Origin of the sequence: Arthrobacter sp. H35-D1 (assembly GCF_030063185.1) — a bacterium.
Taxonomy (GTDB): domain Bacteria; phylum Actinomycetota; class Actinomycetes; order Actinomycetales; family Micrococcaceae; genus Specibacter.
Map to the genome: position 1 here is coordinate 1 of NZ_JASISP010000014.1, position 57,671 is coordinate 57,671.

Annotated in this window: 43 protein-coding genes and 1 tRNA gene (1 of these 44 running past the window's edge); 30 read left to right on the forward strand and 14 right to left on the reverse strand. The window is 63.6% G+C overall.

What is annotated here, in order from left to right:
* The first annotated feature begins 371 nt into the window (after positions 1–371).
* The gene (locus tag QMG25_RS13690) at positions 372–1,157 is read left to right on the forward strand and encodes an alpha/beta hydrolase (protein WP_283461120.1); all 786 of its coding nucleotides are present in this window, start codon (positions 372–374) and stop codon (positions 1,155–1,157) included.
* Between the two features lie 263 nt (positions 1,158–1,420).
* Here QMG25_RS13690 and QMG25_RS13695 read toward each other — a convergent pair whose 3' ends face one another.
* The 3 genes from QMG25_RS13695 to QMG25_RS13705 form a co-directional block, all read right to left on the reverse strand.
* Positions 1,421–1,699, reverse strand: coding sequence for a helix-turn-helix transcriptional regulator (locus QMG25_RS13695; RefSeq protein ID WP_283461122.1), 279 nt, complete (start codon positions 1,697–1,699; stop codon positions 1,421–1,423).
* Between the two features lie 615 nt (positions 1,700–2,314).
* Positions 2,315–3,748, reverse strand: a complete 1,434-nt coding sequence (locus QMG25_RS13700; RefSeq protein ID WP_283461124.1) for an MFS transporter — start codon at positions 3,746–3,748, stop codon at positions 2,315–2,317.
* Positions 3,708–4,337 carry an ArsR/SmtB family transcription factor gene (locus QMG25_RS13705; protein WP_283461126.1) on the reverse strand — a complete coding sequence of 210 codons (630 nt, stop codon included), beginning with the start codon at positions 4,335–4,337 and terminating at the stop codon, positions 3,708–3,710. The genes QMG25_RS13700 and QMG25_RS13705 overlap by 41 nt, the downstream gene beginning before the upstream one ends.
* Positions 4,338–4,439: 102 nt before the next feature.
* On the opposite strand from QMG25_RS13705, the gene QMG25_RS13710 reads away from it, so the two are divergent.
* On the forward strand, positions 4,440–5,621 hold the full coding sequence (locus QMG25_RS13710) for an SDR family NAD(P)-dependent oxidoreductase (protein ID WP_283461128.1): 1,182 nt from the start codon (positions 4,440–4,442) through the stop codon (positions 5,619–5,621).
* Between the two features lie 3 nt (positions 5,622–5,624).
* Here QMG25_RS13710 and QMG25_RS13715 read toward each other — a convergent pair whose 3' ends face one another.
* Positions 5,625–6,941: a glutamyl-tRNA reductase gene (locus QMG25_RS13715; protein WP_349307143.1), complete on the reverse strand. Its 1,317-nt coding sequence runs from the start codon at positions 6,939–6,941 to the stop codon at positions 5,625–5,627.
* A gap of 165 nt (positions 6,942–7,106) precedes the next feature.
* Here QMG25_RS13715 and hemE point away from each other — a divergent pair, with 165 nt between their 5' ends.
* The 8 genes from hemE to hemL all read left to right on the forward strand — a co-directional run bounded on the left by hemE (position 7,107) and on the right by hemL (position 16,004).
* Positions 7,107–8,162, forward strand: a complete 1,056-nt coding sequence (hemE, locus tag QMG25_RS13720) for a uroporphyrinogen decarboxylase (RefSeq protein ID WP_283461132.1) — start codon at positions 7,107–7,109, stop codon at positions 8,160–8,162.
* Positions 8,163–8,203: 41 nt separating this feature from the next.
* On the forward strand, positions 8,204–9,739 hold the full coding sequence (locus QMG25_RS13725; RefSeq protein WP_283461135.1) for a protoporphyrinogen/coproporphyrinogen oxidase: 1,536 nt from the start codon (positions 8,204–8,206) through the stop codon (positions 9,737–9,739).
* A gap of 74 nt (positions 9,740–9,813) precedes the next feature.
* Positions 9,814–10,509, forward strand: a complete 696-nt coding sequence (gene hemQ, locus QMG25_RS13730) for a hydrogen peroxide-dependent heme synthase (protein WP_283461137.1) — start codon at positions 9,814–9,816, stop codon at positions 10,507–10,509.
* Positions 10,506–11,690, forward strand: a complete 1,185-nt coding sequence (locus QMG25_RS13735) for a ferrochelatase (RefSeq protein WP_283461139.1) — start codon at positions 10,506–10,508, stop codon at positions 11,688–11,690. The genes hemQ and QMG25_RS13735 overlap by 4 nt, the downstream gene beginning before the upstream one ends.
* Positions 11,687–12,676 (forward strand): hydroxymethylbilane synthase, encoded by a 990-nt coding sequence (gene hemC, locus QMG25_RS13740; protein WP_283461140.1) that lies wholly within the window; start codon positions 11,687–11,689, stop codon positions 12,674–12,676. The genes QMG25_RS13735 and hemC overlap by 4 nt, the downstream gene beginning before the upstream one ends.
* Positions 12,673–13,659 (forward strand): uroporphyrinogen-III synthase, encoded by a 987-nt coding sequence (locus QMG25_RS13745; protein ID WP_283461142.1) that lies wholly within the window; start codon positions 12,673–12,675, stop codon positions 13,657–13,659. The genes hemC and QMG25_RS13745 overlap by 4 nt, the downstream gene beginning before the upstream one ends.
* On the forward strand, positions 13,656–14,636 hold the full coding sequence (hemB, locus tag QMG25_RS13750) for a porphobilinogen synthase (protein ID WP_283461144.1): 981 nt from the start codon (positions 13,656–13,658) through the stop codon (positions 14,634–14,636). The genes QMG25_RS13745 and hemB overlap by 4 nt, the downstream gene beginning before the upstream one ends.
* Before the next feature lie 48 nt (positions 14,637–14,684).
* Positions 14,685–16,004, forward strand: coding sequence for a glutamate-1-semialdehyde 2,1-aminomutase (gene hemL, locus QMG25_RS13755; protein ID WP_283461146.1), 1,320 nt, complete (start codon positions 14,685–14,687; stop codon positions 16,002–16,004).
* 242 nt (positions 16,005–16,246) lie between these two features.
* Here hemL and QMG25_RS13760 read toward each other — a convergent pair whose 3' ends face one another.
* From QMG25_RS13760 to QMG25_RS13775, 4 genes are all read right to left on the reverse strand, one after another.
* A complete protein-coding gene (locus tag QMG25_RS13760; RefSeq protein WP_283461148.1) occupies positions 16,247–16,984 on the reverse strand; it encodes an amino acid ABC transporter ATP-binding protein in 738 nt (245 codons plus the stop codon).
* Positions 16,985–16,987: 3 nt separating this feature from the next.
* Positions 16,988–17,746: an amino acid ABC transporter permease gene (locus tag QMG25_RS13765; protein WP_283461150.1), complete on the reverse strand. Its 759-nt coding sequence runs from the start codon at positions 17,744–17,746 to the stop codon at positions 16,988–16,990.
* 3 nt (positions 17,747–17,749) lie between these two features.
* Positions 17,750–18,685 carry a substrate-binding periplasmic protein gene (locus tag QMG25_RS13770; RefSeq protein WP_283461273.1) on the reverse strand — a complete coding sequence of 312 codons (936 nt, stop codon included), beginning with the start codon at positions 18,683–18,685 and terminating at the stop codon, positions 17,750–17,752.
* Between the two features lie 323 nt (positions 18,686–19,008).
* On the reverse strand, positions 19,009–19,710 hold the full coding sequence (locus QMG25_RS13775) for a 3'-5' exonuclease (protein WP_283461151.1): 702 nt from the start codon (positions 19,708–19,710) through the stop codon (positions 19,009–19,011).
* Positions 19,711–19,816: 106 nt separating this feature from the next.
* Between QMG25_RS13775 and QMG25_RS13780 the strand changes: the two genes are divergently transcribed.
* Genes QMG25_RS13780 through QMG25_RS13790 form a run of 3 tightly spaced genes read left to right on the forward strand, consistent with a single transcriptional unit; the run spans position 19,817 to position 27,038 of the window.
* Entirely contained in the window at positions 19,817–20,269 is a 453-nt protein-coding gene (locus tag QMG25_RS13780) for an MGMT family protein (protein WP_283461153.1), read from the forward strand.
* The gene (locus QMG25_RS13785) at positions 20,266–23,586 is read left to right on the forward strand and encodes an ATP-dependent helicase (RefSeq protein ID WP_283461155.1); all 3,321 of its coding nucleotides are present in this window, start codon (positions 20,266–20,268) and stop codon (positions 23,584–23,586) included. The genes QMG25_RS13780 and QMG25_RS13785 overlap by 4 nt, the downstream gene beginning before the upstream one ends.
* Positions 23,583–27,038 carry an ATP-dependent helicase gene (locus QMG25_RS13790; protein WP_283461157.1) on the forward strand — a complete coding sequence of 1,152 codons (3,456 nt, stop codon included), beginning with the start codon at positions 23,583–23,585 and terminating at the stop codon, positions 27,036–27,038. Before QMG25_RS13785 ends, QMG25_RS13790 begins: the two co-directional genes overlap by 4 nt.
* 36 nt (positions 27,039–27,074) lie before the next feature.
* Here the strand turns inward: QMG25_RS13790 and QMG25_RS13795 are convergent, their stop codons facing one another.
* On the reverse strand, positions 27,075–28,403 hold the full coding sequence (locus tag QMG25_RS13795; RefSeq protein ID WP_283461159.1) for a macrolide 2'-phosphotransferase: 1,329 nt from the start codon (positions 28,401–28,403) through the stop codon (positions 27,075–27,077).
* A gap of 174 nt (positions 28,404–28,577) precedes the next feature.
* On the opposite strand from QMG25_RS13795, the gene nudC reads away from it, so the two are divergent.
* Together nudC and QMG25_RS13805 are read left to right on the forward strand one after the other, a co-directional pair.
* Complete coding sequence (gene nudC, locus QMG25_RS13800; RefSeq protein ID WP_283461161.1) at positions 28,578–29,564, forward strand: NAD(+) diphosphatase; 987 nt, start codon at positions 28,578–28,580, stop codon at positions 29,562–29,564.
* On the forward strand, positions 29,561–31,708 hold the full coding sequence (locus QMG25_RS13805; protein WP_283461163.1) for an ATP-dependent DNA helicase UvrD2: 2,148 nt from the start codon (positions 29,561–29,563) through the stop codon (positions 31,706–31,708). The genes nudC and QMG25_RS13805 overlap by 4 nt, the downstream gene beginning before the upstream one ends.
* Here the strand turns inward: QMG25_RS13805 and QMG25_RS13810 are convergent.
* Positions 31,669–32,763 (reverse strand): ThiF family adenylyltransferase, encoded by a 1,095-nt coding sequence (locus tag QMG25_RS13810; protein WP_283461165.1) that lies wholly within the window; start codon positions 32,761–32,763, stop codon positions 31,669–31,671. The genes QMG25_RS13805 and QMG25_RS13810 overlap by 40 nt on opposite strands.
* A gap of 164 nt (positions 32,764–32,927) precedes the next feature.
* Between QMG25_RS13810 and QMG25_RS13815 the strand changes: the two genes are divergently transcribed.
* Positions 32,928–33,641, forward strand: a complete 714-nt coding sequence (locus QMG25_RS13815) for a M48 metallopeptidase family protein (RefSeq protein WP_283461166.1) — start codon at positions 32,928–32,930, stop codon at positions 33,639–33,641.
* Positions 33,642–33,706: 65 nt separating this feature from the next.
* On the opposite strand, the gene QMG25_RS13820 is transcribed toward QMG25_RS13815, so the two are convergent.
* On the reverse strand, positions 33,707–35,104 hold the full coding sequence (locus tag QMG25_RS13820) for a zinc-dependent metalloprotease (RefSeq protein WP_283461169.1): 1,398 nt from the start codon (positions 35,102–35,104) through the stop codon (positions 33,707–33,709).
* Positions 35,105–35,360: 256 nt separating this feature from the next.
* Here QMG25_RS13820 and QMG25_RS13825 point away from each other — a divergent pair, with 256 nt between their 5' ends.
* The 4 genes from QMG25_RS13825 to cls all read left to right on the forward strand — a co-directional run bounded on the left by QMG25_RS13825 (position 35,361) and on the right by cls (position 41,542).
* A complete protein-coding gene (locus tag QMG25_RS13825) occupies positions 35,361–36,455 on the forward strand; it encodes a YlbL family protein (protein ID WP_283461172.1) in 1,095 nt (364 codons plus the stop codon).
* Positions 36,456–36,578: 123 nt separating this feature from the next.
* Positions 36,579–39,587, forward strand: coding sequence for a UPF0182 family membrane protein (locus QMG25_RS13830; RefSeq protein WP_283461173.1), 3,009 nt, complete (start codon positions 36,579–36,581; stop codon positions 39,585–39,587).
* Between the two features lie 143 nt (positions 39,588–39,730).
* Positions 39,731–39,804, forward strand: a tRNA-Met gene (locus QMG25_RS13835).
* 271 nt (positions 39,805–40,075) lie between these two features.
* The gene (gene cls / locus QMG25_RS13840; protein ID WP_283461274.1) at positions 40,076–41,542 is read left to right on the forward strand and encodes a cardiolipin synthase; all 1,467 of its coding nucleotides are present in this window, start codon (positions 40,076–40,078) and stop codon (positions 41,540–41,542) included.
* A 143-nt stretch (positions 41,543–41,685) separates the two neighbouring features.
* Here cls and QMG25_RS13845 read toward each other — a convergent pair whose 3' ends face one another.
* Entirely contained in the window at positions 41,686–42,312 is a 627-nt protein-coding gene (locus QMG25_RS13845) for a TetR family transcriptional regulator (protein WP_283461175.1), read from the reverse strand.
* A gap of 174 nt (positions 42,313–42,486) precedes the next feature.
* Between QMG25_RS13845 and QMG25_RS13850 the strand changes: the two genes are divergently transcribed.
* From QMG25_RS13850 to QMG25_RS13885, 8 genes are all read left to right on the forward strand, one after another.
* A complete protein-coding gene (locus QMG25_RS13850; RefSeq protein WP_283461177.1) occupies positions 42,487–43,347 on the forward strand; it encodes a TIGR03084 family metal-binding protein in 861 nt (286 codons plus the stop codon).
* A complete protein-coding gene (locus QMG25_RS13855) occupies positions 43,344–45,050 on the forward strand; it encodes an acyclic terpene utilization AtuA family protein (protein WP_283461180.1) in 1,707 nt (568 codons plus the stop codon). The genes QMG25_RS13850 and QMG25_RS13855 overlap by 4 nt, the downstream gene beginning before the upstream one ends.
* The gene (locus tag QMG25_RS13860; RefSeq protein ID WP_283461182.1) at positions 45,047–46,642 is read left to right on the forward strand and encodes an acyl-CoA carboxylase subunit beta; all 1,596 of its coding nucleotides are present in this window, start codon (positions 45,047–45,049) and stop codon (positions 46,640–46,642) included. Before QMG25_RS13855 ends, QMG25_RS13860 begins: the two co-directional genes overlap by 4 nt.
* 16 nt (positions 46,643–46,658) lie before the next feature.
* A complete protein-coding gene (locus QMG25_RS13865) occupies positions 46,659–48,710 on the forward strand; it encodes an acetyl/propionyl/methylcrotonyl-CoA carboxylase subunit alpha (protein ID WP_283461184.1) in 2,052 nt (683 codons plus the stop codon).
* Between the two features lie 73 nt (positions 48,711–48,783).
* Positions 48,784–49,941: an acyl-CoA dehydrogenase family protein gene (locus QMG25_RS13870; protein WP_283461186.1), complete on the forward strand. Its 1,158-nt coding sequence runs from the start codon at positions 48,784–48,786 to the stop codon at positions 49,939–49,941.
* A 3-nt stretch (positions 49,942–49,944) separates the two neighbouring features.
* A complete protein-coding gene (locus QMG25_RS13875) occupies positions 49,945–50,757 on the forward strand; it encodes an enoyl-CoA hydratase family protein (protein ID WP_283461188.1) in 813 nt (270 codons plus the stop codon).
* 142 nt (positions 50,758–50,899) lie between these two features.
* Positions 50,900–52,489 (forward strand): AMP-binding protein, encoded by a 1,590-nt coding sequence (locus tag QMG25_RS13880; protein ID WP_283461190.1) that lies wholly within the window; start codon positions 50,900–50,902, stop codon positions 52,487–52,489.
* Positions 52,473–53,369, forward strand: a complete 897-nt coding sequence (locus tag QMG25_RS13885; RefSeq protein ID WP_283461192.1) for an SDR family oxidoreductase — start codon at positions 52,473–52,475, stop codon at positions 53,367–53,369. Before QMG25_RS13880 ends, QMG25_RS13885 begins: the two co-directional genes overlap by 17 nt.
* A 22-nt stretch (positions 53,370–53,391) precedes the next feature.
* Here QMG25_RS13885 and QMG25_RS13890 read toward each other — a convergent pair whose 3' ends face one another.
* Positions 53,392–54,012, reverse strand: a complete 621-nt coding sequence (locus QMG25_RS13890; RefSeq protein WP_283461194.1) for a TetR/AcrR family transcriptional regulator — start codon at positions 54,010–54,012, stop codon at positions 53,392–53,394.
* 4 nt (positions 54,013–54,016) lie between these two features.
* Positions 54,017–54,871, reverse strand: a complete 855-nt coding sequence (locus tag QMG25_RS13895; RefSeq protein WP_283461196.1) for an enoyl-CoA hydratase-related protein — start codon at positions 54,869–54,871, stop codon at positions 54,017–54,019.
* 285 nt (positions 54,872–55,156) lie between these two features.
* Between QMG25_RS13895 and QMG25_RS13900 the strand changes: the two genes are divergently transcribed.
* On the forward strand, positions 55,157–56,380 hold the full coding sequence (locus QMG25_RS13900; RefSeq protein ID WP_283461199.1) for an acetyl-CoA C-acetyltransferase: 1,224 nt from the start codon (positions 55,157–55,159) through the stop codon (positions 56,378–56,380).
* 4 nt (positions 56,381–56,384) lie between these two features.
* On the forward strand, positions 56,385–57,671 hold the 5' portion of the coding sequence (locus QMG25_RS13905) for a 3-hydroxyacyl-CoA dehydrogenase NAD-binding domain-containing protein (RefSeq protein WP_283461200.1). Its footprint extends 882 nt past the window's final position; 1,287 of the gene's 2,169 nt are visible here — the first part of the coding sequence; it begins with the start codon at positions 56,385–56,387; its stop codon lies off the right edge, out of view.

Consider the following 57,671-nt stretch of genomic DNA (forward strand, 5'->3'; position numbering starts at 1 on the left):
CCTAGCAGGGAAGGGAGTGGCACAACTGAGCTAACACACCGCACCGGTATGGCCAACCACGCATCTATATTGGCGGGCAGATCTCATGGCCATATCCGGGCAGTTTTGCTGGCCACCAGCGGGCAGATAACCTGGCCGCTGGTGGGCAGAAGCTCATGGCCCTTGACACCCGTCCTCGTATTAGCGCTGGACCAGGCCGGCTCAACTTGATTCTATGCCATTGGTAGTATGAGTTTGTGGCTCATAATCCGTACGCTGCTTTCTTGTCCCCCCAGCGGCAGGCTGTCGCCAGCGTGACGCCAGAAGAGAGTTGGTGGAGTTGGCGCGGCCACGAGGTCCACATTGCGAGGGCGTCTAACTCGAAGGCTTCTGTGCGGGTACTGGTTGTGCATGGTGCGGGAGGGTACAGCGCGGCGCTGTGGCCCCTGGCAGCGCTACTTGCCGATCAAAAGCTAGACATCGCCGCAGTCGACCTGCCACTATATGGTCGAACTTCCAGCCCAGACCCGAGTGCAGTGCGCTACGAGGACTGGGTGCAGCTGCTGGTTGACCTCATCGCTGCTGAACAGGACAGTCGCCCTGTCATCCTCCTGGGAGCCAGTATTGGAGGGCTGCTCGCTTGTGAAGCAGCCGCGCAGTCGCCGCACGTATCCGCGGTAGCGGCAACGTGCCTGCTTGACCCTGGCGATTGGCGGGCTCGCGCACACATGACACGCTTCGGCGCCTTCGGCGTGCTGGGACGACCACTATCGGCGCTGACGCGCGGGCGTTTGGCAAGAACAATGATTCCCATGGCCTGGGTAGCGAACTTGCGCAAGATGAGTCGCGACCGTGAGCTATCCCGTCTGTGCGCTGCCGACCCCCGTGGCGGTGGGGCCCGCGTTCCGCTCGGCTTTCTCGCGTCATACATGCGATATCGACACATGTCGCCAGAGATGATGACAACCCCTGTCGCACTCGTTCACCCCAGCCACGATGCGTGGACGCCGATTGAACTAAGCATTCGCGTTCTACAGCGGATCGCCGCCCCGACTCGCGCGGTTATTCTGCGAGAATGCGGACATTTCCCGATTGAAGAACCAGGAGTCGGTGACCTCATCGACGCCATCCTTGAACTAGCTGGGAACTTAGACGACGACGGCTGCACTGACAGGTAGAGTCTGAAAGCGCACTCGTCGCGGTAACGTCACCGTCCGCGCCGAACAGTAATGCCGTCTGCAGCGAACTGAGTGGCTTCGCGCTTCCCAGACTCCAAACACGGCTTCACCCGATGTCAGCAACACGCGTTCTCGGGGTGATCCACTGCCGCTGGCACGCACCGCTGTTCCTCACCGAGGAGTGGAACACCACCAGGGACAACCCCACCAAGAGAAGTCGCCGCCGGTGTGTTTCGGAGACATGATCGACCTTCCGTCCCAGGCTAGTCAATCTGAACCGCACGTCGACCATAAGGCTCCTCTGACATTGCTGGAAACTCAGTGCGGCTGAAAACAGCCTCGACAGGCAAAGCGAATGCGTCGCAGACTTTCATTGCCAAGTCGAGGCTTGGCAGGTGGTCTCCTCGTTCCAACGCTCCAATCGTGTAGGGATTGACTGATACCTGTTCGGCGAGGAGCTTGCGCGTCAGCCCACGCTCAATCCTGAGTACCTGCACCCGGTTGAAGATCGGCCGCACATCTTCTTTTCGTGGTTTCGTCATGACTAATCATTGCATAAACACAATCATCAGAGTAATCTCAAAAACCCTTTGGTGCCAAAAATGGCGATCGCCCAGCTCGGCGAAGCAAGGCCCCGTGCAATGCAATCACACGATCGTCGCGAACGGAACCGTTCGCGGCACGGTGGCGTTCTTGAGCATCGTTGCGGGATGGCCAACTGTGAAGTTCGGGCTAGGCAAATGGCCTCCCGGTCGACTGCTTGGCTGAAGTCGACGTTCGCAGGGGATTCGGTTGAATTCATCGGCCGGCTGAATGTTCCACCGACGGGGGGATGAAGAGACGACTGTGGCCGTGTTTGGATAAAAAAGACCGTGTACGCGACATTGGGAACCGTGCTCACTCTCGCAGGAGTAGCTGGCAGTTCTGTAACGTCTTTACAGCCCTGGAGGTGTTGCCCTGAGATTGACGACAGTTCTGCGGGTTGCCCAGCCACCGGAAGTGATCAAGGACTCCTTGATGTTGCCGTTCTTGTTCTGATGGTTGGGATCGTGCTTCCGGCCATCTCCATTTCTATTAGACGAGAACAGATTCCTTCAGATACTGCCGGACCCTTTGGAAAATTCATCTAGAGTCCGCCAAGGACCAGTCCCTGCAATTCAGTGGCGCCCTTCTGCCTGTCTTGCACTGTCCCGCAGCGCGTTGGTCTGCTGGGATGGTGAGGAAAAGAATCCCCACCTCCGTGTGTCACCTCTGTTGATGCTCACTTTTTTTGGCTCTGGTTGACGATGGTCGCTGGGGCTAAAGGACGGCAACTTTTTGTGCTTGCCCCAGGAGGTTAAGAGGACGCTGCAGCATGCGGTGGCGTGAATGCCGGCCATGATGAGGATGGTGGTCCGGATGCCAACGTTCGCTCCCATCCATCCTGCAGCCACTGCGGCCACTGGCATCGTTCCAAAATTGAGCATCTGACTCGCGGTAATCACGCGCCCCATGAGATGGGCGGGAACGTAACGTTGCCGCCAGGCGCCGCGGATGATGTTGCCCGCCACCACGGCAGCGCCGACCAGGATCATGCCCACGATGCTCAGGAACAGGAAGCTGCCGGTGGGTGGCAGGCCGATGAGCAGGGCGGCCGGTCCACCAATGAGAAACAGGATCGTCGAGGCCCGTCCGGTTCCTATTCTCTTGGCCAGGCTGGTGGCCGCGGTCGCTCCCACCAAGCCACCGCAACTGCCAATCATCATCACCGTGCCCACCCCGCCCGGGGACAGGTGAAGGTCCTTGACGAAAAACAGCACGAGCAGAGCGGCATAACCTGTCAGGCCGAAGTTGGACACGCCGCCGATCAGGGTCAACGCCCGCAGGTACCGGTCGCTGACCACAAAGTGGATTCCTTCCCGTATCTGCACCGCCATCCCGGGGCGCTGTTCCAGGATGTCCGACGGCGGAGCTGGACTTGGGCGGATCAAAGCCAGGCACAGCGCGGAGACCAGGAAGCTGAAGGCATCAAGGAGGATCCCGAGGGACGCGGACAGCCATTGCGCAATGAAGCCGCCCAGACCTGGTCCGGCGATCTGCGCGGCAGACTCGGTGCCGAAAAGGCGCGCGTTCGCGGATTCAAGTTGATGATCGGGCACCACGAGGGGCAGGAGCTTGATGTAGGCGGTATGAAAGAAGACCGTGGCGGTCCCGCCGACCAGCGCAACGATGAGCAGATGCAAAAGGGTGAGGGTGCCGAGCCACCAAACCACCGGGACGGTGAAGAGAGCCGCGGCCGAGACGATGTCTGCGGCGATCATCACCGTCCGAGGTGGCAGCCGATCCACCCAGACACCGGCGGGCAGGCCGATGACGAGCCAGGGCAGCCACGCGGCCGCGGTGAGCAGACCCATCCAGCCCGGTCCTGCGTTGAGTTGGAGCACCGCCAGCAGCGGGATGAGGATCGACGTCGTCGCGGTGCCAAGAACGCTGACGCCTTCGCCGAACCACAGCAGGTGGAAGCTTCTCCCCGTCGCTGCCAGGGACGCTGATCGCTGGGTCCGTGCACGGTCAGGGCTGGGCTGGGAAGCCGTGTGCATAGATGTACACACTTTCGCGTTCCTGGCCGTCGTTCGGAATGTCCCTGAAGCGCCACTTCTGGATCAGGACAATCAACTCCTGGGAGAGCTCCTGGAGCTCAGCGGGCGTCATCTTGGCCCAGGTTTGGGTGGAAAACGCGGCAGAGTCCCATTCGCCGGCTGTGCCGGCATTGGCCAACCAGTCTCTGGCGCGCTGGTTCTGCCGATGCAAGGAAAGGGATTCAGCTGCCAGCGCGGCAGTAACGGCACCGGGGTCGTTGGCGAACTCTGTCCGGGACCACCTGGTCCCGGGAGCGATCAAGCGCCACCATCGCTCGCGCCGGTCCTTCGCCAACTCCGGAGCCTCCTCAATGAGACCGGCCGCACTGAGGACCTTGAGGTGATGACTGACACTGCCCACGGCTTGTCCGGTCCGCTGGGCCAAACCCGAGGCCGTGGATGGGCCGTCGACGTAGAGGACGTCGAGCATCCGGGACCGGAAAGGGTTGGCCATGGCCGACAGCGCCTTGGCATCGGTGATGGTTTGGACCGGATACTCCGGTCCTGGAGGACGCGGCTGATCCGAAGACCCACACTTGGGTTGCTCACCTGAAATGTTCATGAAACAACCCTAAACCAACAAGATGTGTTGCACAACAGTTCTTGTATAACTCAAAAAATAAAGTCAAGAACCGGGTTTCAATGTCCACTCAAGGTTCCTCTTGTGCTGTATTGCCAGGCTGTCAGCCGCTGGGCACAGGCATTGGCGAGCCTGAGCAAGGTGGGTACACCGACGTGGCGCGTCTTGACGGCCGCACGGGCGCAGGGGCTGCTGGCGACAAACACGCCGCACTGGAGTAAATTGCGCACAAAGGCTTCCTCGAAATTTGGCGGCCAGCACCCAGCGAAGAGGCGCGTCATGAACCATGCTGACCATCGGCCAACACCCCAGGAGCCACTCGGGTCCGGATTTGGCCACGACACGGGCGCTGCAGCCATCGTGGAAGATGCGGACCTCTCCGGCTGCGTCGCGATTGTGACGGGCGGATACTCCGGTCTGGGGTTGGAGACGGTGCGGGCCCTGACCGAGGCCGGAGTGCAAGTCAATGTGCCGGCCCGCCGCCCCGACCCTGCCCGCGGGGTGCTCGCCGCCGCCGATCTTGGCGGGGTCGAGGTTTTCGACATGGACCTGGGCGCGCAAGACAGTGTGAAGGGGTTTGCCCGCCAGTACCTGGCCTCGGGGAAACGCCTGGACATCCTCTTCAACAACGCCGCCATCATGGCATGTCCGGAAACCAGGGTTGGCCCGGGTTGGGAGGCGCAATTTGCCACGAACCACCTGGGCCACTTCACCTTGGCCAATGAACTTTGGCCTGTGCTGGCCGACGGCGGGGCGCGCGTGGTGTCGCTGTCATCCACCGGCCACAAGCGCTCGGGCATCCACTTTGACGATCCCCAATTCACCAACGGCTACGACAAGTGGGAGGCGTACGGACAGGCGAAAACCGCCAACAGTCTCTTCGCCGTGGAGCTGGACGCGCGCGGGGCGGACCGCGGGGTGCGGGCGTTTGCGGTGAATCCCGGTGGCATCATGACCGGGCTGCAACGCCACCTCACACAGGAAGAAATGGTGGCAGCCGGGTGGATGGACGACGCCGGGAAGCTCAAGGAAGGTTTCAAGACCGCCGAACAAGGAGCGGCAACGTCGGTGTGGGCGGCCACTTCGCCGATGCTTGACGGCAGGGGAGGGGTGTACTGCGAGGACTGCGACATTGCCAGGCCCACCGATCCGGAGTCGGAGTTGGCCCGGGTTGCAGGCGTGGACGCGCACGCCGTGGACCCTGGCATGGCCGGGCGCCTCTGGGCGCTGTCGGCGGAACTGACAGGCGTCAACGCCTTCGGCTAGCAGCTAGCCCGCGGCTTCGTTCCGGTCAAGGCCAGCAGTCATGGCCGAGCCAAGGCCGGCCGGGTCTATCTTCAGCCCGTACAGGGCATCAAGTGCGGACAAATAGCTTTCCGGGTCGCCGGCTGCCGCGAGCTCCTTGGCCCTGACCGTTGGCACGTGCAGCAACTGCTTGACCATGCGGCGCATGGCGAACTCCACTTCTGCGGTGGCGGCGGTGCAGCCGTGCTGCTTGCGAACCTTGGCGATCTCGTCGTCAAGGACGCCCATGGTGTGCCGGCGCAACGCCACAATGGCGTGGTCCAGCGAACGGGAATTTTGTGCCTGTTCAAAGTCCCGCGTCGCCGCGGAAACGAGGGAGGATGCCTGCGCGAGGGTGGATTCCTGTTCGGCGGGGGCTGCTTGGCGGACAGTTTCCAACGTCATCAGGTCCACTCCGGGAAGGCTGTCAATGTCCGCGGCAAAGTCGTGGCTCAAGGCGAGATCGATGACGGTGAGTTGCTTTGAGTCATTGTGGCGCAACTGAGCCAAATCCATGCGCGTCACTTGGTGCTCGGAACCGCTGCAGCCCAAGAGCAGCGATGCGTTGGACAAGGCGTGCGGCAGCGTTTCCTCGGTTAGCGCCGTCCCGCCGCGGGAGGCGGTGAAGGTTTCGGCTCGGCCGGAGGGGGAGTAAATGGAAATGTCGGTGCAGCCGCGCTGCACCAGCTGGGCCATGGCCGCCCCGGCGTAGGCGCCGGTGCCAAACAGGACGGCGGACTTCCCGGCGAGCGAGCCCAAGGGGCGTTCCTGCAACTCAGCAGCCAAATCCAAGGCAACGGAGACGATCGACATCCCGCGGCGTCCGAGTGCCGTTTGGGCGCCCACATCCTTGGCTGTCTTGGCTGCGGCCTGAAAAAGCCGAACAAGGGCGGGGGTTGTGGTGCCTTGTTCCTGGGCGATGCTCAGGGCACGCCGGACCTGCCCGGCAATTTCGCGCTCACCCACCACCGCTGATTCCAGCCCGGTGCTCACGGCGAAGAGGTGACGCGGCACGGCGTCGGACTGCAAGGTCGAAAGGGCCGCTGAAACGTGCGGCTCGGCAAGTCCGGAATGCCGGCTGATGGATTCGATCACTGAGCTGCGGGCCGACTCGAGGTCCTCGCCGCTGCGGGCATGGACATAGAGCTCATAGCGGTTGCAGGTGGCCAAGGTGATGAGCCCTGTCACTGCATTGTCATGCGGGATGATTTCAGCACCGACCGCCGCGGCCCCGGCACTAAGGCGGGCAACGGTTTCCAGGTCAAGGCTGGTATGCGAGGCAACGAGAGAGAAAAGAACCACAATGCCAATATCGTAGCCCCCCAAGCTGGGTGTTTATGAACACGAGGGAACAAAGCGTCACCAAGAATTTGTGATGCTGCTTACTTGGCATGCTGAACGTGTCCCTGTCTCTGCGGTGACAGCTTGTCCACAAACCAGCGCGGATTGGCTCTGTAGGGTGGTGCCATGACACTGATATCCAACCACCCGCTGATGGATGGCCGCACCGCCAACTCCCCTTTGATCACGGCCTACAGGGGAGGTGTGCCAAGCCGCCGTCCCGTCTGGTTCATGCGCCAGGCCGGCCGCTCGCTGCCGGAGTACCGCAAGTTGCGTGAAGGCACCACGATGCTTGAGTCGTGCCTGTTGCCGGCCATGGCTGCGGAAATTACGCTCCAGCCCGTCCGGCGCCATGATGTGGACGCGGCCATTTTCTTCTCCGACATTGTCATCCCGCTGAAACTTGCCGGCGTCGGCGTGGACATTGTCCCCGGCGTGGGCCCGGTGCTGGATGGGCCCATCCGCACCGCAGCCGACGTGGCGGCACTTCCCGAGCTCACGGACGCCGCCCTTGATCCCATCCGGGAGGCCGTGGCGCTGACCGTGGCCGAGCTGGGCAGCACCCCGCTCATCGGATTTGCCGGGGCGCCTTTCACGGTGGCCGCCTACATGGTGGAGGGTCGCCCCTCGCGGGACCACCTGGGCCCGCGCACCATGATGCACGGCGAGCCGGAGCTCTGGGCCGAACTGATGAACTGGGCTGCCGACGCGTCCGGGAAATTCCTGCGTGCCCAAATTGAGGCCGGTGCCAGTGCCGGGCAGCTGTTCGACTCCTGGGCGGGGTCCCTGAGTCTTGCCGACTACACCCAACATGTGGCCCCGGCGTCGTCCAGGGCCTTGGATCATGTCCGCGACCTGGGTGTGCCGTTGATCCACTTCGGCACCGGAACCGGCGAACTGCTGGGCGCCATGCACGACGTCGGCGTGGACGTGATGGGGGTTGACTACCGGCTTCCGCTGGACGAGGCCAACCGCCGGCTCGGCGGCACCGTGCCCCTGCAAGGCAACATCGACCCGGCACTGCTCAGCGCGCCGTGGGAGGTGCTGGAGCAACACGTCCGCGAAGTCGTTGAGGCCGGTTCCACTGCGCCCTCGCATGTGGTGAACTTGGGGCATGGCGTGCCGCCTGGAACAGACCCGGCCGTCCTGACCCGCCTCGTGGACCTGGTCCACTCCATCTAGCCTGCTCCAGCCACACCTGCACCTGCCACAAAGGGGACACCATGGAAAACCGCAAAAAAGCTGCCAAGGCCTTTGCTCCGATGAGCCATCCCGCCCCTTACCAGACCGTTGTGGTGGGAGGCGGCATCTCCGGGCTGCTGGCTGCCTGGGACCTGCAGCGGGCGGGATTCCAAGTGAGTATTTTCGACGCTGCCACCACGTGGGGCGGGTGCGTGGGCCGGCATGAAGTGGCCGGGGTGGTTCTTGACTCGGGCGCGGAGTCGTTCGCCACCCGCAACACGGCGGTGGCCGAGCTGGCCGTCGAACTGGGCCTGGGGGAGAAGATTGTGGAGCCCGATCCGGCCGGGGCCTGGGTGTGGTTGCCCGAAGGCCCCGTGCCGCTGCCGCGCACGGGCGTGCTGGGCATTCCCTCCGACCTTGGCGCTCCCGAAGTGCGCGAGGCTTTGGGTGCATCGGGAGTGCTCCGTGCCGCCCTTGACGCCAAAATGCCTGTCACCATCGGCACCACCGAGCCTGTCTCCAGCGTGGCCGACCTGGTGCGTGCACGGATGGGCAAGCGGGTGCTTGAACGCCTTGTTGCCCCCGTGGTCGCAGGGGTGCACTCTGCCGAGGCGGAAGTGCTCGACGTCGACGTGGTGGCACCGGGGCTGCGCGCAGGCATCCGCGAACACGGCTCGCTGGCTGCGGCCGTTGCTGCCCAGCGGGCCAACGGCAGCAAGCCCGGAGCTGCCGTGGCAGGTTTGGAAGGCGGCATGCACACGCTGGTGGCCGCCCTCGTTGAAAAGCTGCAGGCGGCCGGCGTCTCCATGCATCCGGGACACCGGGTCAAGGCCGTCTTCCGCGGCGACGCCGACGAGGCCGGCGATGCCCCCGCACCAACCTACGACGGCGGCGAGCCGTCGCCCTGGATCATCGAGTGGGAACATGGCACGGAGCGCGGCTACGCATCCGCCAAGCTGCTGGTGATGGCCACGGACGGGCCCATGGCCGTGAAGCTACTGGGCTACGAGATGCCCCAGCTACTGCCGTTTGCCCCGGCACGCGGACCCGACATCCGCCTGGTGACGATGGTGGTCGACGTGCCCGAACTTGATTCGGCTCCCCGCGGCACGGGAGTCCTTGTGGCACCGTCCGTTGGGGGCATCAAGGCCAAAGCACTGACGCACTCCACCGCGAAGTGGCGCTGGCTGGCAGATTCCACCGGGCCGGGGACCCACGTTGTGCGGCTCTCCTATGGCCGCGCCGGAGTCAAACCCTCCGATGCCGTGCGGTTGACCCCCGAAACTCTCACGGAAGAGGACCTGATACCCACTGCGCTCGCAGATGCCACAACGCTGTTGGGCATCGAGATCACCGAAGCCGATCTATTGGGTGCCGACATTGTCCGGTGGAAGGGTGCGTTGCCGTTTGCCGCCGTTGGACACCACGACAAAATTGCCCACGTCCACGCCTTGGCCAATGAGGTGCCCGGCCTGGTGCTGGCGGGGGCGTGGATGACGGGCAATGGCCTGGCCGCCGTGGTGTCCGGGACCCGGCGTCAGATCCGCGCGGTGGTGGACGCGTCGCTGCGACTGTGATCTTGCGCACTTTCTACGTCATGTAGAGAAGTTCGGTTTTAGATTTCGCTCCGATTGGGTGCAGAATTGAACGCATGAGCCACACAAGCGCACAATCTGTCACTAAAACCCCTGCGGAAACACCCTTCACCCTGTGGACGGTTTTCAAGCGGACTGGATCCTTCAGGGGCGCCGATGCCGCGGTCGCCGAATTTGAGGAATTGGTGGCCGCTTTGGCCGCGGAGAGCATCACCGTTCGCGGCGCCTACGACGTTTCCGCCATGCGCAGTGACGCTGACATCATGATGTGGTTGGTGGGCGCCGACGCGGAAGGCTTGCAGCGGGCCGTGCGCAGCATCCGCAGGCTGGAACTGTTTGCCGCCACTGACATCGCCTGGTCCGCCATGGGAGTGCATCGCGAGGCCGAGTTCGCCAAGAACCACGCACCCTCCTACATGGGCGCCAAGGAACCCAAGAGTTGGGTCTGCGTCTACCCGTTCGTGCGCTCCTACGACTGGTACATCCTGCCGGCGGAAGACCGCAGCCGCATGCTGCGCGACCACGGGATGCTGGGACGGGACTACCCGCAGGTGCTGGCCAACACGGTCTCCGCCTTTGCCCTGGGGGACTGGGAGTGGCTGCTGGGCCTGGAGGCCGATGAGCTAACCGATCTTGTTGACATGATGCGCACCCTGCGCGGCACCGACGCCCGCCTGCACGTGCGCGATGAAATCCCCTTCTACACCGGCCGCCGCATTCCCGCCGCAGAGATTGCCGAGGTCCTGAAATGAACAACCGCACAGTGGCCCCGGCCCAGTACGACGCCATCCTGCTCGCCTCCTTTGGCGGGCCCGAAGGCCAGGAGGACGTCCTTCCATTCCTGCGCAATGTCACGCGCGGGCGAGGCATCCCGGATGAGCGCCTGGAGGCAGTCAGCCACCACTACCGCGCCAATGGCGGCATCAGCCCCATCAATGCCCAGAACCGTGCCCTGAAGGCCGCGCTGGAAGCCGAACTGGCAGCCCGGAGCATCGAGCTTCCCGTGCTCTGGGGGAACCGCAACTGGGACCCCTATATCCCGGCCGTGCTGCAGGAAGCCTACGACGCCGGCCACCGCCGACTCCTGATGCTCACCACCAGCGTCTACTCCTGCTACTCCAGCTGCCGCCAATACCGCGAGGACATTGGCCTGGCGTTGACCGAGACGGGACTGGACGGCAAGTTGGCCGTGGACAAGATTCGGCAGTACTTTGACCACCCGGGGTTTGTGGAACCTTTCATCGAGGGCACTGCCGCGTCGCTGGCAAAGGTGCGCACCCAGCTGGCCGACGCCGGAACCCCCGAGGCGCCCGTGCACGTCATGTTCGCCACCCACTCCATCCCCACCCGCGACGCCGAAGCGGCAGGCCGTTCCGAACTGGAACCACGCACATTTGAGCAGGACTCGGCCTACGTGGCCCAGCACCTTGCCAACGCCGAGGCCATCATGGCCAGGGTGGACCCCGAACAGGAATGGTCGCTGGTCTACCAGTCCCGCTCCGGTGCACCCCACGTGCCCTGGTTGGAGCCGGACATCAACGACGCCCTGGCCGAGCAAGCCAAGGCGGGAGTCAAGGGTGTCGTGGTGGTTCCGTTGGGCTTCATCAGCGACCACATGGAGGTTCTTTGGGACCTGGACACCGAGGCCAAGGAAACCTGCGAAGAGCTGGGATTGGCCTTCGACCGCGCACCCACACCGAGCACACACCAAAAATTCGTGCAGGGGCTCGTGGACCTGGTCTGTGAGCGGACGGTGGAGAACAACATTGCCGAACGTCCGGCCATGACCAAGCTGGGCCCGTGGTACGACGTGTGCAATCCCGGGTGCTGTGAAAACTTCCGTGGAGCCAAGCCCGCCATCTCCGAGGTGGGCAGTCCGGTGGGGCTGTTGCCTGGCGCAGCGCCGATCCAAGGTGGTTCCCAGACTCCATGACAACCACAAGTGTGAAAATTGGAACCCGCGGAAGCAAGCTGGCCCTGAGCCAGACCCGGCAAATCACCGACCAGCTGAACGCCGTCGGAGGCTTCGAGGCCGAACTTGTCACGATCAAGACCGACGGCGACGTCCTCACCGGACCGCTGTCCCAAATGGGCGGCACGGGCGTGTTCGCCGCCGAGCTGCGCTCCGCCGTCCTTGACGGTCGGGTGGACGTGGCAGTGCACTCGCTGAAAGATCTGCCAACGGCGGCCGTTCCCGGACTGGCCATTGCTGCAGTGCCTGTTCGGGCCGACGCCCGCGACGCGCTGTGCTCCCGCGATGGGCTGACACTGGCCGAGCTTCCGCACGGCGCCACAGTGGGTACCGGCTCGCCGCGGCGGGCAGCGCAGTTGCTGGCTGCACGCCCCGACCTGGCCATTGTGGATATTCGAGGCAACGTCGAAACGCGTTTGGGGAGGGTCCCTGGCCTGGCCGGCAACCCTGTCAAGGAAGCCGTCCCCGGCAAGGTGGGCGACCTCGACGCGGTCGTCCTTGCCGCGGCGGGACTGAGCCGCATCGGCAGGCTCGAAGCAGTCACCGAATTCCTGTCCGTCGACGTCATGCTCCCGGCCCCCGGCCAAGGCGCCCTGGCGCTGGAATGTCGCACGGACAGCACCGACCTAACCAGCGTTTTGGGCCAGTCCCTGGCAGCCGTCGACGACCACGACACCCGTCTGGCCGTCACGGCCGAACGTGCGCTCCTGGCACGCCTGGAAGCCGGCTGCGCCGCTCCCGTCGGAGCCCTCGGGCACCGCAAGGGCTCCATGCTGCACTTGGAAACGGTGGTGGTTTCACTCGACGGCACCCGCTCGCTCCGCCTGAAGAAAGCCACCGACGGCCTCACCACCGTCGGTGCCACCCTCCTGGGCATCGAACTGGCCGAGGAACTGCTCGCCGCCGGCGCTGGCGAGCTGGCGGATTTGGCCGGCTCCAGCAAGTGACACACCCCGGCGCTGGCCCGCTCACCGGCTTGCGGGTTGCTGTCACCCGCTCGGCGGACCGGGCCGGGGCGTTGGCCGACGCGCTGGCTGCGGCCGGCGCGGAGCCGGTGCTGGTGCCGCTGATCGACTTCGAAGTTGGAGACGATGTTGCCTTGGGCGCAGCTCTGCTCCGCCTCGCGGCAGGGGAGTACCGCTGGCTTGTCATCAGCTCCATCACCACGGTGCGTGCCTTGAAGCAGTGGTGCGAAGGGGCAGACACCACCTTGGCAGAACTCATTCCCGCCGCCACGGGCGTCGCCACCATTGGCCCCACGTCGGTGGCTGTGCTCGCGGCCGAGGGGGTGCAAGCCTCCCTGGCCCCCGTGGATGTGCAGTCCGCCGTCGGGCTCGTGGCGCTGTGGCCTTCCTTTGCTGCGGACGACGGCGGCAACGCGCGCGTTCTGTTGCCGCAGTCGAACCTCGCCACACCCACCCTGGTGGACGGGATTGCTGCGGCAGGCTGGACAACGGAGGTTGTCACCGCCTACCGGACGGTGGATTATCCTGCGCGTGCGGAGCTCCGCCTAACTTCCACGTTGGCGGCCCGGTCCCCGGAGCGGGGATGGATTTTCGAAGGTCGCCCAGCGACCGAGGAAATCTTACTGCCCGCGAGGGGGCCGGACCGCCAGGGCCGGGCCTTTGGCTACAGCGCCGAGCCGCCCGTCCTCACGCCGGCCCAGGCGGCAGGGGAGATCAACGCGGGGGCAATGAACGCCGTCGTGCTTGCCTCGGGAAGCGCGGCACGCAGGGTGGCCGAGACCATGGCTCCGTTCCCGGAAAGTTGCCTGCTCATCGCGATCGGGCAGCCCACGCGGGTCGAGGCCGAGCGGCTGGGCCTGCGCATTGCCGCGACGGCCGAACACCCCACACCGGCGGGAATCGTGGCCGCCCTGGCCGCAGCCCGCCCACATTTTTCACCAGCAGCACGTCAGGAGACACCATGAGTTTTCCCCAGCACCGCCCGCGCCGGCTGCGCACCACCGCCGCCATCCGCAACCTTGTCGCCGAACACAAGGTGGCGCCGTCGGACCTGATCCTGCCGGTGTTCATCCGCGAGGACTTGAGCGAACCGAACCCCATTGTCTCCATGCCGGGCGTGGTCCAACACACCACCGCCAGTCTTGTGGCGGCGGCCCGCGAAGCCGTTGAGCTGGGCTTGGGCGGCATCATGATCTTTGGCATTCCCGCCGTGCGCGACGCCGCGGGATCGGCCGGACTGGACCCCTTTGGCGTGCTGAACAAGGCCATCCGGGATGTCCGTGCCGCCGTGGGGGACGAGCTGGTGGTCATGAGTGATCTGTGCCTCGACGAATTCACCGACCACGGCCATTGCGGGGTGCTCAACGACGCCGGTGAAGTGGACAACGACGCCACCTTGGACATCTACGCCCAGATGGGTGTGGCCCAGGCCGCGGCGGGCGCCCACGTGGTGGCGCCGTCGGGCATGATGGACGGCCAAGTCGCCGTGATCCGCGAAGCCCTCGACGCGGCCGGGTACACGGATGTTTCGGTACTGGCCTACGCCGCCAAGTACGCCTCCGCGTTTTACGGTCCGTTCCGCGAAGCCGTTGATTCGCAGCTGGACGGGGACCGCCGCAGCTACCAAATGGACCCCGGCAACCGCCGCGAAGCCCTCCACGAAGTGGAGCTCGACCTGGCCGAAGGCGCCGACATTGTCATGGTCAAGCCGGCCATGAGCTACCTTGACATCCTGGCCGATGTGGCCGCGATGTCGCCGGTGCCCGTGGCTGCCTACCAAATCTCCGGCGAGTACGCCATGATCGAGGCCGCGGCCGCCAATGGCTGGATCAACCGCCGCGGCGCCGTTGAGGAATCGGTGCTCAGCATCAAGCGGGCGGGCGCCACCATGATCCTCACCTACTGGGCGGCAGAACTGGCCGGCTGGATCCGCGAAAACTAGCTCCTCCCCTCCCTGCTCTTTCTGCACCCGTTAGCCAAAGGAATCCCCATGACAAGCTCACAGGAACTTTTTGACCGCGCCAAGACCCTCATGCCCGGCGGGGTGAACTCGCCCGTGCGCGCCTTTGGCTCGGTGGGCGGAACCCCGCGCTTCATGGTCAACGCGAAGGGCGCCTACCTGAGGGACGCCGACGGCCGCGACTACGTGGACCTCGTGTGTTCCTGGGGCCCCGCCCTGCTGGGCCACGCCCACCCGGACGTGCTGGCCGCCGTCCACGCCGCCGTGGACCACGGCCTGAGCTTCGGCGCCTCCACCCCGGCCGAAAGCGAACTGGCCGCCCTGGTGCAAGGGAGGGTGTCCGGCGTCGAACGCCTGCGCATGGTCTCCACCGGCACCGAGGCCACGATGACGGCCGTCCGCCTGGCCCGCGGCTTCACGGGCCGCGATTTGATCATCAAGTTTGCCGGCTGCTACCACGGCCACCTCGACTCGTTGTTGGCCGCCGCCGGTTCCGGCCTGGCCACCCTCGCACTGCCCGGCTCGGCAGGTGTCACCGCCGCCACCGCCGCCGAAACCCTGGTGCTCCCGTACAACGACCTCGCCGCCGTCGAAGCCGCCTTCGCTGCGCACGGGGACAGGATTGCCGCCGTCATCACCGAAGCGGCGCCGGCCAACATGGGCGTTGTCAGCCCGGGTGTTGGCTTCAACGCAGGACTCTCCCGCATCACCACCGCCCACGGCGCGCTGCTGATCCTGGATGAGGTGCTGACGGGATTCCGCACCGGCCCCGCCGGTTACTGGGGCCTGACCGGTGGATCCGCCGACGGAAACGAGCGCTGGACCCCGGACCTGTTCACCTTTGGCAAGGTCATCGGCGGAGGACTTCCGACGGCGGCCCTCGGCGGCCGCGCGGAGGTCATGGACTATTTGGCCCCCTTGGGCCCGGTCTACCAAGCCGGAACCCTCTCCGGGAACCCCGTGGCCATGGCGGCCGGCGTTGCCACGCTGACCGCTGCCACTGCGTCCGTATACGCCACGGTGGACGCCCGCTCGCTGGAACTCTCCGCAGCCGTCGCCGCTGCGTTGTCGGCCGAAGGCGTGGACCACTCGGTGCAGCGCGCCGGGAACTTGTTCTCCGTGGCCTTTGGCACCTCCGCCAACGGCGTGCACAACTACGACGACGCGCAGGGCCAGGACGTGTTCCGCTACGCGCCGTTCTTCCATTCCATGCTGGATTCCGGGGTCTACCTCCCGCCGAGCGTGTTTGAGGCCTGGTTCCTCTCGGCAGCGCACGACGACGCCGCCATGAACCGCATCTTCGACGCACTGCCGGGCGCTGCCAAGGCCGCTGCCGCAGCGTCTGCATAAAAGCTGCACGCCGGGGTCAACTCCCACCGTTCTCGGCGATGAAGGGGCAACCCTGCGAACTGGCCGAGAAGATACGCCGTCGTCGCAAGGTGGCCCCGTCATCGGCAAGCAGGGCACTTTGAAGACGCAGAAAAGCCCCGTTCTCGCAGCTGCGGAAGCAACGAGAACGGGGCTTTGAACACTTCGGTGGCTGTCGATGGCCGGGCCTGTCGAGATTCCAGGCTCGGAACGACGCCCGGCGGCTACAGCACGTCGGAGAGGAAGCCTCGCAGACGGTCGGTCTTGGGTTCGGTAAACAGCTCATCGGGTGATCCGGTCTCAACCACCACGCCGCCGTCCATGAACGTCACAGTGTCGGAAACGTTGCGCGAGAAGCCCATCTCGTGGGTCACCACCACCATGGTCATGCCGCCCTTGGACAGGTCGGTCATGAGCGCCAAAACGCCCTTCACAAGTTCCGGGTCCAGGGCCGAGGTGGCCTCGTCAAAGAACATGACTTCCGGCTCCATGGCCAAGGCGCGGGCAATTGCCACACGCTGCTGCTGGCCGCCGGACAAATTGCCTGGACGGGAGTCGGCCTTGTGCGACAGGCCCACAAGTTCCAACTGTTCCATGGCCTTGGCCTGAGCCTGGTCCTTGGACATCTTGCGGATCTTGCGCAGGGCCAGGGAAACGTTGTCCACCACGGTCTTGTGCGGGAACAGGTTGAACTGCTGGAACACCATGCCGATGCGGCGGCGCAGCTCGTCCGGATTGTCCTGGAGCACCGAACGTTCGTCAAGGAGAATGTCTCCCTGGTCCGGCTCGATGAGCCGGTTCATGACGCGCAACAGCGTGGACTTGCCGGATCCCGAAGGACCGATGACCGAAGCGGTGGTGCCCTTGGGGACGTGCAGGTCAATGCCGCGCAGCACCTTGTTGGAGCCGAACGCCAGATGGATGTTCGTTGCTTCCAGGGAGCCTGACTTGAATTCACTCATGATTTAGGCGCCCTTTCCAACGAGTGCGGCTGCTTCATCCGGTTCAATCTTTTGGGCTTTTCCTTCACGCATCCGCTTGTCCATGAAGTTCACCAGGTGCGTGAGCGGGATGGTAAGGATCAAGTACAGCAGGCCGGCTGCCACCAGCGGTGACAGGTTGCCGGTGTTCGCTGCCTGGTCCTGGCCGATCTGAAAGATCTCGCGCTGGCTGGCAAGAAGCCCCAGCAGGAAGATCAGCGACGAGTCCTTGATCAGGCCGATCAGCTGGTTCACCAGCGCCGGCAGCACACGCCGGATGCCTTGGGGAATGACCACAAGGATCATGGAGGAGGTGTAGCTAAAACCCAGGGCGCGGGAAGCCTCGAGCTGCCCCTTGTCAACGCTTTGAATGCCGGAACGGAAGATCTCGCCAATATAGGCCGAAGCCATCAAGGTCAGTGCAGCAATGCCCAACGGCAGCGGGTTGGTGCTGCCGGTCAGGATGCGAATGACCGGCCCAAAGCCCAGACCAATCAACAGAATCGTCAAAATGGCCGGCAGGCCGCGGAATATGTCCGTGTACACGCGGGCGATCCAACGCGGGACAGGGTTCCGTGAGATGCCCATGACGGCCAGAACCAGGCCAAAGATGCAACCGAGGAAGCCGGAGGAAACGGCCACGATCAAGGTGTTCGGCAAACCGACTGTCAGCATTTCGGGGATGACTTCCCCCATGGCCTGCCAGTCAAAGAACGTTTTAAGGAGCTGCTGGAGAACTTCCATGAACTATCCCTTCGGGACGGTTACGGCCTTGGAGCCCGGCGTCCAGTTGGTGGGGGTTTCACGCTTCGGGTACCATTCCTTGGTCAACGTGGACCAGGTGCCGTCGGCGATGACCGTATCCAGGGAAGAGTTCAGTGCATCAATCAGCGGCTGGTTCTTTGAGTTCACTGCGTAGGCGGTGAAGTTCTGGGTGTTGACAACGCTCTCCACGATGGTTGCGCCGTCGCCGGGCTTGACTTGGCCTTCGGCCTGCTGCGAGGGGGCAACCCAGGCGTCAATCTGGCCGTTCTTCAAGTTCGCATAGGCGATGTTGTAATCCTTGAAGCGGACCGGTTGGAACCCAAGCGTGTTGGTGACGTAGTCATCTTGGACGGTGCCCTGGACAACACCAATGCGGGTCTTCTCGTCGAGGTCCGCAAAGCCCTTGATGGGCGTCTTGTCCATGGCGACAACGGCCATGTAGCCAAAGTCGTAGCCGTTGGAGAAACCAACATTCTTGCGACGTGCGTCGGTGGTGGAGATCGAGGAGGAACCGACGTCGAATTGCTTGTTCTCCACCTGGCTCAGCAGGGAGGCGAAGGAGGTCGACTTGAATTCAACCTTCAGGCCGAGCTTCTCGCCCATGGCGCGCAGGAGTTCGTTGTCGTAGCCGGTGAACTTGCCGTCCTTGATGAAGATGTTCGGCGGGGCATCGGACAAGGTGCCCACGGTGATGGTGCCGGGGGTGATCAAGCCGAGGGCCCCGGTGTCAATCTTGTCCAGGGCGGTGACATCGTCGGTGGTGTATTTGTCCAGCGAAACCTGGTCGCTTCCGGCCAGGGCATCTGTGGGCTTGTCCGAGCTGGTGGCACCTGTAGTGCCGCCGCAAGCTGCGAGGGAGAGGGCCAGGGCAACGGCAACAGGGGCGGTTGCAAGCCACTTCAAGGCTGATTTTTTCATCAAACATTCACTTTCATTGCAGGTGCCCAGCCCGAAAGTACGACTCGGGATGGGGGAGTAGGCGACGTGTGGGGAGCTGGAGGAAATTCACGGGAATTTCTTAGCAGAACTCAACCAACAAAACTAAATTATGTCAGGTTGGCCGGGTATGTGGCGGGAACGAACATGTGCGCACTAAAATACACATTTCACAAAAGAAGCTGCGAACTGTGGCGTTGTTGGGCATGGCGACGTCGCCTGGGGTGTTCGCACGCTGCACGATTGACGCGCTGGCACAGTCCGAATCCATCGAATTGTGCACTGTGATTTAGGTCACGCGACTCTTAGGCTGGCTCCTCCATCGGCAGCACGGGCCAGCCGCCCTCGATTACGGCAGCAGGGTCCTTGCTGCGGCGCAAATAGGCCTGAAAATCGGCGGCCTGTTCCCGTGCCCACCCCACTTGCGCCGTGTGCAGTTCGGCGGTGTCAAGGCGCAAGGAATTGTATTTGGCGGCGAGTGCATCGGCCAGCCGCAGCGTGGCTTCCGCGTCGGCTGCCGAGGTGTGTGCGTCCTCGAGGCTGATGCCGTACTCTTCGCACAGGGCCACGAGGGTGCGGCTGCCCCTGCGGAACTTGTCCACATGCTTGTTGCAGATGAACGGGTCGATGACGGGGGACGCCGTGATTTGGGCCAGGCCGTGCCGCCGGGCCTCGTTGGCCAACACTGTGAAGTCGTAGCTTGCATTGAACGCAATGACAGGGATGCCGTTGGCAAAGAGGGCCGCCAGCACGGCTCCCAACTCCGCCGTCACCACATCCGAGGGGCGGCCGTGTTCACGGGCATGGGCGGTGCTGACGCCGTGAATGGAAGCGGCTTCCTCGGGAATCTCCACGCCGGGGTCGGCCAACCACTCATGGGTGTCGGCCACGGCTCCGGCCTCATCCATCACCACAATGGAGGCCGTCACTATTCTTGCCGTGCGGGGGTCCTTGCCCGTGGTTTCCAGGTCAAAGGCGGCGCGGGGGTGCATGCTCCAGCTAGTCATGGTCCAACGCTACCTGCTGGCACGGACAAGATGGCACCAACGGGCGGAAGGCAGGCCGGCGGAGCGGTAGACGGCAGGCCCTTGGTGGGGGAATTAAGCTTGAGTCATGCGTGAACAGTATGTGGAAGCGGTTTTGGCCGTGGCGGGGCTCATTCCGGCCGGCCGGGTCCTGTCCTATGGGGACATTGCGGTGTTGCTGGAAAATGGCGGGCCGAGGCAGGTGGGCGCCGTCATGTCCGGCCACGGCAGCGCGGTGCCCTGGTGGAGGGTCATTCGCGCCAATGGGGCAGCGCCGGTGTGCCATGAAGGGCGGGCATTGGAGCACTATGTTCAGGAGCTGACGGCGTTGCGGGGGGACACCTCGGCAGTATCAGGCTGCGGCAGGGCACCGGCGTGGCGGGTGGATGTGAAACTTGCCCGCTGGAATCCCGGCAACGGCGAGCTCGACCTCATCGACGCCATCGCCGCCCGCTTGCAGAACGACGACGGGGCGCACGGGAAGACACCGGCCGCCGCTCCAGCGCCAATGTCAGGCCCGCGTGATGGACTGGGGGCATGAGCACGCAAACAGGGCAGCATCCGGCAGGACAGAACACGCTGGCACAGCCGCACCTTGTCCTGGCACCCCCGACCGGCAGTGTGCGCAGCGCACCGCGGCTCAGCGCCGACCAGCAGACAGTGGTGGACCTGGCCCCCGGTTCCGGGCCTGTCCTGCTCTGGGGTGCCCCCGGCACCGGCAAGTCCACCGTGCTCATCGAGGCCTCGGTCAAGCGGATGGAGCACGACGGCGTCGATCCTGCAGCTGCCCTCCTGCTGGCCCCTTCCCGGCTGGCTGCCGCACGGCTGCGTGACGGCTTTAGTGCCCGCCTCACCAGGAGCCTGAGCACGTCCCCGGCCAGGACCTGGTCCTCGTACGCCTTCGACCTGCTGCGCCGCGCCAAGGTGGAAGGACGCATGCCGCACCTTGACGGTCCGCCGCGCCTCATGAGCGGCCCCGAACAGGACCTCATCATCAAGGACTTGTTGGCGGGCCACAAGTTGGGCCTGGGCACGGCCCCCGACTGGCCCGCCGAGCTGGCAGAGGCCCTGGAAACCCGAGGCTTCCGCCAGGAGATTCGCCAGCTTTTTGACCGTGTCATTGAATACGGCCTCACGCCGGAGGAACTGGCAGGACTGGGCGCCGCCAACCGGCGTCCGGACTGGGTGGCCGCCGCGTCGCTCTACCAGGAATACCGGGACGTGGTGGACTGGGGAAAATCCGGCTCCTTCGACCCGGCCGGGATCATCACGGCAGCCACCACGTTGTTGCAGCTCGACGCCGGATTCCTGGCCCGGGAACGCCAACGCCTGGCGCTGATTGTGGTGGACGACATCCAAGAAGCCAACAAGGCCGTGCATGAACTCCTGCAGCTGGTGGGCCGTGGGAAAGACGTTCTTGTTGCGGCATCTCCCGACACCGTGGTGCAGGGGTTCCGCGGCGCCCGGCCGGACCTTGTGGCTTCCCTGGCCGGCACCCTGTCCACGGACGAGAAACCCCTGCAGCAGTATGCCCTTTCCACCTCGCACCGCATGGGCAGGGAGCTGGCCGCAGCTTGGTTGGGCGTGGCGGAACGCATCTTCCAAGTGCGTGGCGGGCACAAGGCACGCGAATTGGTGTGGCCGGAGGACCCTGATGCGTTGGAAGCCGCGTCCACGGGCCCGGCAGGTGATCCGGAGCCTCGGGTGAGCGCCCACGTGGTGGCCTCGGAGGTCCATGAGCTGCGTCTGGTGGCAGAACGCATCCTGCACCTGCAGCACCTGGCCGGGCACAATCTGGGCGACATTGCTGTCATTGTGCGCACAGGATCCGCGCTGGCGGCGTTGCAAAGGTACCTGAGCTCGCAGGGCATTGCCGTCAAGGTGCCCGTCGCCGAGAACCCTGTCCGCGACGAACCGGCCGTGCGCCCCCTGCTCGAGGCGTTTGGTGCGGCCCTGAAACCTGATTTGCTCGACGCCGAAGCCTGCGTTGCACTGTTGACGTCGCGACTGGGCCGCTCCACCTCGCTGCACCTGCGCCGGTTGCGACAGGCGCTGCGGCAGCAGGAACTGCACGGCGGTGGCGGCCGGGCCAGTGATGAATTGTTGGTCGAGGCGCTGCTGAACCCGGGCAAGCTGGCGCCGTTGGGGTGGGAGGCGGCCAATGCGCGGCGCGTTGCCGCCATGCTGGCCGCCGGGCGCGACGCCGTGGCCCAGCCCGGCGCCAACGCCGAAACCGTGTTGTGGGCGCTGTGGGATGCCTGCGACACCTCGGGAACGTGGGAATCTCAGGCCCTGCGCGGCGGCCCCACCGGCATCCGCGCCGACCGGGACCTGGACGCCGTCATGGCCCTGTTCCAAACGGCCGAACGCTATGTGGACCAGCTGCCCGGCTCAAGCCCGCAACAGTTCCTTGACTATCTCCTCAGCCAGGAATTGCCCATGGACACCTTGGCGGCCCGCGCCCAGCGCGCCGATGCCGTGGAGATCCTCACGCCTGCCAGTGCGGCAGGACGGGAATGGCCAGTGGTCATAGTGGCGGGGCTGCAGGAAGGCGTGTGGCCCAATACACGCCTGCGCGGTGAGCTGCTGGGCAGCCAACTGCTGGTGGATGTGATTGAAAGCGGTGCCGAAGCCGCCCACCAGATCGATCCGGCCGCCCGACTGCGCCAGATCCGCTACGATGAACTGCGCAGCTTTGCCGCCGCCATTTCACGGGCCGGGGAAAAACTCATTTTGACGGCCGCCGCCGGGCATGACCTGCAGCCCTCGCAGTTCCTGGACCTGGCCGCACCCTTCATTCCGGTGACCGATTCCGGCGGCGAGTCCCAATACCCCGTGCGGCCGGTGGAACAGGTTCCGCGGCCCATGACGCTGCGCTCGCTCGTGGCGGAGCTGCGCCAGGAATCGGAGATGCACGCCGATCCCGAGGCGGCAGACCTGCTGGCCGTGCTGGCGGCAGAGAACATGCCCGGTGCCGATACCGAGCAGTGGTGGGGGCTGCTTCCCTTGAGCTCGGACGCACCGATCGTGGCGCCCGGGGAGCCGGTGATTGTGTCGCCGTCGAAGGTTGAAGAAGTGCTCAAGTCCCCGCTGAACTGGTTTGTCCGGGCCGCCGGGGGAGAAGCCACCACCGACTTTGCCCGCAGCCTGGGCACGCTCATCCACGCCATCGCCCAAGACATCCCCGACGGTGCCGGGCACGAATACCTGGCCGAACTGGACAAGCGCTGGCCCTTGCTGGGTCTGCCGGAGTCCTGGGAAACGGACCTTGATTACAAACGTGCCCAGGAGATGCTCGGCAAACTGGCCCAATACGTCATCGACGCCCGCATGGACGGCCGCACCCTTGTCGGCGTGGAGGAAAACTTCACTGTGGATGTGGGCGAACTGCCCGGGGGACGCACTGTGCGCCTGCGCGGGCAGGTGGACAGGCTCGAAGCCGACGCCGAGGGCCGCCTTGTTGTGGTGGACATCAAGACCGGGCGCACCAAACCCACCAAGGAACAAGTTGGCGAACACCCCCAGCTCGGCGCCTACCAGGTGGCCGTCACCGCCGGCGGCTTCGAGGAACAAGCCCGGGCCGCCGGGCTGCTTGGCGGGGTAACCGGAGGCGGGGTTTCGGGCGGGGCTGCGCTGCTGCCGCTGGGCGACGGCACCAAGGGCGTGAAAACCCAGGACCAGGTTGCCATGGTGGCAGGCGCGGAGAACGATCCCACGCTCAAGGTCATGGAGGCTGCCCTGCTCATGGCACAAGCCGCTTTCCCTGCCCGCCACGGCTCCGACTGGTCCTCCCGCAACGGCTGCCCCCTGCCCACCATTTGCCCGCTGTGCCCGGAAGGGAAACAAATCACCGAATGAACCTTTTACAGCCGCTGACACCCTACGAGCTGGCCGAGCTCCTGGAGCAGCGCCCGCCCACGCCCGAACAGGCCGGCATCATCTGCTCGCCCCTGGAGCCGCTGCTGGTCATCGCCGGGGCCGGCTCCGGCAAGACCACCACCATGGCGGACCGCGTCGTGTGGCTGGTGGCCAATGGGCTGGTGCTGCCCGAGGAAATCCTCGGCGTCACCTTCACCCGCAAGGCCGCCGGCGAACTGGCCTCGCGGATCCGCGGGCAGCTGGCCAAGCTGGGAACCCTTGCCCGCTCCGGCGAGGTGGAATTGGCACCGGCCGCCGCAGCCAGGGATGCCCTTGAGCCCAAGGTGTCCACCTACCATTCCTACGCCAGCGGAATCGTCACCGACTATGGCCTGCGGCTGGGCATTGAGCGCGACGCCGTGGTGCTGGGTGCCGCCGAGGCGTGGCAGCTGGCCAGTGAGGTGGTGGAAGCGCACGACGGCGCCCACGAACACTTCACGGCCGCCAAATCCACGCTCATCCAATCGGTCATGGACCTTGCCGGGGAATGCGCCGAACATTTGCAGGACCCGGAAGATGTGGTGGCAACCCTCGACGCGTTTGTGGAGCGGTTTCAGGCCCTGCCCCACATTGCCGAAACCACCAAGCCGCGCACCGCTGCCGTGACGAAGCAGCTCGATGTGCTGCGCACGCGAACGTCGGTGGCCGGACTGGTGCAAAAATATGCGGAGGCCAAGCGGCGCCGCAACGTCCTGGACTACGGCGACCTGGTGGCCCTGGCCGCCCGCATCGCCAAGGACGTTCCCCATGCGGAGCAGATGGAACGCCAGCGCTACAAAGTGGTGCTGCTGGATGAATTCCAGGACACCTCACACGCCCAATTGCAGCTTTTTGCCAAGCTTTTTGGTGCCGGCCATCCCGTCACCGCAGTAGGGGACCCGCACCAATCCATTTACGGCTTCCGCGGCGCCTCGGCCGGCCAGCTGTTCCGGTTCCCGGAGATTTTCCGCAAGGCAGACGGTGGATACGCGCCCACGGCCGAACTGACCATTGCGTGGCGGAACTCGGCACACATCCTCTCCGCCGCGAATGTCATGTCTGCCGAGCTCACCGGAGCACAGACCCGCAAGGCCAACGCCAAGCTGGCCGCCGGTCTCTCCGCGGAGGAACGTGCGGCAGCCGGGCCCAGCGTGGTGGTGTCCGCACTGCGTGAAAAACCCAACGCCCCCGACGGTGAAGTGTTGCTGGCCCGCTACAAGACTGTCCTGACGGAGGCGGAGGCCATTGCGGAACAGATCCTTGACCGCAAGGGCGACTTCACCCACCGCAGGGGTGCCCAGGGCGAGATGACAGTGGCCGTGCTGTGCCGCCGTCGTGCACAGTTTTCTGCCCTGCAGTCGGTGTTTGAGGCCCGCGGCATCCCCTATGAAATCGTGGGGTTGGGCGGGTTGCTCGGCACTCCTGAAATCGTGGACCTCGTGGCGACTTTGCGGGTATTGGCCGACCCCGGACGCTCGGATGCACTCATGCGGTTGCTGACGGGCGCGCGGTGGCGGATTGGCCCGGCCGACCTCATGGCCTTCGCCGACTGGGCGCGGTACTTGGCCCGGCGCCGGGAATGGGCTGCACGGCACAAAGTGGACTTCGACGTTGCCGCAGTGCAGGGCACTGAGGTCGCCGAGGCCGCTGGGCGCCCCGGGTTCTCCGGTGTGGCGGAAGAACCGGAGGCACCCGAAGCCGTCGTGACGGCGGATCTGGTGGACGCCTCGTCGCTGGTGGAGGCGCTGGACTATCTCGGCACCGACTTCTGGCCGGAGGCGGCACGGCCGCTCAGCGAGGTGGCCAGGACCCGGCTGCTGGCCTTGCGCGACGAGCTGCGCGTACTGCGCACGTTCGTCGGGGAGGACCTTTCCAATCTCCTCGGGGTGGTGGAGCGGACCATGCTCCTTGACATTGAGCTGGCCGCCAAGCCGGGTGCAAGCATCCACCACGCCCGGCGCCACCTCGACGCCTTTGCCGATGCGGCAACCACCTTCATGCAGGCCGCGCAGAGAGTTGACTTGGACGCGTTCCTCGGCTGGCTTGAAACAGCCGAATCCGAGGAGGGCGGGCTGGAAATGACAGCGGTGGAAAGCAACCCCGACGCCGTGGCGCTGCTGACAGTGCACGCCTCCAAGGGCCTTGAATGGGACGTGGTGTTTGTGCCAGGCATGAACGCCGGCGCATTTCCCAGCGCCCGTGCCGACAGGTGGAGCACGGGCGCCAAGTCGCTGCCCTGGCCGCTGCGCGGGGACAGTGGAGACCTGCCCGTCTGGGATACGGACGTGGCGGATGCGAAAAGCCTGATGGACAACGAGAAATTCTTTGCCGCCGACGTGCTGTTGCACGGCGAGGAGGAAGAGCGGCGCCTGGCCTATGTGGCCTTTACCCGGGCACGGGAGTTCCTCATGTGCTCAAGCACCGTGTGGGGCAACGGAAAGAAGCCATTGGCGCCGTCGCCTTTCCTGACGGAATTGCTGGGGCTGACCGAAGGAGCCGGCCACAGCGCAGCCATTGCCGTGTGGAGCGAAGACCCGGAGGAAGGCAGCGAGAACCCCGTCAGCGCAGGTTCCGAAAGCGCCGAGTGGCCGTACGACCCGCTCAATGGACCAGACATTGTGGGCCGGCCAGGTGTGGCTGCACGGACAGGACGCCGGGAGAATGCGGAACGCTCTGCCGCGGCCGTTGCGGCCGCCGCCGAACTGCCGGCGCAGCAACCGGGCAGCGCGCCGTTCCTCGCAGCCCATCCGCGATGGGGGACGGAGGCCAGCGTGCTGCTGGCTCAGGAACAAGTGGAATCCGAACAGTTGCGCGTGGAATTGCCTCCGCACATTTCAGCGTCACGACTGGTTGCCCTCGGCGAAGACCCGGAAAAGGTCACCCGCGCCATGCGACGCCCCGTGCCCACCAAGCCCCGCATGGCGGCACGCAAGGGAACGGCGTTCCACTCCTGGATCGAAGAGTATTTTGCCACGACCGGCCAGTTCGACTTTGACGAAACACCCGGCGCCGACGCCCATGTTGACGAAGCCTACGACCTGGCCCGGATGCAGGACACATTCAAGAACTCGGCCTGGGCTGCCAGAACTCCGGCCGAGCTGGAAGTGCCCATTGAAACAAGGGTTGCCGACGTTGTGGTGCGTGGCCGCATCGATGCCGTGTTCCGCGACGACGACGGCGGCTGGGACCTGATCGACTGGAAAACCGGCAAAGTGCCTTCGAAGGCGCAGCTGGCAGTGCGCGGCGTCCAGCTTGCCGTGTACCGGCTGGCGTGGTCCCGGCTGAAGGACGTTCCGCTGGAGCAGGTGCGGGCAGCGTTTTACTACGTGGGGCAGGACACGCTCATCCGTCCCGTGGACTTGGCCGGGCAACAGGAACTGGAGAGAATTGTCACCGGGGCCTACACCGTGTGAGACGGTGCACGGTGGTACGCAGCGCGGGAAGCGCGGCTAGCTTTCGCGCTTGAGTGGAATGACCTTCAGTGCCGTGGTGTCCACATCCGTGGTCTCGGCATTCGTTGGGTCCGCGTCGCTGGATTCAGCGTCGCTGTCGGCAGCCGACTTCTCAGCCGCTGTCATGTCGGAAGCAGTCTTTTCCGCGGCTGTCGTGTCGACAGTCGGCTTGCCCTTGGCTGCGCCGGCAGCAGAGCTTGCCGAGTCGGCTGTAGCACCGGCCGCGCTGCTGTCCGCTTTGTCGGCGTCGGCACTGGACTTGGCATTGGCCTTTGCATCAGCGTTGGCCTGTGCATCGGCGCTGGGCTTCGCGCCGGCGTCGGGCACAATTTCAGCAACAACCGGCTTGGTCTTGGCGGGAGGCTGGGCAGGGGCAACCTGCCGGGCTGCAGGCGGTTCGGCGCTGATGGCCTGGCCGCCATGCTCGGCAATGTCCGCTTCAAGGGTGTGCAGCATGGTTTCTGCATCCTCCACCATGCGGGCACTGTCGGCGGCATAGCCCTTGACAAGCCATTGGGCCAGCGCAAATTCAGCGCTGAGGGCAGCTCGGCGCAGCAGGTGCGGATCCGGGGTCTCATGGCGGGCCGCGGAATAGGCCTCCATGACGGCGTCGACAAAACTAGGTTCGTGGACGGCAACCAGCCACGCAAAGTCGTCGGCAGGGTCTCCGATCCGCAGTTCGGTCCAGCCAATGACGGCAGTGACCTGGTCGCCGTCGAGCAGAATATTATCCTCATGCAGGTCGCCGTGGACCACACAGGGATTGAAGCGCCACAGCCCCACATCCTCCATGGCGTGCTCCCAGCGGCGCAGCAGCGCCGGCGGGATCTTGCCGGTGGTGGCCGACTGGTCCAGTTCGTTGAGCTTGCGCTGGCGGAACTCGTTGGCCGTGTAGCTGGGCAGGTCATGGGTTGTGACAAGGCCCTGCGGGAGATCGTGGATGGCGGCAATGGCCGTGCCAATTTCCAAGGCCAAGGCGGCGCTTCCGCCAGCCAAATACTCCACCGATTCGGCCTTGCCGGGAATGTGCGAGTACACAAAAGTGATCAATTCGCCTTGGCGAACGGTCCCGGCGACGGTGGGCAGCAGGAAGGGCAGTTCGGCCCGGATGCCGGGGGAGAAGGCACGCAAAACCTGGCGCTCGGTTTCCAACCGGGTGCTGGCCTCGGCATGGCGAGGGGAGCGGACCCGCCAGCGGCGCTTTTCCGAATCCACCAACAACGCAGAGCTGAAATCAGCTGCGTCGTCGGGTTCCGGGCCAAACGCCGTGACATTGAGTCCGGGCACAGCGGCGCTGGCGACGGCGGCCAATTCGATTGCAGTCATTCTTCTCACCCCTCCACCGTAGAACGCGAAAGCACCAACTCCGCGCCGCTGGGACGGCGAGTCGCAAGAAGTCCTGACCGCAGGGGCTCCCTTCGGCTGTGCGGCGGCGCCGGGTTGTCCACAATCACGTGCCCTTGAATATAAAAATCGGGCACGGATGCGTACGGTATAAACATGCTGACATCCAATCCGTCCCCAGAAACCGTGCTTGATCGGCAATGTGAACAGCGCACCGAGCCGGGGTATCTGGCGGCGGTGCTGGGGACCGCCGAATACCGGGTGGTGGTTTTTCACAGAGGCCGGGCCCTCATGGTCGGAGCAGCCTTGGCATATCTTGACCCTGCCTGCCTTGACCCGGTGTATCGAGACCTTGCCGGGGACGTGCTGCCCCTCGGAGGCACCCACGTTTACCTCGGAAAGGTGGGGCCTGGCCAGCAACACAGCTTGGCGGCAGCCACCGACATTGTGCTGCTTTCGCTGCCGCTTGATGCGCTGGATGAGAGCGCCGAGGAACTGTCATGGATTCCCTCGGGTGCCGTGTTTGCCGGATACCGGGATGTTGCGCAAGACCTCCACGCGGTGGATGCCCAAGTATTCGTGGAAGCCCAGGCAGTTGCGCAATGGCACGCCAGCCATGTGCGCTGTCCGCGGTGCGGGAGTCCCACCGAGGCGCAGTCCTCGGGTTGGATGCGCCGCTGCACCGCCGACGGTTCGCAACACTTCCCGCGCACCGATCCTGCAGCCATTGTGGCGATCGTGGGTGCAGACGATCGAATCCTGTTGGCCAACAACTTCGCATGGAACGAGAACAGGTACTCAACAGTTGCCGGCTTTGTTGAGGCCGGTGAGAGCGCGGAGCAGGCGGCAGTGCGCGAAATAGCCGAGGAAGTCGGCGTTCATCTTCACTCTTTGGCATATTTTTCCTCGCAGGCCTGGCCGTTCCCACGTTCCTTGATGTTCGGATTCATCGGTTACACCGATGACACCGAAGCAACTCCGGACCGAACCGAAGTCAGGGCTGTCCGTTGGTTTGACCGAGAAGAGCTGCAAACTGCCGTGCTGGGCGGCCACGCCGTGATCTCGCACCGGGCCTCCATTGCCCGTTCCCTCATAGAGCACTGGTACGGCGGCCCCATTCTGGAACCCGGTGAACAAGCATGAGCTTTGACCCGCGCCAATCAGGGCTGCCGGTGATGGATGAACGCACAGCCGAGGAGCGCATCCTGGCCGGGCTGGACGAGGAGCAGCGCACAGTTGCCACCACGTTGAACGGACCACTGTGTGTTTTGGCAGGTGCCGGCACGGGCAAGACCCGGGCCATCACCCACCGTATCGCCTACGGCGTGCACACGGGTGTCTACAATCCCAACCGCCTGCTGGCCGTGACGTTCACGGCCAGGGCAGCCGCTGAAATGCGGACCCGTCTGCGCGACCTCGGCGTGGGCACCGTCCAAGCCCGCACGTTCCACGCCGCCGCACTGCGGCAGCTGCAGTATTTCTGGCCGCACGCCGTCGGGGGTCAGCTGCCGGGTCTGCTTGACCACAAGGCACAAACCATCGCCGAGGCCGCCCGCCGGCTGCGCCTGCCCACCGACAGGGCCGCAATCCGGGATCTGGCAGCTGAAATCGAGTGGGCCAAAGTTTCCATGCTGACTCCCGAGACGTATCTGCTCAAGGCAGTGGATCGAGGGGAGCCCGGCGGACTGGACAAGGTGGCCGTGGGTCGGCTTTTTCAAGCCTATGAGGATGTGAAGGCGGACCGGAACCAGATCGATTTTGAGGATGTTCTGCTGATCACGGTGGGCATTTTGCAGGAGGATCCGCGCGTGGCCGCCACGGTCCGGGACCAGTACCGGCACTTTGTGGTTGACGAGTACCAGGACGTTTCCCCGCTCCAGCAGCGCATGCTTGATTTGTGGCTGGGCGGGCGCGACGAGCTTTGCGTCGTGGGCGATGCCAGCCAGACCATTTACTCCTTTACCGGGGCCACGCCGCGGCACCTGCTGGACTTCCCCAAGCACTACCCCGATGCGAAGCTGGTCAAGCTGGTGCGCGACTATCGATCCACGCCCCAAGTGGTGGGACTGGCCAATTCACTGCTGGGCAACCGGCGCAGCGGCGGGCTCAGCGCCGACGCCTTGTGGTCGGCTCCGTTGGAACTGTTGGCCCAGCGTCCCAGCGGGCCGTCGGCGGAATTCATGGAATGCAGCGACGACGAAGCTGAGGCAGCCGCCGTCGCAGCAAGGATCAAGACTCTGATGGGGCACGGCACGGCCGCCAGCGAAATTGCCGTGCTGTTCCGCACCAATGGCCAGTCCGAAGCCTACGAACAAGCGCTGACGGCGGCCGGTGTCGGCTACCAGCTGCGCGGCGGGGAACGCTTCTTCGCCCGCAAGGAAGTCCGCGACGCCATGCTGCAGTTGCGGGCCGCTTCGCGGGCTGCCGAGGACGAACCGCTGGGGCAGCTGGTGCGCGATGTCCTCAGCAACCTGGGCTACCAAGGCGAGGCCCCCAAGACCGGCGGCGCCGTGCGGGAACGCTGGGAGTCGCTCGCGGCCATTGTGGCGTTGGCCGATGAACTGGTGGTTTCGCGCAGCACGCCCGAGCACACCTTCACCGTGATCGACTTCGTGGCTGAACTGCAGGAACGCACGTCGGCCCAACATGCACCCACTGTCCAAGGCGTGACGCTGGCATCGCTGCACTCGGCCAAGGGCTTGGAGTGGGATGCGGTATTCCTGGTAGGGCTCAGCGAGGGACTCATGCCCATTTCCTTTGCGGACACCCCGGAGACCGTTGACGAGGAAAGGCGCCTGCTGTACGTGGGAATCACCCGTGCCCGGGAATTCCTGAATTTCTCCTGGTCCACGGCACGCACCCCGGGCGGGCGGGCCAATCGCAAGCCATCCCGCTTCCTTGACGGGTTGCGTCCCAACTCGGTGGGTGGGGCGCCCAGCGGCCCGCGCCAGGCAACCACACGCAAGTCGCGCAAGGCTGCCGGACCTTCCGTGTGCCGGGTGTGCGGGAAGATCCTCAACACGGGGGCCGAACGCAAGGTGGGGCGCTGCCCCGACTGTCCGCCCGGCTATGACGAGGTTACTTTTGCGCAATTGCGTGAATGGCGGCTGGCCGAATCGTCCTCTGCCGCCGTGCCCGCCTTTGTGGTGTTCACCGATGCCACCTTGATGGCCATCGCCGAGGCGGCACCGCAGGACCTCGACGCATTGGCAGCATTGCCCGGCGTGGGTCCTTCCAAGTTGGAACGCTACGGCGACGCTGTGCTGGGGATCGTGGCCAAGGACTGATTTTGCCACTGGCACCCGCAATCGGGATGGGCGTGAAAGTCCTGCTGCGTCCAACGGCCGTTGTCAGGGTGGAAGGTCATGACCGAGGACCAGGAACTTGGCTGGTTGACTGCGTCGAGAAACAGCAGGACCTGTGCTGCTGCCGTGCCTGCCAGAGTTGTGGCAAGGGCCGCGTTCTCCAACAATTCGGCCAAGGGCCTGCGATCCGCCGACGGCTCGGGGGCCGAGGCGAGCTGGCTGCACACTTCAAGCCACAGGGGGTCGTGGACGCTGCGGTGCCGCTCAACACATTCAGCGCAAGCAGTAACTCCCGGCACCACCAGCGGGCCCACCGTTCCGTCCTGCTCGCGAACCAGCACCAGCAGGTGGGGACGCTCGCCGGCCATGAAGCGGGCCGCGGTTGCGGCCGGAACAGCGTCGTGGCCCACCACAACGGCAAGGTCAAGGCACCGCAGGCTGGGACCTCCTGCCCCGCCGTCGTGCACAATGTGCGCCTGGCAACCCGGATCGAGCCGCAACAAGTGCCTGCGCACGGCCACTGAACGGGCCAGGCCAATGTCGCTGAGGGTGAAGGAACCGGGACCAATGTCGGTTGCCGCGACGGGGAAGTCGTCTTCAAGCAGGATGGTTCCCACCCCGGCACTGACAAGCACAGCGGCCAGGGCTGCCCCCGTGCGTCCCAAGCCGATCAGGTGGATGACGCCGCGCTCCCGCCGGGTCATGAAGCCCTGGCACGGGCTCTGGTGCAGGCCCAGGAGAGCGGACCGTTCCGGCTGCAACCGCTCGGCCCTGAAACCTTGTGTGTGAAGTTCAGCGTCGCTAAAGAGCAGACCGGCCAGCTTGGCACAGATTTCCCGGGCCCGGTGCTTCTCCACCCCGAGGGCGACCGCCCGTGCCGGGACCTGGGCGTCGGAGATCCCTTGGCGCAGGGCCTGCACAAAGGCCAGCTCGGAATCCAGCAGGCCCTCAAGAATCAGGCCGCCGGACCCCACCCCGATCTGAACGCCGTGCGGCCCACGGCGCACCATGCGCAACCCTGGATTGATGGTGGTCATGGCAGCCTCCCGCAGCAACGTTGTCCCGGTTCCCCAATGGTTCCCCCAATCACGATCATGGCACCTTGCACGTTTCCATGCGCCGGGTTATCCACAGGGTGCAGTTCTCCACAATCCGCCCCTGTGGTGGTGCGGGGAATGCCCAATGCCTGTAGCGTCGAAGCATGGCAGCACGATCAGCACAGCATGCACCCGCGGCAGCGCATTCACCGGCAGCGCGTTCACTGGCGGCGCAGCGCCGACCGCCCGTCGGACGGGGTGCCCCGGGGCCGTTGGGCGACTCATTCTCGATTCACACGCTCAGCAATGGGGAGCGCGTTGTTGTCAGGCGCACGGCCAGGCGAAAGACCGGACTCGCAGCGTTCTGGGAAGCCGGGCAGGCCGTCATTGCCGTGCCGGCCAGGCTGACGTTGGAGGATGAAAAGTACTGGGTGCCGCGCATGGTGGCCAAGCTTGAACAGGGCACGCGCTCGCAGGCCGGCCGGCCGGGGATTCCTGCCTGTGACGACGCGCTCATGCAGCGCAGCCTGAAACTTTCGACAAAATACCTGGGTGCACGCGCCGACCCGGTATCCGTCCGGTGGGTGCAGAACCAGAATAGTCGGTGGGGTTCAGCCACGCCTGCGCGCAGGACCATCCGAATCTCACACCACGTGCAGGGCATGCCCGAATGGGTGCTCGACTATGTGTTGTTGCACGAACTGGCCCACTTGATCCACGCCAACCACAGCCCGGCCTTTTGGGCTGAGCTGGCCAGCTACCCGCAGGTGGAGATGGCCAAGACATTTTTGGATGGCGCCTCGTTTGCCGCCTCCCGGAACATCAGCGGCATGGAAGGCGGCATGGTGGACAACGTGGACGAAGCAGTGGACGGCTGAGATTCCCGGACGGGCCGGTCAGTGTCTGTCCACTTCTGGGCGCCTGTCCACGTCTGAGGGACGTTCTACTTGTCCGTGTCTGGTTCCTGTTGGGCAGGCCCGTCTGGTTCGTTGTTGTCGTCGTTGGTTTCGAAGCCGCCGTCGAGAAGCTTGGCAAGGGCTGCATCCACGTCGGCTTCGGACGCGTCTTCGGCGCTGCGGCGGGCGCTGAAGCCTGCAGCATCGTCAAGGTCCGCAGCGGTGGGGAGCAGGTCCGGGTGCGCCCAGATCGCGTCACGTCCAACGATCCCGCGCTGCTCTGTCAGCGAAGCCCACAGGGCAGCTGCCTCGCGGAGTCTGCGCGGACGCAGTTCCAAGCCGACCAGGGAACCAAACGCGTGTTCGGCCGGGCCACCGGTTGCGCGGCGGCGGCGGATCGTTTCACGGATGGCCGCTGCAGCGGGCAAATTAGCGGCTGCTGCAAAGGTCAACTCGTCAACCCAGCCTTCAACGAGGGCCAGCGCGGTCTCCAACTTGGCCAAGGCGGCGTCCTGCTCGGGTGTGCGGGCCGGCATGAAGACGCCCTCAGACAGTGCAGCTTGCATGGCTTCGGGATTGGAAGGGTCGAGGTTGTGGGCGAGGTTTTCAATCCGGGACATGTCGATGTGAATGCCGCGGGCGTACGACTCGATAGCTCCCAACAAGTGCCCGCGCAGCCACGGCACCTGCACAAATAGGCGGGCATGGGCGGCTTCGCGCAGGGCCAGGAACAAACGGATTTCCTGCTCGGGCACTTCAAGGCCTTCGCCAAACGCCTTGACGTTGGCCGGCAGCAGGGCCATCTGCAGATCGGCCAGCGGGATGCCAATGTCAGTGGATCCAAGCACTTCCTTGGACAGTGCGCCCACGGCTTGTCCCAACTGCAGCCCAAACAGGGCTCCGCCCATGTTCTGCATCATGGAGGAGGCGTCGCCCATCATGGACTTCATCTCTTCCGGCAGCTGCTCGTTCATTGCCGTGGAAATGGCGAAGGCAATGCTGTTGGCCACCGGCTCGGTTAGCCGCTGCCACGTGCCAAGCGTTTCCTCCACCCATTCGGCGCGCGACCAGGCACGGCCAATGATGGACGTCGCAGCAAGGTCGGTGAGCGGGTCGAGCCACATTTCGGCGAGGCGCAGCGCCTCATCAACTTCATGTTGCTGGGCAGGGGTGACAGAAGGGTCGTCCCCGGCAGCGGCCTTGCGCGCCGCGTCGTGGGCAAGGTCCCAGTTCACGGGGGTGTCCGAGGAACCGCTCATCATGGACTGAACCTGGGAGAACATTTGCGCCAGTGCTTCGGGATCCGAAGGGAGTCCTGCCGCCTTGGCCAGTTCCGCCGGGTCAAAGCCCTCCATGCCTTGTCCGCCCATAAGGTTGGCGAGCATTTCCTGAAGGGGATCCTTTGGAGTATCGTCGTCGTCGTTGTTGGCTGGTGTGGAAGACATGATGGCCCGATCGTTGGCATGGACGCTGAATAGTTTCACGTTACCGCCGTCGTCCGGCGTTGTCGCCCCGTGGCAGGGCCCTGTTCGCTCTAGGCAAAGGGTTCTGGTGCCGCCCCCGCCACCGCGGGGCATTCAGTGCCAACTCCCAGCACCGGTAGAAGCACAGTGCAGCTTGAAGCAGTAGGCTTGGCATTCGGTGCCCGTGGTTCGCGTGGGTGCCGGCGCGACCCGGGAGAGCTTGGAAAGGTCTTTAGTTTTGAGTCAGGACGTTGTAGCATCTGCGAGCCCGCCCACGGCCGTCCGCGACCCCAGGTTCTCCATGATGATGGTTTCCGGGGTGGTGGCAGTGGTGCTTGCTGTGGCGGCCATGACCCTTCCCGTTCCATACGTGGTTGAATCGCCGGGCCCGGCCATCAACACGATTGGCGAGATCGACGGCGCGCCCATCATCACCGTTTCCGGCCATGAAAGCTTCCCTTCGAACAGCGGCAGCCTGGATCTGACCACTGTGCACCTGACTGGTGGCTTGCCCGACAGCCGCATCAGTTTCTTCGATGCACTCAAGGCCTGGCTCACGCCGTCGCACACGCTGTACCCTGAAGAGCTCATCTATGCGCCCGGGGTCAGCCAGGAGACCGTCAACAGCGAGAACTCCGCCGCCATGACAGGGTCGCAGGAAAACGCCACAGCGGCTGCCATGAACGCACTGGGCATCGACTTTAAATCAAACCTGGCCGTGGCGTCGATCCCGGAAGGCGGCGCCGCGTCGGGCATCCTCAAGCCCGACGACGTCATCCTCGCCATTGGAGGGAAGCAGGTGAGCGCCTTGAAGGACATCCAGTCCGTGCTGGCCGAAGGTGCCGGCGCAGCTGTGGACCTGCAAATCCGTCGCGCCGGCAAGGACATGAATGTCTCGGTGACCCCGAAGAAGGGCAATGACGGCAAATATCTACTGGGAATCGTTCTGCAAAACACCTTCAAGTTCCCCTTCGATGTACAGATTTCCCTCGAGAACATCGGTGGTCCCAGCGCGGGGATGATCTTTGCCCTGGGCATCATGGACAAGCTGACCCCCGGGGAGCTCACCGGCGGCGAACGGTTCGCCGGCACGGGTACCATCGACCCGGAGGGGAATGTCGGTGCGATTGGCGGCATTGCCCAAAAGATGGTCGGTGCCCATGAGAACGGAGCGGTCTATTTCCTGGCCCCCGCCGCCAACTGCGGCGACGTGGTGGGCCATGTGCCCGAGGGGCTGCAGGTTATCAAGGTCAATACGATCAAGGAAGCCTACGATGCAGTGTCCCTTATTGGTACCGGCGAGGACGGTTCAGCCCTGCCAACTTGCACCTAACGATTGAACACCCGCCAGTAACGATTGTGCATCATGTGGAACTCGGGCCACGCACCATTCGTGGCACAAGATATGAAGCACCCGGCAACTATTCATAAACATCTGTTGAGTAAGAGGTAGAGAGTGACATCCCGACCATCCCCGTCGCCGAACGAAACCGTCAGGCCCAAGCGTCGCAGCGCGTTGTTGCCCACCATTATTGTGGTGGCGGCGCTGGTGGTTGGCTTGGTGATTTTCTCCGGAATTTACACGGACATGCTCTGGTTTGACCAGCTCGGCTTTGCCGGCGTGTTTTGGAAAGAACGCATTGCCAAGCTGCTGATTTTCCTGGCAGGTTTCCTGGTCATGGCACTGGCCGTGTATTTCTCCATCCGCGTCGCTTACAAGGCCCGCCCCGTGTATGCCCCCGACAGCGCCCATGAGGACAACCTCAACCGCTACCAAGCACAGCTTGAACCGGTGCGTCGGGTCGTGATGCTGGGCGTGCCCATTGTCTTCGGCCTGTTTGCCGGGACGGCGGCCATGGCCCAATGGGACAAGGTCATGCTGTTCTTGTACCGCGTCCCGTTTGGTTCCACGGACCCACAATTTGGGCTGGACGTGAGCTTTTACACCAACACGCTGCCGTTTTTGGGCCTCCTGACGGGGATGCTCATCAGCGCCACGGTGATTGCGTTCATTGCCGGGGTTCTCACCCACTACCTCTACGGTGCCATCCGCCTGACGGAACGCGGCATCTTCACCTCCCGCGGCGCCCAGATCCACATCGCCATCTTGGCCGGAGTCTTCTTGCTGTTGTTGGGTGCCAACTTCTGGTTGGGCCGGTTTGCCACCCTGCAAGACAACAGCGGCTACCGCGCCGGAGCCATGTTCACCGACGTCAACGCAGTGATCCCCACCAAGGCCATCTTGGCCGCCGCCGCAATCATTGTGGCCATCCTGTTCATCGTGGCCGCTTTCCTGGGCAAATGGAAGCTGCCCTTGATTGGCACGGGCATGCTGGTTGTCACCGCCATTGTGGCCGGGGGCATCTACCCGTGGGCCATCCAGCAATGGCAGGTGAAGCCGTCCGAAGGCAACGTGGAGCTCCCCTACATTGCGCGCAATATCGATATGACGCGCCAGGCGTACGGACTTTCCGGAATGGAAGTGACGCCTTACAACGCCACCACGACGGCGACTCCCGGTGCACTGCGCCAGGACGCCGACACGGCGGCAAGCATCCGGTTGCTTGACCCGAACCTGATTTCATCCACCTTTGCCCAGCTTGAGCAGTACCGTCCGTACTACAAGTTCCCGAAGACCCTGAGCGTCGACAGGTACGCTATTGAAGGCAAGGTCCAGGATGTCGTGATCGCCGTGCGCGAGTTGGATCCCAACGGAATCAACCCGGACCAGCAGAGCTGGTACAACCAGCACCTGGTCTACACGCACGGTTATGGCGTGGTTGCTGCCAAGGGAAACACCGTCACCTCCGACGGCAAGCCCGTGTTCCTGCAATCGGGTGTCCCCTCCAAAGGTGTTTTGGGCACCGACACCAGCTATCAGCCGCGGATTTACTTTGGCCAGTCAAACAGCGATTACTCAATTGTGGGCGCGCCCAAGGGCACCGCACCCATTGAGTTGGACCGCCCCACGGGCAACACCCCCACCACCGCTACGGACAACCCCGCCGATGAGTCGCTGACAACCTTTGAAGGCAAGGCCGGACCCAGCGTGGGCAACTGGTTCAACCGTCTGATGTATGCCATGAAGTTCCAGTCCTCGGACCTGCTGCTGACAAACGGCGTCAATGAGAGCTCGCAGATTCTTTACGACCGCACCCCGGCCGAACGTGTTGCCAAGGTTGCTCCGTACCTGACCCTGGATGGCTCCCCCTATCCGGCCATTGTTGACGGGAAAGTCAAGTGGATTGTGGACGGTTACACCACCAGCTCCAACTACCCGTACTCGCAGCAGCAACAGCTTCAGGAAGCCACCACGGATTCCCTGACCACCGCTGGCGGCACCGGAGCACTTCCGAATGCGTCGGTGAACTATATCCGCAACTCCGTCAAGGCAACAGTGGACGCCTATGACGGTTCGGTTGAGCTGTTCGCCTGGGATGCCGAGGACCCCATCCTGAAAGCGTGGCAAAAAGTTTTCCCCACCAGTGTCAAGCCGTTCACGGAGATGTCCGCAGATGTCATGTCCCATGTGCGCTACCCGGAAGACCTGTTCAAGGTACAGCGTGAACTGTTGGGCCGTTATCACGTAACCGATCCCACGAACTTCTTCAAGAACACGCTGGCGTGGAGCGTCCCCGACGACCCCACCACCAAGGCCGTGGACAAGCAACCGCCCTATTACCTGTCGTTGAAGATGCCCGGGGCGGACAAGGCTGCGTTCTCCCTCACCACGGACTTCATTCCCCAGGAAGTTAAAAACACCGACTCCCGCAACATTCTGTACGGTTTCATGGCTGCCAATGGTGACGCCGGCAATGTCAAGGGTGTCAAGAGCCCCGACTACGGGAAGTTGCAGCTGCTTCAATTGCCTGATGCCACGCAGGTGCCGGGACCGGGGCAGGTGCAAAACACCTTCCAGTCCGATCCCACGGTTTCAGAACAGCTGAACGTGCTTAAGCTGGGGCAATCCGACGTCATCAACGGCAACTTGCTCACGCTGCCCATGGGCGGGGGAATGCTGTATGTGCAGCCTGTCTACGTCAAGTCCACGGGCTCGACGTCGTACCCCACCTTGCAGCGCGTGCTCGTCGCCTTTGGGGACAAGATTGGTTACGCGGCAACCCTGAACGAGGCACTGGACAAGCTCTTTGGCGGCGACTCCGGTGCTGTGGCAGGCGACGCAGGCGTCAAGAAGGAGACCGGTACAGGTGGCAGCTCCACCGAGGGCGGCACCAAAGTGCCGGCGGGCGGCAGCAGCGCGGCGCTGTCCAAGGCGCTCGATGATGCTAACACTGCAATAAAGGATGGCCAGGCAGCGCTGGCCAAGGGTGATTTCACCGCTTACGGGGCAGCTCAAAAGCGCTTGGAAGCCGCGATCAGCGCAGCGATCGCAGCTGAAGGGACGGCGGCCGCACCCGCCGCACCGTCAGCGGCACCCAGCGCGGAGCCAAGCACCAAACCCTAGCTCCGCCGTCGCGCATGTGGCGCAGAAGGGCCCGGTGCCGGAAGGCGGCCGGGCCCTCTTTGCACACAAGACCCACGGGAGACGAAGGTCACGTGCTGTGGGTTTGGTGGCAGGTGGGCTGCGGCGTAGAGTAATGAGTGCAACGCGGGGTGGAGCAGTTCGGTAGCTCGCCGGGCTCATAACCCGGAGGTCACAGGTTCAAATCCTGTCCCCGCAACAGAAACGGAAAACCCTCGGCCAGACGGCCGGGGGTTTTCTTTGTCCGGACATGGTTGCTGAAGCGAAATTGGGGTCCGCACCACGCAACCGGCCGCAGATTTCGGTACCAGGCAGCGGCGTGAATCAATGGTGAATTCTTTCACAGGTGGCTGAACCACATGGTCTACACTGCAAGGAACATGCTGGTGCAACGGCGGAATCCGCTGGGATCGTCGTTGCTTGTTTTTGCTTTTTGGAAGTTGTTCACAAGGGAGAGTATTTCGTTGAGTATCCGCAGTTGGTTGGCCGACCCCGAGGGTCTGGCATTGCTACTGCTGGTTCTGCATGTGGTCATAGGGGCCATCGCCGTGGCGTACATTTCCGCCCGGCGCCGTCCAGCCACCGCCATTGCGTGGATGCTCACCATCATCTTCATCCCCTACGTCGGCATCGTTGCGTTCATGCTGGTGGGCTTCACCAGGCTGCCCAAGGCCCGACGGGACAAGCAGAAGCACGTCAATGAAATGATCCTGGCGCGCACCGAGGGACTGGACCAGCTCAGCCACAGGGACGACTGGCCCAAGGGCCTGTCCACACTTGTCACCCTCAACAACAACCTGGGTGCGCTTCCCATGGTGGGCGGCAACGACGTCGAGCTCCTCCCGGACTACCATGGCTCCATCGCTGCCATGGCCCGTGAAATCGACACGGCCACCGACTATGTGCACGTGGAGTTCTATATCCTGGTCGACGACGACGTCACCAGGCCCTTCTTTGATGCGCTCGAGCGAGCGTGCCGGCGCGGGGTCACAGTGCGGGTGCTCAGCGACCACCTGGCCGCGCTGATGAACCCCGGCCGCAAGGAAACCCTGACCCGATTGGCCGCCATGGGTGCCGAGTACCACGCCATGCTGCCGCTGCGGCCGTGGAAGGGGAATTGGCAGCGGGTGGACCTGCGCAACCACCGGAAGCTGTTGGTTGTTGATGGCAGGGTGGGATTTGCCGGGTCGCAAAACATGGTCAATGAGAGCTACAACAAGAAAAAGAACATTGCCCGCGGGCTGCGCTGGCACGAGTTGATGATGCGCGTGCACGGACCCGTGGTTCGCGAGCTCGACGCCGTGTTCGTCACCGACTGGTTCAGCGAAACCGACGTGCTGCTTGAGCTGGACACTTCACCGGTTGTGTTGAACCCGGCGGAGCACCTTGTCGATGCGCAGGTTGTTCCCAGCGGGCCCAGCTTTGAAAATGACAACAGCTTGAAACTCTTTGTCTCCATGATCCACCAGGCCACGGAACGGGTCAGCATCACCAGCCCGTACTTTGTCCCGGAAGACTCTGTGCTGCTGGCCATCATTGCCGCCGCCGGGCGCGGACTGTCGGTGGAGTTGTTCGTGTCCGAGATCGGCGACCAGGCCATGGTCTACCACGCCCAGCGCTCCTACTATGAGGCGCTGCTGCGCGCAGGTGTGAAGATCTACTTGTACAAGTCCCCGGAGGTCCTGCACTCCAAGCACTTCAGCATTGATTCCGATGTTGCCGTGATTGGATCCTCCAACATGGATATCCGGTCGTTCGCGCTGAACATGGAGATTTCGGTGTTGATCCACAGTGCCTCCTTCGTTGCGCAAATGCGCGATGTGGAAGATGGGTACCGAAGCAATAGCAGGGACCTCAGGCTGGAGGATTGGATCAAACGTCCGCGATGGGAAAAGTTCTGGGACAGTGCGGCCAGGCTGACCTCCAACCTGCAATAACTCCAACGCTCGCGCACTTTATGTTGATTTTTGCCCAACGCTCGCGCACTGAGTGCGCGAGCGTTGCGGAAAACGGGACGTAAAGTGCTCGAGCGTTCATCCCTTGGCTGGCGGACCCGCCTGCGCCGGAGTTCAGCAACCGGTCAGTCGTTGTGCTGCTGGTGGGCTTCTTCGGCGATGATCTGCTCAAGTTCTTTGCACCAGGCATCGAGCACCCAGGTGCGTCGGTCGGCGTCGTCGGTGAGGATGTTGGCAAGACCAAGGCCGCGTCCCAAGTCAAGGGTTGCGGCCACAATGGCACGCAAGCGAGGATTTTCCCTGTCGATGTTCAGCAGTGTTGCCGCCAGCCGGAATGCTTCACGTGCCACCGTCTGTTCCAAGGGGATGACGTGTGCGCGTACTGCCGGGTCCACGGCGGCCGCCGTCCACACCTGCAGGGCCGCCTTGAACAACGGACCGGTGTAAAGGCCCACGAGCGAATCCAGAACTTCCCTGACGGGGACCGACCCCCCTGAATGTACTGTCAGCGCAGCACGGACTTCCAGTACACGAGCTACTGTCATGTGCTCGATCGCAGCAGTGAAGAGATCATCCCTGGTGGGGAAGTGGTGCTGCGTTGCACCGCGGGAAACCCCTGCGTGAGTGGCAACGGTGGTGACGGTGGTGTTGGTCCAACCGGTCTCACACAGCAGGGCCACGGCGCTTTCCAGCAGGCGCTCGCGCGTGGCGCGGCTGCGGTCTTGCCGGGGTTCGATGACCATTCTGCTCATAGAGGGACGTTAGCACGAAAGTGAAACAATCAAGCTTGCTTGCTTGTTGTTGATCCACGTCACATACTTGCACTATCGGTGCGACGGCCGGCTTGGCCCTACGCGACAGGCCGAGACCACGCGCGGCTCAGCACGATTCGTGTCAGCGCGACCCTCAACAAACGGAGTTGGAACATGGTGGATTTGGCAGGTGTATTGACCGATTTGGAGGCTGAATCCATGGTCTTGGACGAGATTCTGGCTGCCATGCCTGCCGAGAATTGGCCCATGCCAACGCCTGCCCCTGGTTGGAGCATCGCCCGCCAGATCGGGCATCTGGCGTGGACAGACAGGGTCACTTTGGAAGCTGCAGCAGCAGCCAATGGTGAACCGGCGGCCTTTGCGGCCATTGGTTCCGGTCTGCAGTCAGGGCAGATCTCGATCGACGGCGCCGCCGCGGAATGGGCCGAAATCTCGCCCCCATTGCTCATGGAGCAGTGGAGGGAAGGCCGACGTCGGTTGGCCGGGGCCCTGAAAGATGTGGCACCGGGCGTCAAGCTGCCGTGGTTTGGACCCCCCATGAGTGCCATGTCCATGGCTACGGCGCGCATCATGGAAACGTGGGCGCACGGCCAAGATATTGCCGACGCGTTGGGAATCACCCGCGAGCCCACTGATCGGCTCCGACACATTGCCCACCTGGCGGTGCGCACACGCAATTTTGCGTTCAAAGTGCATCAGTTGACGCCTCCGGAGAGCGAATTCCGGGTTGAGCTTGAAAGTCCCACAGGCGAACGCTGGGTTTGGGGACCGGAAGATGCTGCGCAGCGTGTGAGCGGCTCGGCCCTGGACTTTTGCCTGCTGGCCACAAAGCGTCGCCACCGTGACGATCTGGCTTTGGCAGCGCACGGCGCAGACGCCGAGAAATGGCTTGACATTGTGCAGGCATTCGCTGGCCCTCCCGGTGAAGGCAGGGATTCTTCGGGCGATCACAAAACCGCCAGCCTCCCCTCCGCCGCAGCCCCGGCTGCAGAGGCGCAGGAGGAAAAAGCATGAGTGCGCTGCGCGTTGCCAACGCCTCCGGATTCTACGGTGACAGGGCAGAGGCCTTTAGAGAGATGCTAGAGGGTGGCCCAGTGGATTTTATTACCGGGGACTACCTGGCCGAGCTGACCATGCTCATCCTGGCCCGCGACCGGGCCAAGGACCCGTCCACCGGTTACGCCAAAACATTCCTGGCACAAATGCGCGACAGCCTCGCCTTGGCGATGGAAAAAGGCGTGAAGATTGTGGTCAACGCCGGCGGACTCAACCCTGCAGGACTGGCTGCCAAGCTCCGAGAACTGACAGCCACGCTGAATGTGGACGCCAAAATTGCCCACGTGTACGGCGACGACCTCATTGACCGTGCCGAAGAGTTGGGTTTCGGCACAGCAGCTGGAAATCCACTCTCCGCCAACGCCTACCTGGGCGGCTGGGGCATCGCCGCAGCCCTGGGCGCTGGGGCTGACGTAGTGGTTACCGGCCGCGTCACCGATGCCTCGCTGGTGGTGGGTGCTGCCGCACACCATTTCGGTTGGCAGCCCACCGACTATGACAAAATCGCCGGGGCCATGGCCGCCGGGCATGTCATTGAGTGCGGCACCCAAGCAACCGGTGGAAACTACGCCTTCTTTGACACCATCAAGGACATGCACCGCCCCGGCTTCCCCATCGCCGAGATTTCCGGTGACGGATCGTCCGTGATCACCAAGCACCCGGGCACTTCCGGGGCAGTGACCAAAGGCACCGTGACGGCCCAGCTGGTTTATGAGATCACCGGCGCCCGCTATGCCGGACCGGACGCTGTGCTGCGTCTTGACTCCATTGCCCTTGACGACGACGGCCCGGACCGGGTGCGTCTCTCCGGTGTGCGCGGAGAGGCTCCGCCGGACACGCTGAAGGTCTCCATCAACGAGTTGGGTGGCTACCGCAACGAGGTCACGTTCGTGCTGACTGGACTGGATATTGACAAAAAAGCGGCACTGATCAAAAGTCAGCTCGCGGAGGTAATGCCCGAGGGCACACGCTGGACACTTGCCCGCACCGACCACCCTGACGCGGACAACTGCGAAGAAGCCAGCGCCATGCTCCATTGCGTAGCCCGCGGCGCCGACCCGGCGCTGGTGGGCCGTGCGTTCTCCAACGCCGCCGTGCAGATTGGCCTGGCCAGCTGCCCCGGTTTCCACCTCACTTCACCCCCCGGCAATGCCGCACCCTACGGTATTTACCGGCCCGGCTGGGTTGCCGCGACGCAAGTCCAGCACAAGGTTGCGCTGCCTGACGGTACCGAAATCCTGCTCCCGCCCGCCAGCGAAACTGTCACTTCCGCCGTCGCACTGGCACCGGTGCCCGAGCCGGAACTGCCAGCATTGCCGCAGCCAGGTACGACGACGCGTGCCCCACTGGGGCGGGTCGCGGCGGCCCGCAGCGGGGACAAAGGCGGGGACGCCAACGTGGGTGTTTGGGTGGAGCACGAACAGGCGTGGCCCTGGCTGGTCAACACTTTGAGCGTGGAAACACTCAGGGAGCTGTTGCCGGAAACCAAGGCGTTGGAAATCGAACGGCATGTGCTGCCAAAACTGCACGCCGTGAACTTTGTTATTCGTGGACTGCTCGGTGAAGGTGTGGCCTCCAATGCCCGCTTTGATGCGCAGGCCAAGGCTTTGGGCGAATGGCTTCGGGCCCGCCACGTACCGATTCCGGAGGAATTACTGTGAGCGTTTTGCGCACAACCATTGACCCGCTCAGTGCCGACTTTACCGCCAATAGGGCGGCTATGGTTCAGAAGCTGACTGAGCTCGACGGCGAATACGCCAAAGTGCGCCAAAGTGGAGGCGAAAAGGCGGTCACCAGGCACCGCAAACGCGGGAAGCTGCTGGCCCGCGAGCGGGTGGAGATGCTCGTTGACAGGGACTCCCCATTCCTTGAGCTCTCGCCCCTGGCAGCGTGGGGCACCAAATTCCATGTGGGTGCCAGCGTCGTGACGGGCATTGGCGTGGTGGAAGGTGTGGAGTGCTTGATCGTGGCGCACGAACCCACCGTCAAGGGCGGCACCTCGAACCCGTACACCACCAAGAAGATCTTCCGCGCCTTGGACATCGCCAGGGAGAACCGGCTGCCGGTGATCTCACTGGTGGAATCCGGCGGAGCGGATCTGCCCACGCAGAGCGAAATCTTCATCCCCGGCGGCAAGCTGTTCCGGGACCTCACCAGGCTTTCGGCCGCAGGAATACCCACCATCGCGCTGGTGTTTGGCAACTCCACGGCTGGGGGCGCCTACGTTCCTGGCATGAGTGACCACATTGTCATGATCAAGGAACGTTCCAAGGTTTTCCTGGCCGGGCCACCGCTGGTGAAGATGGCCACGGGGGAGGAATCAGATGATGAATCCCTTGGCGGTGCTGACATGCACGCCCGCATCTCCGGACTTGCCGATTACTACGCACTGGATGAGATGGATGCGCTGCGGATTGGCCGGCGGATTGTGGCACGGCTCAACTGGGTTAAAAAGGGTGCAACGCCTGCCGCTTCCCAAGAACCCCGCCTGGCTGAGGAAGAACTGTTGGGGATCGTCCCCTCAGACCTGAAGATCCCCTTCGATCCCCGCGAAGTCATCGCGCGGGTTGTTGATGGCAGTGACTTTGATGAGTTCAAGGCCCTGTACGGCACGTCCTTGGTGACAGGCTGGGCCAGGATCCATGGCCACCCGGTGGGTATCCTGGCCAACGCGCGCGGCGTGCTCTTCTCCGCCGAGGCGCAAAAAGCCGCCCAATTCATCCAGCTCGCCAACTCGGCGAACACCCCTCTGCTGTTTCTGCACAACACCACCGGCTACATGGTGGGCAAAGAGTATGAGCAGGCCGGCATCATCAAGCACGGTTCCATGATGATCAACGCCGTCTCCAACTCCACCGTCCCGCACCTGTCAGTTCTCATGGGTGCATCCTTTGGGGCGGGGCACTACGGCATGTGCGGGCGAGCCTTTGATCCGCGATTCCTGTTCTCCTGGCCCAGCGCCCGATCCTCCGTCATGGGGGCCGCGCAACTGGCGGGCGTCATGTCCATTGTGGGCAGGGCCGCGGCGGCATCCAGCGGACGCGACTTTGATGAGGATGCCGACGCTGCCATGCGCTCAGCCGTTGAGGCTCAGATCGAGGCGGAATCGCTGCCCACTTTCCTGTCCGGGAAGTTGTACGACGACGGCCTCATCGACCCCCGCGACACCCGCAACGTTTTGGGCCTGGCACTTTCTGCCATCGCCACCACCGAAATCAAGGGCGCCGAGGGCTTCGGCGTCTTCCGGATGTGAGCCAAGGATGACACTCATGAGCCAACCCTTCACCAACGCGCCCATCAGCCATACGCCCACAGGCGATGAGCCCACCAGTGGTGCGCCCATCACCCGTGTGCTCGTGGCCAACCGTGGCGAAATTGCCCGCCGCGTGTTTCACAGCTGCCGCGAGCGCGGCATCGGCACTGTTGCGATCTATTCCACGGCCGACGCCGGAGCCCCCTTCGTAGCGGAGGCCGACACAGCGGTGCACCTGCCAGGCACCAGTGCCGCTGAAACGTACTTGCGCGGGGAGCTCATCATCGCCGCCGCTCTGCGGGCCGGGGCGAACGCCATCCACCCGGGCTACGGGTTCTTGTCTGAGAACGGCGACTTTGCCAGGAGTGTTCAAGCTGCCGGGCTGATCTGGATTGGACCGTCCCCGGAAGCCATTGATGCCATGGGGGACAAGATTTCAGCCAAGCTCCTGGTGGCAGCAGGCGGAGTGCCGGTGCTGAGCGAGTTGGACCCGGCCACTATCACCGAAGCGCAGCTGCCCGTGCTCATTAAAGCCTCCGCCGGTGGTGGCGGACGCGGCATGCGCATAGTGCGCGCAGTGGCCGATTTGCCGGCCGAACTTGAGACTGCCCGTACAGAAGCGGCGAGCGCCTTTGGTGACGGAACTGTTTTTTGCGAGCCGTACCTGGAAACCGGACACCACCTTGAAGTGCAAATCATGGCTGACACCCACGGCACCGTCTGGGCGGTAGGCGAGCGCGAATGCTCCATCCAGCGGCGGCACCAAAAAGTTGTGGAAGAGGCTCCTTCACCGTTGGTGGAGCGAACCCCCGGCATGCGGGCGAAGTTGTTTGCGGCGGCCGTTGCGGCGGCCAAGGCTGTCAACTATGTGGGTGCCGGAACGGTGGAATTCTTAGCCGATGACTCCGGACGCTTTTACTTCCTCGAGACCAACACGCGCCTGCAGGTGGAACACCCTGTCACCGAATGCACCACCGGCTTGGACCTGGTGGCTTTGCAGCTTGACGTGGCAGCAGGTGTTGCCTTGGCCGAACAACCCCCGGCACCACACGGCTCCGCCATTGAGGTGCGCCTCTATGCCGAGGATCCTGCCGCTGGCTGGGCCCCGCAGACCGGGACGGTCCAGCGCTTCGACTTTGCCGGGCTGGCTGCCAACTTCGCGCTGCCCACCCGTGAGCGCGGGCTGCGTTTGGACTCCGCTGTGGAAGCCGGCTCCACCGTCACCATCCATTACGATCCCATGCTGGCCAAGCTCATTGCCTGGGCACCCACCCGGGTGGAGGCGGCCCGCTCACTGGCCAGGGCATTGTCCCGTGCACGGATCCACGGTGTACGCACCAACCGGGACCTGCTGGTGAACATCCTGCGCCACGAGGCCTTTCTCGCCGGTGCAACAGATACCGCATTCCTGCCCACCCACGGGCTCGAGGTATTGGCGGCGCCGGTGGCCGGAGCGGACGAGGAAAAAGCAGCGGCGCTCGCAGCGGCCCTTGCAGCAGCGGCGCTGCGCCGCGAACAAGCCCTCGCGTTGGGGCTGCTGCCCAGCGGTTGGCGGAACCTGCGGTCCATGCCACAGCACACCACGCTGGTAGGCCCGGCCGGGGAACACAACGTGTCATATGAGACGACCCGAGAAGGGCTGCAGGCAGAGGGGTTCGGCGCTGCCGCCGTCGTCCATCTCAGTGCCGAGAACGTGAGCCTTGAGCTGGACGGGCTGGTGCGTTCGTGGTCGGTGGCCCACTACACCACTGCCGCCTCGACTGTGCTTGAGGTTGACGGCGACGGCGGCTCCATCACCTTCACGGAGGTGGAGCGTTTCCCGGACCCCAGCCTTGCGGTCGCGGCAGGTTCCCTGACAGCACCCATGCCCGGCGCTGTGGTGAACGTGCATGTCGCTGCGGGGGAGAAGGTTGCGGCGGGCCAGCCGCTTCTGGTGCTGGAAGCCATGAAGATGCTGCACACCATCGGGGCGCCCGCGGACGGGATCGTCGCCGAACTGCACGTCACCGTGGGGCAAAACGTAGACGTGGGGATGGTTCTGGCCGTGGTGGAAGCGCAGCCTGGATGAGCCCGCGCCAGTTATTCCGGGCAGCACATTCCGGGCAGCAACACAAAAAAACCAACTCAATGAGGAGAACCAGATGAGCATTGTTGAAACAGAAGAACAGCAGGCCCTGCGTGCTGCCGTGCGGACCATCGTGGGCAAATACGGGCCTGAATATGTGAACAAGCACGCACGTGCCGGCGAGACCATGACCGAGCTGTGGCAGGAACTCGGCGAGGCCGGTTTCCTGGGCGTCTCAATACCGGAGGAATACGGCGGCGGCGGGCAGGGCATCTATGAACTGGCAGCAGTGCTGGAGGAGTCCTCCGCACTGGGCGCCTCCTTGATCATGATGGTGGTTTCACCTGCCATCTGCGGCACCGTGATCGCCAAATACGGCACGGATGAGCAGAAACAGCGCTGGTTGCCCGGCTTTGCCGACGGCTCCATCGTCATGGCCTTTGGCATCACCGAACCCGAAGCCGGCTCCAACTCCCACAACATCTCAACTGTGGCCCGGCGCGATGACGACGATTGGGTCCTGAACGGGCGCAAGGTGTACGTCACCGGAGTCAACAACGCCGACTACGTCCTCATTGTGGCCCGCACCGTGGATGAGCGCAGCGGCCGCCTGCGCCCAGCCATGTTTGTGTTGCCGCGAGAAACGCCCGGCTTTGAATACCGGGAGGTGGAGATGGACATCGTCGAGTCCGAGAAGCAGTACCTGCTGTTCTTGGATGATGTTCGCCTGCCTGCCGGGGCTCTGGTGGGAGGGGCGGATGCACCCTTGGAGGCTTTGTTTGCAGGTCTGAACCCAGAGCGCATCATGGCCTCGGCCATCGCTGTGGGAACCGGCCGTTACGCCATCAACAAGGCCGTTGACTACGTCAAGGAACGCGAAGTGTGGGGACAGCCCATCGGCGCGCACCAAGGCATTGCCCACCCGTTGGCCAAGAGCCATATTGAGGTTGAACTGAGCCGGCTCATGATGCTCCGTGCCGCAGCCCTGTACGACGCCGGCGAAGACAAGGCTGCTGGCGAGGCTGCCAACATGGCCAAGTACTCCGCTGCCGAGGCCAGCATCAACGCTCTCGACACCGCCATCCAGTCCTTGGGTGGCAACGGATTGAGCAAGGAATATGGTCTGGCGCAGATGCTCGGCCTGGCCCGGATAGGCCGGGTGGCCCCGGTGAGCCGGGAGATGGTGCTGAACTTTGTGGCCCAACACTCGCTCGGCCTCCCCAAGAGCTACTGATCCATGGCTACTGAATCCCTGCCAGGCAGTGGCGGAACCGCAGACGCCGAGCTGGTGCATTATGGCCTGGCAGCGGGAATTGCCACCATCACCCTTGACTCGTGGGCCAACCGCAATGCCCTCTCACAACAGCTCGTGGCGCAGCTGCTGGCCAAGTTGGAGCAGGCCTGTGCCGAGGCCGCCGATGGCAGTGTGCGCGTTATTTTGCTGGCCCATACCGGTAAGGTTTTTTGCGCTGGCGCGGACCTGAAGGAAGCCGGAGCGCAGGGAGTAGCGGAGGGCGCTGAAAATCTAGCGAAGATCATGCGCAGGATATTGAGCGCCCCGGTGCCCGTGGTTGCCAGGGTCGACGGCGTGGCCCGAGCCGGCGGGCTGGGCATCCTGGGTGCCGCGGACATTGTCGTGGCCCATACGGCTGCCACCTTTGCCTTCTCTGAAGTGCGGATTGGGCTGGGCCCGGCCATCATCTCCCTGACCACCATGGGGCGCATGAGCAGCCGTTCAGTGTCTCGTTATTACCTCACGGGGGAGAGCTTCGATGCTGTTGCTGCGCAGGCGTGCGGGCTCATCACCTGCGCGGCGGAGGATGTGGACGGCGCCCTTGAACCTATTTTGGAAAATCTCCGCCTGGGTGCCCCGCAGGGGCTGGCCGAAAGCAAGAAAGTGGCAGCCGCACCCATGCTCGCCCAGCTGGACGCGGGGGTTGCAGAAATGACGGCGCTCTCCACCAAGCTCTTCACCACCGATCAGGTCAGGGAAGGCATGGCGGCGTTCCTGGAACGCCGACAACCGTCCTGGCAGCTCCCCACCTCCTAGCAACGCTCCTGCAGAAAACGGTCACTTTTTACCAACGCTCCTGCAGAACACGCCGCAGTCTGCACCAACGCTCCTTCACCACAAGATGGACCCTCGCTGACCAGAAGCCGGCAATGCTGCCGGCGCCAAAGAAAGGCTTGCCATGACGCTTGACACCCTTGCACCCCCGGTATTCCTGCAGGATAGGCTCGATCATTGGGCGCAACACCGCCCTGATGCCGAGGCAATCAGCTTTGGCGAGGTCAGCTACACGTGGGGCCAATGGCGGCCGCGCATCTTGCAGCTCACGGAAGCCTTGCGTGCCGCAGGCATCAAGCGCGGGGAACGGATCCTCACCTTCGATTTAAACCACTTGGCCATTATTGAGCTGACGTACGCCGCCTCGGCGCTGGGTGCAGGCACGGTGGTGGGAAACTACCGTCTGGCACCAAGCCAGCTCTCTTACGTCCTCACTGACTCCGCGCCGAAGATTGTCTTCTATGGTGCCGAGCTGCACAGCGTGCTCGAGACCGCAAACGCGGAAACACCGCTACCGCGCACCATTGTCATTGGTGGAGAAAATGACGAATTTGAGGCATTCCTCGCAAGCGGCACACCAGCAGGAGGGGACGAGAGAACCGTGGGGAAAACGGACGAAGAAGTCCACCCTGATGACACAGTCCTTGTTGTTTACACCTCTGGAACAACGGGCACGCCCAAGGGTGTTGAGCTGACACACAGGAGCATTAACATGCACAGCGTTGTTGCCAACCACGGATTGGGCATGGGGCCCGAGGACGTGAGCATGGTGGGGATGCCGATGTTCCACGTGGGTGGCTCATGTTATTTCCAGGTGGGGGTCTATGCCGGTGCCAAGACTATTTTCCTTCGAGAGGCCTCCCGGCCGGCCATGATGCAGGCTATCGCCGACGGCGCCACGCACTCATTCATCGTCCCGGCTGTTATCCAGGCCGTACTGGCGGGCGGTCCGCACGCCGCTGCTGCCTTCGCCCCGATAAAAAAGATTATCTACGGCGCCTCACCCATGCCCTTGCCGCTGCTGAGCAGAACGCTGGTCGCCTGGCCCAACACGGAGTTGGCGCACGTGTTTGGGATGACGGAAATGTCCGGAATCGGCACCATGCTCCAAGACAGTGATCACAGGAATCCCTCGCGGCCGGAAATTTTGCAATCGGTGGGAAGGGTCCTGCCCGGGGTGGAAATCAGGATCGCGGACCCCTTCACCCATGAGGTGCTCCCTGCCGGGGTCAATGGGGAGATCCAGATCCGCGGCGGTCAAAATATGAAGGGCTACCTGAACAAGCCGGAGGCAACCGCCAACTCCATGACGGCAGACGGCTTCCTCTGCTCCGGGGACATTGGGCATATGGATGATGACGGCTACCTGTACATGGTGGACCGGCTCAAGGACATGATCATTTCCGGTGGCGAAAACATCTACTGTCCCGAAGTTGAGAATGCACTCATGTCCCATCCGGAGGTCGCGGAGGGGATCGTCATGGGTGTTCCGGATCCCAAATGGACGGAGACGGTCAAGGCTGTTGTTGTCCGCGCTCCGGGCAGTACAGTGAGCGAGACCGACATCATCGCGTTCTGCCGTGAGCGTCTGGCGCATTACCAGTGCCCCACTTCGGTGGATTTTGTTGACGAACTGCCGCGCAATGCGACAGGGAAAATTCTCAAGCGCGATCTGCGCGCACCGTATTGGAGTGGTCATGAGCGAAATATCTAGCAAGGGCAAAACAAGCACGACGGCGGAGCGTGCCTTGGGTGCCTCCGGTGCCCCGGGCACGCTGGCAGGGAAGACCGTCCTCATGTCGGGAGGTTCGCGCGGCATTGGCCTGGCCATTGCCGTCCGGGCCGCCCGCGACGGCGCAAATGTGGTGCTGATCGCCAAGACCGACAGCCCGGATCCGCGCTTGGAAGGAACCATCCACACTGCGGCCGCTGAGATTGAAGCGGCAGGTGGGAAGGTGCTCGCGGTGGTGGGCGACGTCCGCGACGACGAGACCATCGCCTCCGCCGTGCAGAACGCCGTGGACACTTTTGGTGGGATCGACATCGTGGTCAACAACGCCAGCGTGATTTCCCTGGATGGAACGTTGAAAGTGGCGGCCAAACGCTACGACCTCATGCAGGATGTCAATGTGCGCGGCACGTTCATGCTCAGCAAGGCAGCCCTTCCGCACTTGCTGAAGGCAGCCAATCCGCACATCCTGACGCTGAGCCCGCCGCTGAACTTTGACCCGAAGTGGCTGGGCGGGCACCCGGCTTACACGCTGGCCAAGTACGGCATGACGCTGGCAGCGCTGGGGTTTGCGGCGGAGTTTGCCGGCCAGGGCGTGGCATCCAATGCCCTGTGGCCGCGCACCACCATCGCCACAGCAGCCGTGGCAAACCTGCTGGGCGGGCAGGAGATGATCCAGCGCTCACGGCACCCCGCCATCATGGCCGACGCCGCCCACGCAATCCTCACCACGCCCAGCAAGGAGCTGACCGGCCAGAGCCTCATCGACGAGGAATTGTTGCGCGCTCGCGGCATGAGCGATTTCGCGGGCTACGCTGTGGATCCGTCGGCAGAGCTGATGATCGATCTCTATGTGGACCCCTAACCACCCGGTGCGGTGACGTGGGTCAGATGGCCGGGATCGCTTCTTTGATGATCGCCCGCAGCGTGCTTGCCAACAACGCGTGCACCTGCGGGCGAGTGAGCGTCTTGCGCAGCAGCCATTCACGGGCACCACTACGCGCGAGTTGGGTGTACACCCTGAACATGGCCTTGATTTGCTCTTGGTCCTGAGTGCGCCCGCCCAGCCCGCACGCTTCAATCAGCAGCTCAATGGAATCGTTCTCAGCCTTGATAAGGATCCGCTCAAGATCCGGGTCCCGGCCCATGCCCCCTGAACCGAGAGCAAGCCAGGTAGCACCGGAGCGCTGCAGTGAATCCAAAAACCACACCACAGCCAAGTCGATGCGCTCGTGGATGGATCCTTCGGGCAGCAGTGTCACGGCCACTTCGGAGACAGTTGAGCTGACCTTGATGACTTCCAGGTACAGCCCGCGCTTGTTGGAAAAATAGTGATTGATCAGACCGCGGGCAACACCGGCAGCGGCGGCAATGTCGGTGACCGAGACTTCTTCATAGGGACGGGCATTGAAAAGTTTTTGGGCGCACAAGAATATCTGCTGGCGCCGTTCATCCGGATTAAGCCGTTGCCTGCGCGGTTCGGCCATGTCGGTGTTGGGAGGTTTCATGGTGTCAATCTGTCTTTATCCACGGCAACCATTGTGGCAGGTCACTGGGCACGCTCAGCGGAAAATGAGGGGGACGCTTTTCAAGGAAAGATTGCACCCCTTCAACAGCGTCTCTATGTTCGCTCACGCCGGCGATCAGCTTCGAATCAACAGCATGCGCGGGGAAGGGGGTATCAAGTCCGCTGAGCCTGTTGAGCATTTGCTTGATCACGGCTGTGGACACCTCGGAGGTGTTCTCAATGAGATCACGGGCCAGGGCGTAGGCGGCTTCAAGGACGTCCTCGTGCTCGTGCAAGGAGGTGAGCAGTCCGGCGTCGAGCGCTTCTTTGGCCCCAAAGAGCCTGCCCGTAAGCATCCAGTCGGAGGCTTTCGAAACTCCCACAAGACGAGGCAGGTACCAGACGGAACCACCCTCGGGAAAAATGCCACGGCGGCTGAAAGGGAAAGCGAAACGAGAGTCATGTGCGGCGAGCCGGAAGTCGCACGAGAGCGTGATGGTGATGCCACCACCAACGCAGACTCCGCGCAGGGCACCAATGACGGGCTTGTTCATGGCATAGATGGTCTTTGAACAGCGCCCAGCAGGTTCCTGCCATAGTTCTGCATCATCCGACGGCGACATGTCAAAGCGCCCGCCACTGAGTTCGGCACCTACGGAGAAGTCTTTGCCCACGCAGGTGAACACCACAACCTGAACCTGCGGATCGGCGTCTGCAGCCGTGAACGCATGCTCCAGCTCGTGCGCCATGGCGATGGTGTAACCATTGCGGGCCTCCGGACGGTTCAGCGCAACCGTGGCAATCCGGTCGGTGACGTTGTAGGTGATGGCCGAATAGGGAGTGGAAATTTGCGCTGTCATGGCCTTCGCTTTCAGTGCTGAAAGTAAACACGTGCATCAACTATTGACACGATGTCAATAGTCCTGCACTATTGGCGGTATGTCAACAAGTTGGTTTTTCTTCGGCGGGATCGATGCGGATCTACCCAACGGGTCCTTGTTGCACGGAGAATTCGTCACCGGCTCGCTGTAAATTTGCCGTCACTTTTGCCGGCTTCAAAGCCCAAACCCGTAACCACCAACAGTTCTACCCACCGTCCCACCGCGCACCAGCGTGGCAAGGACGACCATGGAAGGAATGCTCACGTGAGCGAACAAGTTGTACCGGAAGCTTTTGTCTACGACGCCATCCGCACCCCCCGCGGCCGCGGCAAGAAAGGAGCCCTGCACGGCACCAAGCCCCTTGATCTCGTGGTGGGCCTGATCGATGCGTTGCGCGAACGCCACCCGGAGCTGGACGAGGACCTCATTGACGATCTCATCCTCGGCGTGGTTTCACCCATTGGTGATCAGGGCGCTGTCATTGCCCGCACCGCCGTCCTCGCCGCGGGACTGCCTGACACCGTGGGCGGTGTGCAGATCAACAGGTTCTGTGCCTCTGGACTGGAGGCCGTGAACATGGCCGCCGCGAAGGTGCGCTCCGGGTGGGATCAACTGATCATCGCCGGCGGCGTGGAATCCATGTCCCGGGTGCCTATTGGATCCGACGGCGGAGCCTGGGCCATGGACCCGGCCACCAACTATGACAGCTACTTTGTGCCCCAAGGTGTTGGTGCGGACCTCATCGCCACCACGGAGGGTTTCAGCCGGGTGGACGTGGACGCTTATGCGGTGCGCTCGCAGCGGTTGGCCGCACAGGCCTGGAAGGAAGGGCGCTTCGCCAACTCTGTCATCCCCGTAAAAGATCAAAATGGTCTTGTCATTCTCGACCATGACGAGCACATGCGCCCGGAATCAACTCCGGAGTCACAAGCAGGGCTGCGGCCCGCTTTCGCAGCCATGGGCGAGGCCGGCGGCTTTGACGCCGTCGCGCTGCAAAAATTCCATGCGGTGGAAAAAATTGACCATGTCCACACGGCAGCCAACTCTTCCGGAATTGTCGACGGCGCTGCCCTGGTACTGGTGGGAAATGCTGCGATGGGTGAGCGGCTGGGTCTGCGACCGCGTGCCCGGATAGTTGCCACGGCAACTTCCGGCGCCGACGCGACCATCATGCTTACCGGCCCCACCCCGGCCACCAGGAAGCTGCTGAAAACGGCCGGTCTGGGCGTTGCAGATATTGACTTGTTTGAAATCAACGAGGCTTTCGCCTCTGTGGTGTTGAAATACCAAAAGGACTTGGGCATCCCGGATGAAAAGCTCAACGTCAACGGCGGGGCCATTGCCATGGGGCACCCGCTCGGAGCTACGGGAGCCATGATCTTGGGCACCGTGCTGGACGAGCTGGAACGTATTGACAAGCGCAGGGCGGTCATCACCTTGTGCATTGGCGGGGGCATGGGCGTGGCAACTTTGATTGAGAGGGTCTAGAAACATGAGCGAGAGTACAAACACCATCCGCTGGGAGCAGGACACCGACGGCGTTGTCATCCTGACCATGGATGACCCCAACCAGTCGGCCAACACCATGAACGCCGACTACACCGCCTCCATGCAGGCAGCCGTGGACCGGCTCGTCGCCGAAAAGGAGAACATCACCGGCGTCATACTGGCCTCGGCCAAAAAGACGTTCTTTGCCGGCGGAGACCTGAAGGACCTGGTGGGTGCCACGCCGGCTGATGCGCAACAGGTCTTTGACCTGGGCCAAAACATCAAGGCCCAGTTGCGCACCCTGGAAACCTTGGGCAAGCCGGTGGTCGCAGCCATCAACGGCGCAGCATTGGGCGGCGGGCTGGAGATCGCGCTGGCCTGTCACCATAGGATTGCGGCGGATGCCAAGGGCTCGGTCATCGGCCTGCCGGAAGTCACCCTCGGCCTGCTGCCCGGAGGTGGCGGCATTGTCCGCACGGTGCGCCTCATGGGTATCGCTGACGCCACCATGAAGGTGCTGTTGCAGGGGCAGAAATACAAGCCACGCAAGGCTCAAGAAATTGGTCTTGTCCACGAAGTAGTTGACACGGTTGAAGAACTCATCCCGGCAGCCAAGGCGTGGATCCAGGCCAACCCCGACGCCGTGCAGCCCTGGGATGTGCCGAAGTACAAGATTCCCGGCGGCACACCCACAACCGCAGCGTTTGCCGCCAACCTGCCGGCTTTCCCGGCGAATCTGCGCAAGCAGCTCAAGGGCGCCAACTACCCGGCGCCGCGCGCCATCCTGGCGGCCGCCGTCGAAAGCACCCAAGTCGATGTGGACACGGCCCTGGAGATTGAGTCCCGTTATTTCGTGGAAGTCGTGACTGGGCAGGTCTCTTCCAACATGATCAAGGCATTCTTCTTCGACATGGGCCATATTGCCTCCGGTGGCAGCCGCCCGGCAGGCTTTGAAAAGTACACGGCCAAGAAGGTGGCAGTCCTGGGTGCGGGCATGATGGGTGCCGGCATTGCCTATGTCTGTGCCCGCGGCGGCATGGACGTGGTGTTGAAGGACGTCTCCCAAGCAGCAGCCGAACGCGGCAAGAACTACTCCAAGACGCTGACAGAGAAGGCAGTATCCCGGGGGCAGTCAACCCAAGACCAGGCGGATGCGTTGCTGGCCAAGATCACTCCCACCACGGCGGCGGCGGACCTTGCCGGGTGTGACCTTGTCATCGAGGCAGTTTTTGAAAACGTGGGGGTCAAGCAGGCGGCCTTCCAAGAAATTCAGGACATCGTGGGCGGTGAT

Bases quoted from the DNA above. Each gene is read 5' to 3' on its own strand.
- QMG25_RS13805 (WP_283461163.1), top strand. From the start codon at position 29,561: ATGAGCTTTGACCCGCGCCAATCAGGGCTGCCGGTGATGGATGAACGC.
- nudC (WP_283461161.1), top strand. From the start codon at position 28,578: ATGCTGACATCCAATCCGTCCCCAGAAACCGTGCTTGATCGGCAATGT.
- QMG25_RS13850 (WP_283461177.1), top strand. From the start codon at position 42,487: ATGGTGGATTTGGCAGGTGTATTGACCGATTTGGAGGCTGAATCCATG.
- QMG25_RS13770 (WP_283461273.1), bottom strand. From the start codon at position 18,685: ATGAAAAAATCAGCCTTGAAGTGGCTTGCAACCGCCCCTGTTGCCGTT.
- QMG25_RS13760 (WP_283461148.1), bottom strand. From the start codon at position 16,984: ATGAGTGAATTCAAGTCAGGCTCCCTGGAAGCAACGAACATCCATCTG.
- QMG25_RS13735 (WP_283461139.1), top strand. From the start codon at position 10,506: ATGAACAACCGCACAGTGGCCCCGGCCCAGTACGACGCCATCCTGCTC.
- QMG25_RS13725 (WP_283461135.1), top strand. From the start codon at position 8,204: ATGGAAAACCGCAAAAAAGCTGCCAAGGCCTTTGCTCCGATGAGCCAT.
- QMG25_RS13765 (WP_283461150.1), bottom strand. From the start codon at position 17,746: ATGGAAGTTCTCCAGCAGCTCCTTAAAACGTTCTTTGACTGGCAGGCC.
- QMG25_RS13775 (WP_283461151.1), bottom strand. From the start codon at position 19,710: ATGACTAGCTGGAGCATGCACCCCCGCGCCGCCTTTGACCTGGAAACC.
- QMG25_RS13785 (WP_283461155.1), top strand. From the start codon at position 20,266: ATGAGCACGCAAACAGGGCAGCATCCGGCAGGACAGAACACGCTGGCA.
- QMG25_RS13815 (WP_283461166.1), top strand. From the start codon at position 32,928: ATGGCAGCACGATCAGCACAGCATGCACCCGCGGCAGCGCATTCACCG.
- hemB (WP_283461144.1), top strand. From the start codon at position 13,656: ATGAGTTTTCCCCAGCACCGCCCGCGCCGGCTGCGCACCACCGCCGCC.
- hemQ (WP_283461137.1), top strand. From the start codon at position 9,814: ATGAGCCACACAAGCGCACAATCTGTCACTAAAACCCCTGCGGAAACA.
- QMG25_RS13810 (WP_283461165.1), bottom strand. From the start codon at position 32,763: ATGACCACCATCAATCCAGGGTTGCGCATGGTGCGCCGTGGGCCGCAC.
- QMG25_RS13875 (WP_283461188.1), top strand. From the start codon at position 49,945: ATGGCTACTGAATCCCTGCCAGGCAGTGGCGGAACCGCAGACGCCGAG.
- QMG25_RS13855 (WP_283461180.1), top strand. From the start codon at position 43,344: ATGAGTGCGCTGCGCGTTGCCAACGCCTCCGGATTCTACGGTGACAGG.
- QMG25_RS13865 (WP_283461184.1), top strand. From the start codon at position 46,659: ATGAGCCAACCCTTCACCAACGCGCCCATCAGCCATACGCCCACAGGC.
- hemE (WP_283461132.1), top strand. From the start codon at position 7,107: ATGACACTGATATCCAACCACCCGCTGATGGATGGCCGCACCGCCAAC.
- hemL (WP_283461146.1), top strand. From the start codon at position 14,685: ATGACAAGCTCACAGGAACTTTTTGACCGCGCCAAGACCCTCATGCCC.
- QMG25_RS13790 (WP_283461157.1), top strand. From the start codon at position 23,583: ATGAACCTTTTACAGCCGCTGACACCCTACGAGCTGGCCGAGCTCCTG.
- QMG25_RS13880 (WP_283461190.1), top strand. From the start codon at position 50,900: ATGACGCTTGACACCCTTGCACCCCCGGTATTCCTGCAGGATAGGCTC.
- QMG25_RS13870 (WP_283461186.1), top strand. From the start codon at position 48,784: ATGAGCATTGTTGAAACAGAAGAACAGCAGGCCCTGCGTGCTGCCGTG.
- QMG25_RS13885 (WP_283461192.1), top strand. From the start codon at position 52,473: ATGAGCGAAATATCTAGCAAGGGCAAAACAAGCACGACGGCGGAGCGT.
- QMG25_RS13695 (WP_283461122.1), bottom strand. From the start codon at position 1,699: ATGACGAAACCACGAAAAGAAGATGTGCGGCCGATCTTCAACCGGGTG.
- QMG25_RS13795 (WP_283461159.1), bottom strand. From the start codon at position 28,403: ATGACTGCAATCGAATTGGCCGCCGTCGCCAGCGCCGCTGTGCCCGGA.
- QMG25_RS13705 (WP_283461126.1), bottom strand. From the start codon at position 4,337: ATGAACATTTCAGGTGAGCAACCCAAGTGTGGGTCTTCGGATCAGCCG.
- hemC (WP_283461140.1), top strand. From the start codon at position 11,687: ATGACAACCACAAGTGTGAAAATTGGAACCCGCGGAAGCAAGCTGGCC.
- QMG25_RS13845 (WP_283461175.1), bottom strand. From the start codon at position 42,312: ATGAGCAGAATGGTCATCGAACCCCGGCAAGACCGCAGCCGCGCCACG.
- QMG25_RS13780 (WP_283461153.1), top strand. From the start codon at position 19,817: ATGCGTGAACAGTATGTGGAAGCGGTTTTGGCCGTGGCGGGGCTCATT.
- QMG25_RS13890 (WP_283461194.1), bottom strand. From the start codon at position 54,012: ATGAAACCTCCCAACACCGACATGGCCGAACCGCGCAGGCAACGGCTT.
- QMG25_RS13820 (WP_283461169.1), bottom strand. From the start codon at position 35,104: ATGTCTTCCACACCAGCCAACAACGACGACGACGATACTCCAAAGGAT.
- QMG25_RS13895 (WP_283461196.1), bottom strand. From the start codon at position 54,871: ATGACAGCGCAAATTTCCACTCCCTATTCGGCCATCACCTACAACGTC.